The 53,601-nt window shown below is 72.0% G+C and carries 55 protein-coding genes and 1 tRNA gene (1 of these 56 only partly in view); 21 read left to right on the top strand and 35 right to left on the bottom strand.

Annotation, left to right across the window (positions count from 1 at the left end):
* Positions 1–330, bottom strand: partial view of an elongation factor P gene (gene efp / locus VGL30_RS08825; RefSeq protein ID WP_331538983.1) — the 5' portion only. The gene continues 237 nt to the left of window position 1, outside the view; the window shows 330 of its 567 coding nt (coding positions 1–330); it begins with the start codon at positions 328–330; its stop codon lies beyond the left edge, outside the window.
* A gap of 120 nt (positions 331–450) precedes the next feature.
* Here efp and epmA point away from each other — a divergent pair, with 120 nt between their 5' ends.
* The 3 genes from epmA to VGL30_RS08810 all read left to right on the top strand — a co-directional run bounded on the left by epmA (position 451) and on the right by VGL30_RS08810 (position 3,010).
* A complete protein-coding gene (epmA, locus tag VGL30_RS08820; protein WP_331538981.1) occupies positions 451–1,500 on the top strand; it encodes an EF-P lysine aminoacylase EpmA in 1,050 nt (349 codons plus the stop codon).
* A 44-nt stretch (positions 1,501–1,544) separates the two neighbouring features.
* Positions 1,545–2,579: a lysine-2,3-aminomutase-like protein gene (locus tag VGL30_RS08815; RefSeq protein WP_331539037.1), complete on the top strand. Its 1,035-nt coding sequence runs from the start codon at positions 1,545–1,547 to the stop codon at positions 2,577–2,579.
* Between the two features lie 224 nt (positions 2,580–2,803).
* Positions 2,804–3,010, top strand: a complete 207-nt coding sequence (locus tag VGL30_RS08810; RefSeq protein WP_331538979.1) for a hypothetical protein — start codon at positions 2,804–2,806, stop codon at positions 3,008–3,010.
* Between the two features lie 46 nt (positions 3,011–3,056).
* Here VGL30_RS08810 and VGL30_RS08805 read toward each other — a convergent pair whose 3' ends face one another.
* Positions 3,057–3,626: an OmpA family protein gene (locus VGL30_RS08805; protein ID WP_331538977.1), complete on the bottom strand. Its 570-nt coding sequence runs from the start codon at positions 3,624–3,626 to the stop codon at positions 3,057–3,059.
* A 198-nt stretch (positions 3,627–3,824) separates the two neighbouring features.
* Between VGL30_RS08805 and VGL30_RS08800 the strand changes: the two genes are divergently transcribed.
* Positions 3,825–4,220, top strand: coding sequence for a hypothetical protein (locus VGL30_RS08800; RefSeq protein WP_331538975.1), 396 nt, complete (start codon positions 3,825–3,827; stop codon positions 4,218–4,220).
* 7 nt (positions 4,221–4,227) lie between these two features.
* On the opposite strand, the gene VGL30_RS08795 is transcribed toward VGL30_RS08800, so the two are convergent.
* The 9 genes from VGL30_RS08795 to VGL30_RS08755 form a co-directional block, all read right to left on the bottom strand.
* Entirely contained in the window at positions 4,228–5,016 is a 789-nt protein-coding gene (locus VGL30_RS08795; protein ID WP_331538974.1) for an acyl-CoA thioesterase domain-containing protein, read from the bottom strand.
* A gap of 130 nt (positions 5,017–5,146) precedes the next feature.
* A complete protein-coding gene (locus tag VGL30_RS08790; RefSeq protein ID WP_331538972.1) occupies positions 5,147–5,674 on the bottom strand; it encodes a DUF1993 domain-containing protein in 528 nt (175 codons plus the stop codon).
* A gap of 109 nt (positions 5,675–5,783) precedes the next feature.
* Positions 5,784–6,764, bottom strand: a complete 981-nt coding sequence (locus tag VGL30_RS08785) for an NADPH:quinone oxidoreductase family protein (RefSeq protein WP_331538970.1) — start codon at positions 6,762–6,764, stop codon at positions 5,784–5,786.
* The gene (locus VGL30_RS08780) at positions 6,764–7,810 is read right to left on the bottom strand and encodes an alpha/beta hydrolase (protein ID WP_331538968.1); all 1,047 of its coding nucleotides are present in this window, start codon (positions 7,808–7,810) and stop codon (positions 6,764–6,766) included. The genes VGL30_RS08785 and VGL30_RS08780 overlap by 1 nt, the downstream gene beginning before the upstream one ends.
* Before the next feature lie 6 nt (positions 7,811–7,816).
* Entirely contained in the window at positions 7,817–8,434 is a 618-nt protein-coding gene (locus VGL30_RS08775; protein ID WP_331538966.1) for a TetR/AcrR family transcriptional regulator, read from the bottom strand.
* 74 nt (positions 8,435–8,508) lie between these two features.
* A complete protein-coding gene (locus VGL30_RS08770; RefSeq protein WP_331538964.1) occupies positions 8,509–8,841 on the bottom strand; it encodes a hypothetical protein in 333 nt (110 codons plus the stop codon).
* Between the two features lie 86 nt (positions 8,842–8,927).
* Positions 8,928–9,209, bottom strand: coding sequence for a glycine zipper 2TM domain-containing protein (locus VGL30_RS08765; RefSeq protein ID WP_331538962.1), 282 nt, complete (start codon positions 9,207–9,209; stop codon positions 8,928–8,930).
* Between the two features lie 45 nt (positions 9,210–9,254).
* Complete coding sequence (locus VGL30_RS08760) at positions 9,255–10,100, bottom strand: DUF72 domain-containing protein (protein ID WP_331538960.1); 846 nt, start codon at positions 10,098–10,100, stop codon at positions 9,255–9,257.
* A gap of 2 nt (positions 10,101–10,102) precedes the next feature.
* The gene (locus VGL30_RS08755; protein ID WP_331538958.1) at positions 10,103–11,773 is read right to left on the bottom strand and encodes a M28 family metallopeptidase; all 1,671 of its coding nucleotides are present in this window, start codon (positions 11,771–11,773) and stop codon (positions 10,103–10,105) included.
* A 157-nt stretch (positions 11,774–11,930) separates the two neighbouring features.
* On the opposite strand from VGL30_RS08755, the gene VGL30_RS08750 reads away from it, so the two are divergent.
* From VGL30_RS08750 to VGL30_RS08740, 3 genes are read left to right on the top strand one after another with little or no spacing between them, the layout of a single operon-like run.
* Positions 11,931–13,355 carry a TolC family protein gene (locus VGL30_RS08750; protein ID WP_331538955.1) on the top strand — a complete coding sequence of 475 codons (1,425 nt, stop codon included), beginning with the start codon at positions 11,931–11,933 and terminating at the stop codon, positions 13,353–13,355.
* A 13-nt stretch (positions 13,356–13,368) separates the two neighbouring features.
* The gene (locus tag VGL30_RS08745) at positions 13,369–14,487 is read left to right on the top strand and encodes an efflux RND transporter periplasmic adaptor subunit (RefSeq protein ID WP_331538952.1); all 1,119 of its coding nucleotides are present in this window, start codon (positions 13,369–13,371) and stop codon (positions 14,485–14,487) included.
* The gene (locus VGL30_RS08740; RefSeq protein WP_331538950.1) at positions 14,484–17,597 is read left to right on the top strand and encodes an efflux RND transporter permease subunit; all 3,114 of its coding nucleotides are present in this window, start codon (positions 14,484–14,486) and stop codon (positions 17,595–17,597) included. Before VGL30_RS08745 ends, VGL30_RS08740 begins: the two co-directional genes overlap by 4 nt.
* 40 nt (positions 17,598–17,637) lie before the next feature.
* Here the strand turns inward: VGL30_RS08740 and VGL30_RS08735 are convergent, their stop codons facing one another.
* Both VGL30_RS08735 and VGL30_RS08730 read right to left on the bottom strand, forming a co-directional pair.
* Positions 17,638–18,705, bottom strand: coding sequence for a mannose-1-phosphate guanylyltransferase (locus VGL30_RS08735; RefSeq protein WP_331538948.1), 1,068 nt, complete (start codon positions 18,703–18,705; stop codon positions 17,638–17,640).
* Positions 18,706–18,708: 3 nt separating this feature from the next.
* Positions 18,709–20,562, bottom strand: coding sequence for a dipeptide ABC transporter ATP-binding protein (locus VGL30_RS08730; RefSeq protein WP_331538945.1), 1,854 nt, complete (start codon positions 20,560–20,562; stop codon positions 18,709–18,711).
* 84 nt (positions 20,563–20,646) lie between these two features.
* On the opposite strand from VGL30_RS08730, the gene VGL30_RS08725 reads away from it, so the two are divergent.
* Genes VGL30_RS08725 through VGL30_RS08715 form a run of 3 tightly spaced genes read left to right on the top strand, consistent with a single transcriptional unit; the run spans position 20,647 to position 23,449 of the window.
* Positions 20,647–21,180, top strand: coding sequence for an HAD family hydrolase (locus tag VGL30_RS08725; RefSeq protein WP_331538943.1), 534 nt, complete (start codon positions 20,647–20,649; stop codon positions 21,178–21,180).
* Positions 21,177–22,094 carry an ABC transporter ATP-binding protein gene (locus VGL30_RS08720; RefSeq protein WP_331538940.1) on the top strand — a complete coding sequence of 306 codons (918 nt, stop codon included), beginning with the start codon at positions 21,177–21,179 and terminating at the stop codon, positions 22,092–22,094. The genes VGL30_RS08725 and VGL30_RS08720 overlap by 4 nt, the downstream gene beginning before the upstream one ends.
* Positions 22,091–23,449 carry a hypothetical protein gene (locus VGL30_RS08715; RefSeq protein ID WP_331538938.1) on the top strand — a complete coding sequence of 453 codons (1,359 nt, stop codon included), beginning with the start codon at positions 22,091–22,093 and terminating at the stop codon, positions 23,447–23,449. Before VGL30_RS08720 ends, VGL30_RS08715 begins: the two co-directional genes overlap by 4 nt.
* A 22-nt stretch (positions 23,450–23,471) precedes the next feature.
* On the opposite strand, the gene VGL30_RS08710 is transcribed toward VGL30_RS08715, so the two are convergent.
* Positions 23,472–25,088 (bottom strand): cisplatin damage response ATP-dependent DNA ligase, encoded by a 1,617-nt coding sequence (locus tag VGL30_RS08710; protein WP_331538936.1) that lies wholly within the window; start codon positions 25,086–25,088, stop codon positions 23,472–23,474.
* 108 nt (positions 25,089–25,196) lie between these two features.
* Positions 25,197–27,266 carry a M13 family metallopeptidase gene (locus VGL30_RS08705; RefSeq protein ID WP_331538934.1) on the bottom strand — a complete coding sequence of 690 codons (2,070 nt, stop codon included), beginning with the start codon at positions 27,264–27,266 and terminating at the stop codon, positions 25,197–25,199.
* A gap of 118 nt (positions 27,267–27,384) precedes the next feature.
* Between VGL30_RS08705 and VGL30_RS08700 the strand changes: the two genes are divergently transcribed.
* Entirely contained in the window at positions 27,385–28,023 is a 639-nt protein-coding gene (locus tag VGL30_RS08700; protein WP_331538932.1) for a COQ9 family protein, read from the top strand.
* A 20-nt stretch (positions 28,024–28,043) separates the two neighbouring features.
* On the opposite strand, the gene VGL30_RS08695 is transcribed toward VGL30_RS08700, so the two are convergent.
* Both VGL30_RS08695 and VGL30_RS08690 read right to left on the bottom strand, forming a co-directional pair.
* Entirely contained in the window at positions 28,044–28,979 is a 936-nt protein-coding gene (locus VGL30_RS08695; RefSeq protein WP_331538929.1) for a DUF808 domain-containing protein, read from the bottom strand.
* Between the two features lie 112 nt (positions 28,980–29,091).
* Positions 29,092–31,125, bottom strand: a complete 2,034-nt coding sequence (locus VGL30_RS08690; RefSeq protein WP_331538927.1) for an alpha-ketoacid dehydrogenase subunit alpha/beta — start codon at positions 31,123–31,125, stop codon at positions 29,092–29,094.
* Between the two features lie 221 nt (positions 31,126–31,346).
* Between VGL30_RS08690 and VGL30_RS08685 the strand changes: the two genes are divergently transcribed.
* Both VGL30_RS08685 and greA read left to right on the top strand, forming a co-directional pair.
* Entirely contained in the window at positions 31,347–31,529 is a 183-nt protein-coding gene (locus VGL30_RS08685; RefSeq protein WP_331538924.1) for a DUF3606 domain-containing protein, read from the top strand.
* Positions 31,530–31,560: 31 nt separating this feature from the next.
* Entirely contained in the window at positions 31,561–32,040 is a 480-nt protein-coding gene (gene greA / locus VGL30_RS08680) for a transcription elongation factor GreA (RefSeq protein WP_331538922.1), read from the top strand.
* Here greA and VGL30_RS08675 read toward each other — a convergent pair.
* From VGL30_RS08675 to VGL30_RS08655, 5 genes are all read right to left on the bottom strand, one after another.
* Positions 32,037–32,198, bottom strand: a complete 162-nt coding sequence (locus VGL30_RS08675) for a hypothetical protein (protein ID WP_331538920.1) — start codon at positions 32,196–32,198, stop codon at positions 32,037–32,039. The two genes, greA and VGL30_RS08675, sit on opposite strands and share 4 nt — an antisense overlap.
* A gap of 4 nt (positions 32,199–32,202) precedes the next feature.
* Positions 32,203–32,373 carry a hypothetical protein gene (locus tag VGL30_RS08670; RefSeq protein WP_331538918.1) on the bottom strand — a complete coding sequence of 57 codons (171 nt, stop codon included), beginning with the start codon at positions 32,371–32,373 and terminating at the stop codon, positions 32,203–32,205.
* Between the two features lie 9 nt (positions 32,374–32,382).
* Positions 32,383–33,261 carry a 3-hydroxybutyryl-CoA dehydrogenase gene (locus VGL30_RS08665; protein WP_331538916.1) on the bottom strand — a complete coding sequence of 293 codons (879 nt, stop codon included), beginning with the start codon at positions 33,259–33,261 and terminating at the stop codon, positions 32,383–32,385.
* A gap of 203 nt (positions 33,262–33,464) precedes the next feature.
* The gene (locus tag VGL30_RS08660) at positions 33,465–34,409 is read right to left on the bottom strand and encodes an electron transfer flavoprotein subunit alpha/FixB family protein (RefSeq protein WP_331538914.1); all 945 of its coding nucleotides are present in this window, start codon (positions 34,407–34,409) and stop codon (positions 33,465–33,467) included.
* On the bottom strand, positions 34,409–35,158 hold the full coding sequence (locus tag VGL30_RS08655) for an electron transfer flavoprotein subunit beta/FixA family protein (RefSeq protein ID WP_331538912.1): 750 nt from the start codon (positions 35,156–35,158) through the stop codon (positions 34,409–34,411). The genes VGL30_RS08660 and VGL30_RS08655 overlap by 1 nt, the downstream gene beginning before the upstream one ends.
* 212 nt (positions 35,159–35,370) lie before the next feature.
* Between VGL30_RS08655 and VGL30_RS08650 the strand changes: the two genes are divergently transcribed.
* Positions 35,371–35,628 (top strand): hypothetical protein, encoded by a 258-nt coding sequence (locus VGL30_RS08650; protein ID WP_331538910.1) that lies wholly within the window; start codon positions 35,371–35,373, stop codon positions 35,626–35,628.
* A 4-nt stretch (positions 35,629–35,632) separates the two neighbouring features.
* Here the strand turns inward: VGL30_RS08650 and VGL30_RS08645 are convergent, their stop codons facing one another.
* Entirely contained in the window at positions 35,633–36,208 is a 576-nt protein-coding gene (locus VGL30_RS08645; protein WP_331539035.1) for a cob(I)yrinic acid a,c-diamide adenosyltransferase, read from the bottom strand.
* Positions 36,208–36,408: a twin transmembrane helix small protein gene (locus VGL30_RS08640; RefSeq protein ID WP_331538908.1), complete on the bottom strand. Its 201-nt coding sequence runs from the start codon at positions 36,406–36,408 to the stop codon at positions 36,208–36,210. Before VGL30_RS08640 ends, VGL30_RS08645 begins: the two co-directional genes overlap by 1 nt.
* A 454-nt stretch (positions 36,409–36,862) precedes the next feature.
* Here VGL30_RS08640 and VGL30_RS08635 point away from each other — a divergent pair, with 454 nt between their 5' ends.
* Both VGL30_RS08635 and VGL30_RS08630 read left to right on the top strand, forming a co-directional pair.
* Complete coding sequence (locus VGL30_RS08635; protein WP_331538906.1) at positions 36,863–37,465, top strand: TetR/AcrR family transcriptional regulator; 603 nt, start codon at positions 36,863–36,865, stop codon at positions 37,463–37,465.
* A gap of 116 nt (positions 37,466–37,581) precedes the next feature.
* Entirely contained in the window at positions 37,582–38,199 is a 618-nt protein-coding gene (locus VGL30_RS08630; protein WP_331538904.1) for a TetR/AcrR family transcriptional regulator, read from the top strand.
* A 16-nt stretch (positions 38,200–38,215) separates the two neighbouring features.
* On the opposite strand, the gene VGL30_RS08625 is transcribed toward VGL30_RS08630, so the two are convergent.
* Entirely contained in the window at positions 38,216–39,010 is a 795-nt protein-coding gene (locus tag VGL30_RS08625; RefSeq protein WP_331538902.1) for an alpha/beta hydrolase, read from the bottom strand.
* A 47-nt stretch (positions 39,011–39,057) separates the two neighbouring features.
* The gene (locus tag VGL30_RS08620) at positions 39,058–40,032 is read right to left on the bottom strand and encodes a M15 family metallopeptidase (RefSeq protein WP_331538900.1); all 975 of its coding nucleotides are present in this window, start codon (positions 40,030–40,032) and stop codon (positions 39,058–39,060) included.
* A gap of 25 nt (positions 40,033–40,057) precedes the next feature.
* Here VGL30_RS08620 and VGL30_RS08615 point away from each other — a divergent pair, with 25 nt between their 5' ends.
* Positions 40,058–41,188, top strand: a complete 1,131-nt coding sequence (locus VGL30_RS08615) for a L,D-transpeptidase (protein WP_331538898.1) — start codon at positions 40,058–40,060, stop codon at positions 41,186–41,188.
* A gap of 407 nt (positions 41,189–41,595) precedes the next feature.
* Here VGL30_RS08615 and VGL30_RS08610 read toward each other — a convergent pair whose 3' ends face one another.
* The 3 genes from VGL30_RS08610 to VGL30_RS08600 form a co-directional block, all read right to left on the bottom strand.
* The gene (locus VGL30_RS08610; RefSeq protein WP_331538896.1) at positions 41,596–42,708 is read right to left on the bottom strand and encodes an aromatic ring-hydroxylating dioxygenase subunit alpha; all 1,113 of its coding nucleotides are present in this window, start codon (positions 42,706–42,708) and stop codon (positions 41,596–41,598) included.
* A gap of 42 nt (positions 42,709–42,750) precedes the next feature.
* On the bottom strand, positions 42,751–44,370 hold the full coding sequence (locus tag VGL30_RS08605; RefSeq protein ID WP_331538894.1) for an alpha-amylase family glycosyl hydrolase: 1,620 nt from the start codon (positions 44,368–44,370) through the stop codon (positions 42,751–42,753).
* Positions 44,371–44,496: 126 nt separating this feature from the next.
* Positions 44,497–45,105 carry an ATP-dependent Clp protease proteolytic subunit gene (locus VGL30_RS08600; protein WP_331538892.1) on the bottom strand — a complete coding sequence of 203 codons (609 nt, stop codon included), beginning with the start codon at positions 45,103–45,105 and terminating at the stop codon, positions 44,497–44,499.
* 241 nt (positions 45,106–45,346) lie between these two features.
* Here VGL30_RS08600 and VGL30_RS08595 point away from each other — a divergent pair, with 241 nt between their 5' ends.
* On the top strand, positions 45,347–46,105 hold the full coding sequence (locus VGL30_RS08595) for an SDR family oxidoreductase (protein ID WP_331538890.1): 759 nt from the start codon (positions 45,347–45,349) through the stop codon (positions 46,103–46,105).
* Between the two features lie 13 nt (positions 46,106–46,118).
* On the opposite strand, the gene VGL30_RS08590 is transcribed toward VGL30_RS08595, so the two are convergent.
* Positions 46,119–47,285, bottom strand: coding sequence for an aminotransferase (locus tag VGL30_RS08590; RefSeq protein ID WP_331538888.1), 1,167 nt, complete (start codon positions 47,283–47,285; stop codon positions 46,119–46,121).
* A gap of 50 nt (positions 47,286–47,335) precedes the next feature.
* On the opposite strand from VGL30_RS08590, the gene VGL30_RS08585 reads away from it, so the two are divergent.
* Positions 47,336–47,800, top strand: a complete 465-nt coding sequence (locus VGL30_RS08585) for a GNAT family N-acetyltransferase (RefSeq protein ID WP_331538886.1) — start codon at positions 47,336–47,338, stop codon at positions 47,798–47,800.
* Between the two features lie 24 nt (positions 47,801–47,824).
* Here the strand turns inward: VGL30_RS08585 and VGL30_RS08580 are convergent, their stop codons facing one another.
* The 4 genes from VGL30_RS08580 to VGL30_RS08565 form a co-directional block, all read right to left on the bottom strand.
* Complete coding sequence (locus VGL30_RS08580) at positions 47,825–48,181, bottom strand: response regulator (protein WP_331538884.1); 357 nt, start codon at positions 48,179–48,181, stop codon at positions 47,825–47,827.
* A gap of 2 nt (positions 48,182–48,183) precedes the next feature.
* The gene (locus VGL30_RS08575; protein ID WP_331538882.1) at positions 48,184–49,497 is read right to left on the bottom strand and encodes a sensor histidine kinase; all 1,314 of its coding nucleotides are present in this window, start codon (positions 49,495–49,497) and stop codon (positions 48,184–48,186) included.
* Between the two features lie 2 nt (positions 49,498–49,499).
* The gene (gene typA, locus VGL30_RS08570; protein ID WP_331538880.1) at positions 49,500–51,332 is read right to left on the bottom strand and encodes a translational GTPase TypA; all 1,833 of its coding nucleotides are present in this window, start codon (positions 51,330–51,332) and stop codon (positions 49,500–49,502) included.
* Between the two features lie 403 nt (positions 51,333–51,735).
* The gene (locus VGL30_RS08565; RefSeq protein WP_331538878.1) at positions 51,736–52,641 is read right to left on the bottom strand and encodes an N-formylglutamate amidohydrolase; all 906 of its coding nucleotides are present in this window, start codon (positions 52,639–52,641) and stop codon (positions 51,736–51,738) included.
* Positions 52,642–52,750: 109 nt separating this feature from the next.
* On the opposite strand from VGL30_RS08565, the gene cpdR reads away from it, so the two are divergent.
* Together cpdR and VGL30_RS08555 are read left to right on the top strand one after the other, a co-directional pair.
* Complete coding sequence (gene cpdR, locus VGL30_RS08560) at positions 52,751–53,107, top strand: cell cycle two-component system response regulator CpdR (protein WP_331538876.1); 357 nt, start codon at positions 52,751–52,753, stop codon at positions 53,105–53,107.
* A gap of 139 nt (positions 53,108–53,246) precedes the next feature.
* A tRNA-Val gene (locus tag VGL30_RS08555) sits at positions 53,247–53,321 on the top strand.
* Between the two features lie 24 nt (positions 53,322–53,345).
* On the opposite strand, the gene VGL30_RS08550 is transcribed toward VGL30_RS08555, so the two are convergent.
* Positions 53,346–53,601 (bottom strand): DUF6491 family protein (locus tag VGL30_RS08550; protein WP_331538873.1); only part of this gene is annotated, 256 nt, incomplete at its 5' end.

The raw sequence follows: 53,601 nt of genomic DNA, 5'->3' as shown, positions 1-53,601 counted from the left end.
CATCCCCTCCTGCAGGTAGGGGGCGGCGTCGCCGACCACCTCGGGCGTCGCGGTGAGCTGGTCGTAGCTCTCGGGGTTCATGAAGTGGAACCCCTCGCCGTCCTGGTAGAGGAAGGTGTGGTCGCGGTCGTCGACGAAGGCCCGCTCCACCTGCTCGGTGGTGCGGTAGCGCTCGGAAACCTTCACCCCGTCGGAGATGCGGCGCATGTTGAGCTGGGTGACCGGCGTACCCTTGCCCGGGTGGATGTTCTCGGCGTTCAGGACCACGTAGAGCTTGCCGTCCATATCGACGACGGAGCCTTTCCGGAGCGAGCTGGCGGCGACCTTCAATGCGGCATCCTCGAATTCGTGCGCGGGGCGCGCCCCGCGAGTCGTGGTTGAGTTCGCGCGCACCTATAGCGATCGGCGGCGAGATCGCCAGTTTCTTCAACACGGCTGCGGCGAGACGCCATGACCGAGCCTAGCGCCTCCCCCTGGTGGAGCCCGCACGTCCACCGCGACCGCCGGCCGTTCCTGACGGCCCGCAACGCGATCGCCCGGGCGGTGCGGGCGCGCTTCGAGGCCTGCGGCTTCACCGAGGTGGAGGCCGCCGCCCTGCAGGTCTCGCCGGGGAACGAGGCGCACCTGCACGCCTTCGCCACCGAGGCGGTCGCCCCGGACGGGACGCGCCGGCCGCTCTACCTGCACACCTCGCCGGAGTTCGCCTGCAAGAAGCTGCTGGCGGCCGGCGAGCGGCGGATCTTCGATTTCGCCCGGGTCTGGCGCAACCGCGAGCGCGGGCCGCTGCACCACCCGGAGTTCACCCTGCTGGAGTGGTACCGGGCGGAAGAGCCCTACCAGGCGCTGATGGACGACGGCTCGGCGCTGCTCGCCCTGGCGGCGGAGACGGTGGGGGCCAAGACCCTGACCTGGCGCGGCCAGACCGCCGACCCCTTCGCCGCCCCGGAGCGGATCACCGTGGCCGAGGCCTTCGAGGCCTTCGCTCGCGTGGACCTGATGGCCAGCCTCGACGCGAGCGGCGCGACCGATCGCGAGGCCCTGGCGACGGCGGCCCGGGCCGCGGGCTTCCGGGTGGCGGCGGACGACACCTGGGCCGACCTGTTCAGCCGGGTGATGGTCGAGGCGGTGGAGCCGCGGCTCGGCCAGGGCCGTCCGACCGTGCTCTACGAATACCCCGTCGCCGAAGCGGCGCTGGCGCGGCCGGCCGCGCACGATCCCAGGGTGGCCGAGCGCTTCGAGCTCTACGCCTGCGGGGTGGAACTGGCCAACGCCTTCGGCGAGCTCACCGACCCGGCCGAGCAGCGACGCCGCTTCCAGGCCGAGATGGACGAGAAGGCCCGGGTATACGGCGAACGCTATCCCCTCGACGAGGACTTCCTGGCGGCGCTGGCCGCGATGCCGCCGGCGTCCGGCGCGGCCCTGGGCTTCGACCGGCTGGTGATGCTGGCCACCGGCGCCGCCCGCATCGAGCAGGTGCTGTGGACGCCGCTCGCACCTTGACGCCCGGCCTTGACGAGCTGGCCCGGCAGGGCCAGTGCGGCTCCATGAACCGCCCCATCCTTCGCACGCCCCGGGCCCTGGCCGAGGCCGGCCTCGTGGACCGGGCGCAGCTGCCGGCCCTGGAGCAGGTGGCCGCCCGCTACGCGGTGGCGATCACCCCGGACATGGCCGACCTCGCGGCGACCACCCCCGCCGTCGCGCGGCAGTTCACGCCCGACGCGGCCGAGCTCGTCAGCGCGCCGGAGGAACTGGCCGACCCCGTCGGCGACGCCGCCCACAGCCCGGTGACGGGAATCGTCCACCGCTATCCCGACCGGGTGCTGCTCAAGCCCACCCACACCTGCGCGGTCTACTGCCGGTTCTGCTTCCGCCGCGAGATGGTCGGGCCGCAGGGGCTGGGGACCCTGTCGCCCGCCGAGCTGGACGCGGCGACGGCCTACATCGCCGCACGGCCGCAGATCTGGGAGGTGATCGTCACCGGCGGCGATCCGCTGGTGCTGTCGCCGCGCCGCCTGCGGGCGCTGATGGCCAGGCTGTCGGCGATCGGCCACGTGAAGGTGGTCCGCTTCCACACCCGCATGCCGGTGGTGGACCCCGCCGCCATCACCCCGGCGCTGGTCGCGGCGCTGAACAGCCCGACCCAGGCCGTCTGGGTGGCCCTGCACGCCAACCATCCGGCGGAACTGACGCCGCAAGCGCGCGCCGCCTGCGCCCGGATCGTCGACGCCGGCCTGCCGATGGTCAGCCAGACGGTGCTGCTGCGCGGGGTGAACGACGACGCGGCCGTCCTCGACGCCCTGATGCGGGCGTTCGTCGAGACGCGGATCAAGCCCTACTACCTGCACCACGGCGACCTCGCGCCCGGGACCGCCCACCTGCGGACCACCGTGGCGGAGGGCCAGGCCCTGATGCGCGCCCTGCGCGGCCGCGCCTCCGGCCTCTGCCAGCCCGCCTATGTCCTCGACATCCCCGGTGGGGCCGGCAAGGCCCCGGTGGGGCCGGTCTACTACGCCGACGGCGCGGTGCAGGACCCCTGGGGCGGGACGCACGCCTATCCGCCGCGCCCCTGCGGCGACTGAAAGAGGAACCTTGTCCACGAACCACACGAACGGGACCGACGATCCTTGAGACGCCAACCGTCCGGAGGGCGAAATCTGGCTCAACCCCTGCGGGAGGCGTGTTGCGGTGCGGCTTTCGCGTCACAACGGGGCCGCATCGTGTGCGCCAGCAAAGTTGTGATCAGCGCACGGCCGCGCTCTTGGGCATCATCTGCGCGAAGGTTTTCGACGATGGTGGTGTGGAGATGACGACGGTTGAGCAGCCCTGGATCCGCAGCTTTGCGGTCCTGCCGCGCCGGTTGACGGCCGGGGGCTTCGTGTGGCTGCGGCCCTATGAGTGGCGGTGGCGGCGGCTCTCGACCGGAGCGCCCAGCGCCGTGACCCCGCCGAGCCTGGAGACCCGGCGGGCGGCGGAGCCGTCGCGTCAGCCCGTCAAGCTGGCGGCGCAGTAGCCCACGGCTGGTCCGGGTCAGGCGCGCCGCCCGACCCGGGACCGCTCTACGCCAGGACGATCAGCACCACGCGGCGGTTGGCCTGCCGGCCGGCGCGGTCGCTGTTGGGCGCCACCGGCGCGTCGGGACCGTAGGAGATGGTGCCGATGCGGTTCAGCGCCACGCCGTGCTGGTTCAGGTAGCGGCGCACCGCTTCGGCCCGCGCCTCGCCCAGGCGGTAGTTGCCTTCCTTGGAGCCGGTCGTGTCGGTGTGGCCTTGCACCTCGACGTAGACGTTGCGGTTGTCGGTCTTCAGCTTCTCGACGAAGGCGTCGAGCCGGGCCTGGGCCTCGGGCGAGAGCGTCGCCTTGTCGAACGGGAACTTCATGCTGTCGTCGGACAGCACCGTCGAGAACACGAACTTGCCCTCCGCCAGCTTGCCGGCCGCTTCCGCCCGCGTGAGCGCGTCGCGCGTCGTCTGGTCCAGCGTCGCGATCTTCGCGTCGTGGTCCGTCACCCGGCTGGACACGACGCCCACCTGTTCATTGACGTATTTCTTGGTGGCGCAGCCGCCCAGGCTGAGGCCGCCCATGATGAGCGCGCCCGCGACCCAGGCCGCCGATCTTCTGTCCCGCATCAATTTTCTCCCGATGTCGCGGGCCCTGGAGACCCGACGCCGGGGTGCGTCGGGAAGACCCGTGGATGTCCCATCAATGGTTAACAAGGCCAAATCTTGACGCCCCGGCCGGCCGGGGCTTCAGGGCTAATGTTCCTTTAAGCGTATCGGTGCAGGATCGCGTCCGACCCGGGAGTGCGATCCCGGCGGGAGTCCGCGATGACGATGACCCGTACCGCCAATTTCCGGCGCATGGCGCTGGACCACTTCGAGCCGGAAGCGGACACCGATCCGCAGGCCCAGCGCCGGCTGCGCGGCCATCTCGAGCAGATCGACTACACCGCCTACGCCGCCAACGTCGCAGTGCTGGGGCCTGTGGTGGGCGACGCCGACGCCACGCGCTTCCAGCGCCTGGCCGTGACCGCCGCCCAGGCCCGCGCCCAGTGGGTCGCCGAGGCGCTGGCCATGACCGAGACCGCCGGCGTCGTGCTCAGCGCCGCCCAGACCCAGCGGCTCACGGCGCTGCGCACCGCCCACGAGGAGCTCACCGAGGCCTATGAGGCCATGCGCCGGATGGTCGAGCGCGGCTACGTGACCTACCGCCCCGCCCCCTAGGACGCGCTCAGCGCCGCGGCTGCGGCGGCTTCGTCTGGGCCAGGGCGCAGACGGTGGCCGAGCCGATACGGCCCTGCTCGTCGTAGAGATAGCATCCGCCGATCGCCACGCCGTCGGTGGCCGCGTGATGGATCGATTCGAACCCCACCCACTCCGTCGCCGGCGTCCGGTGCAGGTAGAGCGTGACGTCGGAGTTGATGTAGCCCAGGCCGTCGTCGCCGGCGTTGGCGAGCGGGCTCGCATAGTCGCAGCCCACCGCCACCCGGCCGAACGGGGTGAGGGCTTCGCCGCCCACCAACTCGCGCACCTCCTTCATCCAGGTCCGCCGCTGGCCGTAGACGCCGATCTGCCCCTCGACGGGCCGCAGCGTCCAGAGGCCGTGCATGGTGCCGGGGATCGGACCGGGGTCGGGGATGTCGCCTGGCCTGGGGACGTCCCAGTCGGGGGTGGTCCACACCCGGCCCGGCGGGTTGGCCGTGCGCCGCAGGAACTGGCAGGAGGCCCGGCCCGCGCTCTGGCCGTTGGAGATCAGCTCGGCGTCGATCACCTTGATGCGGTGGCCGTCGCGCAACACCCGGGTGACGATCTCCAGCGGCGACATGTCCGGGGCCTTGTACATGTCCACGGTCAGCCGCGCGGGCATGTAGGCGGGGTCGCCGTGCAGGCGCTCGATCTCCGCGCCCAGCAGGCCGATGATCACCCGCCCGTGCAGGCTCCCGGCGGTCCAGGGCCCGCGGGCGGGGGTGTTGGGAACGAGGCGTGCGCCATCGCGCGTGAAGAAGGGCTGGTTTGGCATGATGCGCCGACAATGTCGGATTCGCCGGCGCGATGCGACTCCCGGGAACTTTCGCGTCGTCCCCCGCGCCGTAACGGTCCCGCCACCCCGTCCGGGCCGCCGCCGGTCCGGGATGACGCGGTCCGACCCGTCAGCCCTTGATCCGCTCGATCACCTGCGTCGGGCCCAGGAAGTCGCCTTTGCCCAGCGGCACGCCCTGGTTGCGCAGCACCCCATAGGCCATGGTGGCGTGGAAGTAGAAGTTCGGCAGCGCGAACGACTGCAGATAGCCTTCGCCGGTGAAGCGCAGCGCCCCGCCGGGAAACTTGAACAGCACGTCGCGGCCCTCCGCCCCCTCCAGGTCGGCGGGCGTCACAGCCGCCAGGAACGCGACGCCTTCCGCCACCGATTTCCGGGCCTCGGCGTAGCTGGCGTAGTTAGGGATGAAGGGCACGTCCGCCTCGCCCTTCAGCTTGCGCACCGCGCCCATGGAATGGTTCACCGCCTGGGCCAGCTGGAAGGCCAGCGGATGCATGTCCGGCGCCAGGCGGGCGTTCAGCAGGGTGTCGGCTTCGACCCCTTTCTCCCGGGCGAACCCCTCGCCCTTGTCCAGCACCCCGGCCATCGCGCCGAGCGTCTGGCGGAACACGGGAAGGGCGGCGTCATAGAGGTTCGACATGGGATCACCGTCTGCTGAGGGCCTGTGGCCGCACTGTCTAACAGGCGGCGGGCGGGGGCGCCATCGGTGGGACTCCCTCTGCGGCGCGGCCGTCCCTGCGGGGCCTCCGTCAGATGTCGGGCCGGATGATGGTCTTGCCCACCACCCGTCGGTCGGCGAGGCTGTCGAAGGCGTCCCGCCATTGCGAAAGCGGCAGCTCGCGGTCCACGCGGGGTTTCACCTTGCCCTCATCGGCCAGCTTCCAGATCGCCTCCAGGTTCTCGCGGCCCTTCTCCGGGTTGCGGCGGCCGTACTCGCCGGCCCGCACCCCGATCACCGAGAAGCCCTTGATCAGCGGCATGTTCGCCGCCACCGTCGGAATCCGCCCCGAAGCGAAGCCCACCACCAGCAGCCGGCCGCCGAAGGCGATGCAGCGGACGCTCTCGTCGAACACGTCGCCGCCCACGGGGTCGTAGATCACGTCGGCGCCGCCGCCGGTGATCGCCTTGACCTTCTCGCGGAACCCGCCGCTGACGTTGACGGCGGCGTCGGGGCCATACTCCTCCTGCACGATCTTCAGCTTCGCGTCGGACGCCGAAGCCGCGATCACCTTGGCGCCGAACAGCCGGCCCAGGTCCACCGCCGCCAGGCCCACCCCGCCCGACGCGCCGTGCACCAGCAGCCACTCGCCGGCCTGCAACTCGGCGCGGCGCACCAGGGAGACGTAGGCCGTCAGATAGGCGGTCGCGTAGCCCGCCGCCTGGCCGAAGGTCAGCCCGGCGGGCTTGGCGCGCAGGCGCTCCGCGTCGGCCACCGCATACTCGCAGAAGCCGCCGATGCGGGCGCCGCCCACCACCGCGTCGCTCACCTTCCAGCGGGCGACCCCTGCGCCCAGCGCCTCCACCTCGCCCGAGAGCTCGCCGCCGGAGATGAACGGCAGGTCCGGCTTGTGCTGGTGTTCGCCGCGGGTCTGCAGCAGGTCGGGGAAGTTGACCGCCGCGGCCCGCACCTTCAGCCGCACTTCGCCCGGGCCCGGCTCCGGCGTCGGGACGGTCTTCAGCGCGCAGCCGGCGTAGTCGGCGGCCAGGCGCTCCACCACCAGGGCCCGCATCAGGCGAAGCCCGCTTGCAGCGTGGCCCGCACCAGGCCCGCGATCTCGCGGCAGGCGGCGTCGGCGGCCGGCGCGGCGCCGGTGTAGCTGGTGAAGCCGTGGGTCAGGCTGTCGTAGGACCGGTAGGCGACCGCGACGCCCGCGTCCCGCAGCGCCCGGGCGTAGGCCTCGCCCTGGTCGAGCAGCGGGTCATGGCCGGCCGTGGCGATCACCGCCGGGGCCAGGCCGCCCAGGTCGGCTGTCCGGCCCGGCGACAGGCGCGGGTCGGCGGGATTGTCCTCCGGTCCCAGGTAATGGCCGGTGAACCAGGCCATCGCGGCCCGGTCGAGGGGAAAGGCGTCGGCGAAGGCTGTCATCGAGGAGGTCTCGCTGGCGATGTCCGTGCACGGATAGATCAACAGTTGCAGCGCCGGCTGCGGCTCGCCGGCGCGCTTCAGGTCCTGGGCGATCACGGCGGCGAAATTGCCGCCCATCGAGTCGCCGCCGATCATCGCGTCGCCCGGGGCGGCCCCGAAGTCGCCGGCGTGGTCGCGCACCCAGCGGTAGGCGGCGGCCATGTCCTCGAGGCCGGCGGGGAAGCGGTCCTCCGGCGCCAGGCGGTAGGCCACGGACACCACCGCGACGCCTGCGACCGCGGCCAGGATCTGGCAGAAGATGTGGCAGGCCTCGAGATCGCCCAGCACGCCGCCGCCGGCGTGGGCGTAGACCATGGGCGGAAAGCGCGGGTCCTGCTCCGCCGGCCGGTAAACGCGGGCGGTCAGCGGGCCGGCCGGCCCTTCCAGCGCCAGCGGCTCGACGCGCACCCCCGGCTCCGGCCGGCCGAACAGCGGCGACATCCCCTGCGCCACCGCGGCCCGCGCCTCGGTCGGCGTCAGGGTGCTGATCGAGGGCCGGCCCCGCGCCGCGGCGGCCAGCACCTGCAGGCGCGGGTCCAGCGTGCGCCCGTGCCGATGCACCGCCCGCCCGCCGGACATCAGCCGCAGGATCGGCGAGGGCAGCGACAGGACCCGGCGCAGCAGGAACCGTTGGAGGGAAGGGCTGGCCATTTCCGGTCAGGCCGCCCGCAGGCCCTTCAGCCCGCTCAGGATCATCGCCACGGCGAACGCCGCCGCGCCTTGCGTGTCGACGGGGCGGCGGGCCAGCATCTTGTCGCCCACCTCCCGCGCCACCGCGATGCAGGCGGCGGCCAGGTAGTCGGGATCGGCGCCCGGCGCCCCGCCGCGGGCGATCTCCTCGACGATGGCGTCGCGCACCTCGGCGAACACCGCGGCCATCTCCGGGGTTTTGCCGCGCACATGCGGCCGGACCTCGCCTGGCGGCCGGCGCGCCGCCCAGTTGCGGTGCTCGTCGGCCAGCACCTCGAAATAGGCGGCGATGGCCGCGCGGACGAAGGCCTCGAAGTCCGCCGCCTGTTCGCGCAGCGCCCGCAAGGTCGGCCCGAACCGCCGGGCGCCGTCGTCGGCCAGGGCGGCGAACACTTCCTCCTTGCAGCGGAAGTAGTTGTAGAAGGTCCCCGCCGCGAGGCCGGTGCGCCCGATGATGTCGCGCACCGTCGCGGCCTCGTAGCCCAGGGCGCCGAACACCTCCCGGGCGGCGTCGAGGATCGCCTGGCGGTTCTGGACCTTGGTCTGCTCGCGCTTGCCGGCGGGGAGGTACGCGACCTGGGACATGGAAGCTCGGGGTGGAAGGTGACGGGCGTCACCCTACGGGCCCGGTCGGCCGGGCGCCACCGTTCTGCGCGGGCCTAGCGGACCATGCTGGCCAGGGGCGGGGAGAACGAGGGCGCCGTGCAGGCCCCGCGGCACTGGCCCCAGGACGGGGCGCAGGTCTCGGCGTCGTCGCCGGCCAGGCAGAAGTAGTAACTCCGGGCGCAGGCGATGCGACACTGGCCGGGATCGCCGGCCTGCGGCGTCAAGGGCTGGGGTGGGGTGGAGATCGGCGTCGCCGGCGCGGCGGCGCCGCGCAGGGCGCTCAGCGGCGAAGGCGGGATCACCCGCATCCGGCCGTGCTTCTCCTGCGCCGCGGCGGGGGCTGCGGCCAGGAGCGCGAGGAGCAGGAAGGCGAGCGGCCGGCGCATGCCGCACCCTCGCCGGCCGGCCTTAAGGCCGCGTTAACCACGCTGGCCTCCGCCGCGTCTTCAGTGCCTTCCCACGGGGCGGAGGCTCAGCGCCGGCGGCAGTTGGACTTGGCGATCTGGTGGCCGGCCACCGCGCCGGCGCCCGCGCCGATCAGGGTGCCGCCCGTGCCCCCGTGGGTGACGGCGTTGCCCAGCAGGCCGCCGCCGACGGCGCCGACCAGCGTCCCGGTGTTGGCCGAACCGCGGCAGCTCTTGTAGGTGCGGTGATATTGGCGCGGGTGGTGCGTGCGGGCCGACGCCAGGTCGGGGATGGCCGTCGCGCCGACCAGGGTCGCGCAGAGGCCAAGCGTAGTGAGCACCTTGGTCATCGTTCACTCCATATGTCGTGGCGGCTCAGAGCCCCGCCGCCAGCCCTAATGGTTGAGCGGCCGCTCGGTTGCCTGGGGGCGGTCGGCGTCCACCCCGCCGAACCGCGCGATCAGCGCCATGGCCGCCGCCGGCGCGCGCACCTTTCCCTCGTGGATGACGTAGGCGTAGACGTCGCGCGGAACCTTCGGCGGCGGCGTGGCGTCCACGCATCCCAGGTCGGCGGGGACGCCGCCTCGCGCATAGGCCGCCAACCGCGACGCCCAGCGGTCGAGGTCCCCGGGCGGATAGCCGGTCTCGATCTCGTCCGAGCCCTTCATCAGCCGGGCGTAGACGATGTCGGCGGTGACGTCGGCGATCAGCGGATAGGTCTCGTGCTCCGAGACGCAGATCGCCGCTCCGTGCTTGCGGCAGAGCGCCACGAAGGCCGGGTTCGCGAAGCTGGCGTGGCGCACCTCCAGCACGTGGCGCAGGGCCACGCCGTCCTGCCGGGCCGGCAGCAGCGCCAGGAAGGCGTCGAACTCGCCCGCGTCGAATTTCTTGGTGGCCATGAACTGCCACAGGATCGGCCCCAGCCGCTCGCCCAGCTCGCTCAGGCCCTGGCCCAGGAACTTGCCCACCGACTCGCCGGCCTCCCCCAGCGCCTTGCGGTTGGTGCAGAACCGCGAGGCCTTGACCGCGAACTTGAACCCCTCCGGCGTGGCCGCCGCCCACTTGGCGAAGCTGGCCGGCGACTGGGTGGAATAGTAGGTGGAGTTGATCTCGATCGTGGTCACGTGGCGGCTGGCGTAGGCCAGCTCCCCGGCCTGCTTCAGCCCCTGGGGATAGAACGCCCCGCGCCAGGGCTCGAAGACCCAGCCTCCGACGCCGGCCCTGATCGTCCCCGCCCCCATGGCTACTTCCTCGCGCTCGCCGTCCTGTCGCGCTCGGCCTTGAACTCCGAGCCGGCCTTCCACTCGGGCCATTCGTCCGACGACGCCAGCCGGCGGCCCAGGTCGTAGAGCAGGGTCAGGTCGGCGGCGATCCCGGTCAAGTCCCAGTCGGCCCGCCACTCGTCGGCCGGCTGATGGTAGCGCTCGGCGACATAGTCCGCCCGCGCCGCCTCGCCCGCCGCCTTGCCGCCCTGCAACAGGTCCTCGCCGGAATCGAACGAGATCGCCGGCACGCCCGCCTTGGCGAACGGGAAGTGGTCGGAGCGGAAGAAGTGGCCGGCCTCCGGATGCGGATCTGGGGTGAAGGCGCGCCCGTGCGCCCGCCCCACCGCGATCAGGTCGTCCTGCAGCGTCACGCCCCCTTCGCCGGAGGTCCCGAAGTCCCGGGCCGGGCCGCCGACGGCCAGCGCGTCCATGTTCAGGTCCGCCACCGTCGTCGCCAGCGGATAGAGCGGATGGGCGGCGTAGTATTGCGAGCCCAGCAGGCCGCGCTCCTCCGCCGTCACCGCCAGGAACATCACCGAGCGGTCGGTGCGCGGCGCCTTGCCGAAGGCCCGCGCCAGTTCGATCAGCGAGGCCACCCCGTCGGCGTTGTCCACCGCTCCGTTGAAGATCCTGTCGCCCCTGGCGTCCGGCAGGCCCACGCCCAGGTGGTCCCAGTGGGCGGTGTAGACGACCCGTTCGTCCGGCCGCGTCGCCCCCGGCAGCACGCCGACCACGTTCTTCGAGACGATCCGGCTTGCCGCCACCCGGTAGTCGGCCGAGAACGTCACCCCCGCCAGCGTCGCCGGGCGGAAGTCGCGCGCCTGCGCCTGCGTCTTCAGCGTCTCGAAATCCAGGCCCGCGGCCTGCATCAGCCCCGCGGCCGCGTCGCGCTGGATCCAGCCCTCCAGCGGGGCGTGCGCCTTGGCGGGGTCCTCGCGGATGATGTCGAAGACGGCGGTGGTGTTGGAGTTCTTCACCGTCGCCCAGCCGTAGGACGCCGGCGCCGTCTCGTGGATCACCAGGACGCCCAGCGCCCCCTGCCGGGCGGCCTCCTCGTACTTGTAGGTCCAGCGGCCGTAGTAGGTCATGGCCTTGCCGCCGAAGTCGCCGCCATTCCCTGTGCCGGGCCCGGTCTCGAAGTCCGGGTCGTTGACCAGCACCAGGGCGATCTTGCCCTTCAGGTCGACGCCCTTGAAGTCGTCCCAGTTGCGCTCGGGCGCCTTCACCCCATAGCCCACGAAGACCACCGGCGCGGCCTTGATCGCCACGCGGCCGCTCCCGGCGGCCGACGCCCTGAGCGCCACCTCCTCACCCTGGCGCCAGGCCTGCGTCCTGCCGCCGGCGGTGGTCGAGACGGCGACCGGCCCCTCGATCTCGAAGCGGGCCAACGGCACGTCCTGGGTCCAGGCGCGCCGCCCCCCGGCCTGCGGGTCTCCGCCCGGCTGCAGGCCCACGGCCCTGAACTGGCCGGTGAGGTAGGCGACGGTCCTGGTCTCGCCCGGCGTGGCCGGCGCGCGGCCCTGGAAGTCGTCGGACGCCAGCACCTTGATGTGGGCCGACAGCCGGACGGGGTCGAAGGCCGTGGCCGGCGCCGCGGCCGCGACGCCGGCCACGGCGACGAAGGCGGTCGCAAGGATACGCATTTTCATGTCTGCGCCCTGATGCGGTTGAGATTTGCCGCGACCCTAGTCGCGCCCGGCCCGCAGGCCTAGCGCCTGTGGACTTTCCGCAACAACCGGCCCCCGCCCCGCCCCGTCCGTGGTAAGGACCCCGCCTGTCGGGCCGAAGCGAAGCCGTTTGACCTCCATGCCGTCCCTCCGACCCGCAGCCTTGCTGGCCTGCCTGGCCCTGGCGGCCTGCGCCTCGTCGCGCCCGCCGCAGGTCAGGCTGCCGGCCGCCTACGAGGCGCCCGCCCGCGGCGGCCTGGCCGTGGAGGCGCTCGACCGCTGGTGGACGGCCTTCGACGACGCCCAGCTCGCCGCCCTGGTGGAGCAGGCGCTGGCCGCCAGCCCGGACGCGCGCACCGCCGCGGCCCGTCTGGACGAGGCCCGCGCCACCGCCCACGGCGCGCTCACCCACTTCCTGCCGCAGGGCGACGCCACCGCCTCGGCCCAGGAGACCCACAGCCAGCAGCTCTCCGGTACGGTGGTGAACATCCCCGGCTTCTCCACCAGCGGAGCCTCCGACCGCTACGCCGCCAACTTCGACGTGAGCTGGGAGCTCGACCTCGTCGGCCGGTTCTTCGCCGTCCGCCGGGCCGCCCGCGGCGACCAGGCCGCCGCACGCTTCGAGTACGAGGGAACCCGCGCCAGCCTGGCCGCCAATGTGGCCGACGCCTACTTCCAGGCCCGCGGCCTGGCCATCCAGCTCGCCGACGCCGACGAGACCGTCCGTATACAGAACGAACTCGAAACCGTGGCCCTCGAGAAGGCCGGGCGCGGCCTGGGCGCCCGGGCCGACGCCGACCGGGTGGCCGGCGACCTCGCCCAGGCCGCCAGCCAGGCCGCGACGCTGCAGGCCGAGCTGCAGGCCGCGCGGCGCACCCTGTTGGTGCTGCTGGGCCGGGGGGCCGAGCCCATCGCCAGCGTGCCGATCACCGCCGGCGTCGGCGCGATCCCGCCCGTCCCCGCCACCACCCCCAGCGAGCTGCTGGCGCGGCGTCCCGACGTGCGCGAGGCCCGCGCCCGGCTGGCCTCGGCCGCCGGCCGTTCCGACGTGGCGCTGCTGGCCTTCTTCCCGACCTTCACCCTGACGCCGGGCCTCGGCTGGTCGAAGCTGAGCCAGCCGGGCTATTCCGCCACCACCCAGACCTGGACCCTGGGGGGAAACGTCAGCCAGCCGATCCTCTCGATCCCGCAGCTGCTCTTCGACCTGAAGGCGCAAAACGCCCGCACCCGCCAGGCGGCGATCGCCTATGAGAAGACCGTGCAGACCGCCTTCGGCGAGGCCGAGAGCGCCCTGGCGCGCCTCGACGCCGACCGCCGCGGCGTCGCCCTGCTGCAGGACGGCGAGGTCCGCGCCCGGCGGGCTTACGAAGCCGCCCGCACCCGCTACAACCTGGGCCTCGACGACCTGGAGGGCGCGCTGGCGGCCGAGCGGTCCTGGCGCGCCACGCGCTCGGCGCTCACCGCCGCCCAGGTCCAGGGATTGCGGCGCGCGGTGCAGACCTACAAGGCGCTGGGCGGCGGCTGGCCGGCGCAGACCCTTTCCGCCAAGCTTCAGGCCGGTTGAGACGCACGCACCCATGACCCGACGCCGCACGATCCTGACGGTGACCCTGATCGCCGCCGCCGCTGCGCTCGGCGCCTGCCGCAAGCCGCCCGCGCGGCAGACGGAGGCCCAGCAGGCGCACGCTGTGCGCGTGGTGCGCGTCGCGCCGCGGGCGCTCTCCGGCGCGCTCACCGCCTCCGGCGACCTGGTGGCGCGCGAGGAGGCGGCGGTGCAGCCGGAAGTCACCGGCTACCGCGTGGCCCGGGTGTTGGTGGAGGAGGGCGCCTACGTCCGCGCCGGCCAGCCGCTGGCCCAGCTCGACCCCGCCCTGATCACCGCCCAGCTCGCCCAGCAGACCGCGCTGGCCGCCCAGGCCGCCGTGCAGGCCGAGCAGGCCGAGAAGGAGGCCGCCCGCGTGGCCGGCCTCGACGGCCAGGGCGTGCTGTCGCAGGAGCAGATCGAGCAGCGCCGCTTCCAGGCCAGGGCCGCCCGCGCCACCGCCGACGCCCAGGCCGCCGCCGCCCGCGACGTGCGCACCCGCGCCGGCAAGCTGGCGGTCACCGCCCCGGTGTCGGGCCTGGTCCTGCAGCGCGCCGTGCGGCCCGGCGACCTCTCCGCCATCGGCGCCCAGCCCTGGTTCCGGCTGGCCCGCGACGGCGAGATCGAGCTTTCGGCCCAGCTCTCCGAGACCGACCTGGCCAAGGTGCGCCCGGGCCAGCATGCCCGCGTCACCCTGCCCAGCGGCGCCTTCGCCGATGGCGTCGTGCGCCTGATGAGCCCGCAGGTGGACCCGCAGACCAAGCTCGGCGCGGTGCGCGTGCGTCTGCCGGTGCGGCCCGACATCCGCGCCGGCGGTTTCGGCCGGGCGGTGTTCACCGACGCCGGCGCCGTGGTCCTGGCGGTTCCGGAAGCCGCGATCCGCTATGATTCCGACGGCGCCGCGTTGATGAGCGTGGGCGCGGACAACCGGGTCAGGCGCGTGCTGGTCCAGGCCGGCCAGCGGGCCGGCGGCTACGTGCAGCTCGTCAGGGGTCCGCCGGCCGGGACGCGCATCGTCGCGGCGGCGGCGGCCTTCCTGCTGGACGGCGACCTGATCCGGCCGATGGAAGGCGGAGCCGCCGCGCCGCCCGGGCCTGCAGGCGCCGCGAAATGAGCGAGGACCGCGGCGGCCTGCGCATCTCGGCCTGGGCGATCCGCAACCCGGTGGCGGTGGCGGTGCTGTTCCTGGCCCTCGTGCTGGCCGGGATCGTCGCCTACGGCACGCTGGCGGTGAAGCAGTACCCGAACCTGGAGTTCCCCATCGTCGCGGTCACCGTGACCCAGAGCGGCGCCTCCCCCGCCGAGATGGAGACCCAGGTCACCCGGCCGGTGGAGGATGCGATGGCCGGCATCTCCAACATCAAGAACATCTACTCGACGGTCACCCAGGGGGTCTCCACCACCACGCTGGAAATCGAGCTCGGCGAGGACATCCAGAAGAAGACCGACGAGGTCCGCTCGCGCATCGACCAGGTGCGCGCCCAGCTGCCGCGTGAGATCGACGCCCCCACCATCAACCAGATCGAGATCGAGGGTCAGCCGATCCTCACCTACGCCGTCGCCTCGCCCGGCATGTCGGACGAGGCGCTCTCCTGGTTCGTGGACGACACCGTCGCCCGGGCGCTGCAGGCCCGGAAGGGCGTGGGCCAGGTCAGCCGGGTGGGCGGCGTCGACCGGGAGATCAACGTCCTCATCGACCCGGAGCGGATGGCCGCCCGCGGCCTCACCGCCCCGCAGGTCAACGACGCCCTGCGCGCCTTCGACGTCGACGCGCCCGGCGGCCGGGTGCAGGTGGGCGGCCGCGAGCAGACCGTGCGGGTGCTGGGCTCGGTCAACACCGTCGCCGCCCTGCGCGAGCTCAACATCCCCACGGGCGGCGGGCGCTTCGTCAAGCTCTCCGACATCGCCGACGTGGGCGACGGGGCGGGCGAGGTCCGCGGCTTCGCGCGGCTGGACGGCCGACCGGTGCTGGGCTTCCAGGTGGTCAAGACCAAGGAGGCCAGCGACGTCGCCGTCGAGGACGAGGTGGTCAAGGCCCTCGGCGACCTGCAGAAGGCGCACAAGGACGTCGCCTTCACCCGCATCTACTCCTCGGTCACCACCACCCGCGACGACGTCCGGGCCACCACCCACGTGCTGTTCGAGGGCATGTTCCTGGCCGCCCTGGTGGTGTTCGTATTCCTGCGGGAGTGGCGCTCCACCCTGATCGCGGCGGTGGCCATGCCGGTGTCGCTGGTCCCCACCTTCCTGGTGATGGCGCTGCTCGGCTTCTCGCTGAACATGGTCACCCTGCTGGCGCTGACCCTGGTGGTGGGCATCCTGGTGGACGACGCCATCGTCGAGATCGAGAACATCGAAAAGCGCGTCGCCGCCGGCGCCCGGCCCTACCGGGCGGCGATGGAGGGCGCCGACGCCATCGGCCTGGCGGTGGTGGCCACCACCTGCGCCATCGTGGTGGTGTTCACCCCGGTCTCCTTCATGACGGGGATCGCCGGCCAGTTCTTCCGCGAGTTCGGCCTCACCGTCTCGGTGGCGGTGGTCTTCTCCCTGCTCACCGCCCGGCTGCTCACCCCGCTGCTCGCCGCCTACCTCCTGCGGCCCTCGTCCGCCCCGCATCCGCGCAAGCCGTTCGGGGGGTTCTACCGCAAGGCCCTGGAGTGGTCGCTGGACCACCGGATCCTGGCGGCCGTCGGCGGCGGCGTGCTGTTCTTCGCCTCGCTGACGCTGACGCCCCTGCTGCCCCAGGGCTTCCAGCCCGCGGAGGACCCGGACTTCATCTACGTCAAGATCCAGGGACCGCCCGGCGCCACCGCCTCGGACATGGAGGAGATCGCCCAGCGCGTCAGCCGTATCTTCGCCGCCTTCCCGGAAGCAGCCGGCGCCTTCGTGCAGATCGGCTCCACGGCGGGCGGCGGCGGCTTCGGCTCCACCGGCGCCGCCGACCTGCGCAACGGCACGGCCACCGTGCTCCTGGACCCGCACCGCAAGCGCTCCGGCGACGAGATCCGCGCGGCCCTCCGCGAACAGCTCCGCCGGATCCCCGACGCCCGGGTGGGCTTCCTCAACGCCCAGGGCGCATCCGGCATCGAGGTGAACCTGGCCGGCGACGACCCGGCGGCGCTGAGCCGCACGTCGCTGGAGCTCGAGAAGGAGATGCGCGGCCTGCCGGAGATCGCCGATCCCAGGCCCTCCGTGCCCCCCACCGCGCCGGAGCTGGTGATCCGCCCACGGATGGCGGAGGCGGCCCGCCTGGGCGTCTCGGCGGAGGCTGTCGCCCAGGCGGCGCGGGTCGCCACCGTCGGCGACATCGACGCCAACGTCGCCAAGCTCACCGACCGCGAGCGGCGCATTCCGATCCGCATCCGCCTGCCGGCCAGCGCCCGCGCCGACATCGACCGCATCCGCGCGCTGCGTCTGCCGACCGCCACCGGCGGCGTGACCACCCTGGGCGCCGTCGCCGACGTCGACTTCCAGGCGGGGCCGGCGCGCATCGACCGGCTGAACCGCAAGCGCAAGCAGACGATCGAGGCCGAGCTGAACGGCGTTGAGATGGGCGACGCCTACAAGAAGATCAAAGCCCTGCCGGTGATGCAGCGTCTGCCGCGCGGCGTGACGACGGCCGAGACCGGCCAGCTCGAAGCCCAGCAGGAGCTGTTCGCCGCCATGGGCCTGGCGGTGTTCGCCGGCGTCTCGATGATCTACGGCGTGCTGGTCCTGCTGTTCCGCTCGTTCTTCAAGCCGGTGGTGATCCTCTCGGCCCTGCCGCTGGCGGTGGGCGGCGCCTTCCTGGGCCTGTTGGCCTTCAACCTGTCGCTCAGCGTCCCCTCGCTCATCGGCTTCCTGATGCTGCTGGGCCTGGCGGCCAAGAACTCCATCCTGTTGGTCGAATACGCCATCGAGCGCGAGCGCGAGGGCGTCCCCCAGCGCGAGGCGCTGATCGAGGCCTGCCGCGAGCGCGCCCGGCCCATCGTCATGACCTCGATGGCCATGGCCGCCGGCATGCTGCCCACCGCTCTCGCCCTGGAGAAGGGCGCCGAGTTCCGCCAGCCGATGGCCGTGGCGGTGATCGGCGGCCTGATCACCTCCACGATCCTCTCGCTGGTGCTCGTCCCCGTGGTCTATGAATTCGTCGACGACTTCGAATCCTGGCTGAGGCCCCGCCTCGCCCGCCTGGTCACCCCCCGCGAAGCCCCGCCGACGCCCGCGCCGGAGGATCGGCTGTAGCCTTTCCTCCCCCGTCCTCTGCGGGACGGGGGAGGAAAGGCTACAGCAGCTCCTCCCGTCCCGCCGCCCGCACCGCCTCGACCGCCGCCCGCACCGCCGCCGCGTCGGCGCGCGGGACCACCAGCACCACCCCGTTCTCCACCACCACCGCCAGGTCCTGCACCCCCGACAGCACCACCGTCGGCCCGTCGCTGCGCACCAGGCAGCCGGCGGTTCCGGCCGTGATCCCCGGCCCCTCGACCACGTCGCCCGAAGCGCTCTTGGGCGAGAGGGTCCACAGGGCGTCCCAGGCGCCCACGTCGCTCCAGCCGATGTCGGCGGCCACCACCCCCGCCCGCCCGGTCTTCTCCAGGATGGCGGTGTCGATGGGCTCGGCCGGCGCGCCCGTGAATGCCGCCGACAGCGCCACCAGGTCCCCCGTCCGCTGCGCCCCGGCCACGGCGGCCCTGGCGGCCGCGGCCAGCGCCGGCGCCAGGGCGTCGGCCTCCTCCAGGAAGGCGGACGGCTTGAACATGAACATGCCGGCGTTCCAGGTGTAGGCGGGGTCGGCGACGTAGCGCGCCGCCGTGGCCGCGTCGGGCTTCTCGACGAAGGCCTCCACCCGCCGCACTCGCGCCGTCCCCGCCGCCGCCTTGATGTAGCCGTAGCCGGTGTGCGGCTCGGTGGGCCTGATCCCGAAGATGACGATCGACCCGGCCCGCGCCGCTTCCGCCCCCGCCGCGACCGCCGCGTGCAGGGCGGCCACGTCGGCCACCAGGTTGTCGGCGTGGACCAGCAGCAGCAGCCCCTCCGGATCGGTCGCCGCGGCGTAGGCCGCCGCGGCGACGGAGGCGGGGCCGGTGTTGCGCGGCGCGGGCTCGGTGATGATCGCCCGGGGCGCGATCCCCACCGCGGCCAGCTGGTCCCGCACCAGCCCGGCGTGCGGCGCGGCGCACACCACCATCGGCGGGCCGAACAGGTCGCCGGCCACCCGGAGCGCCGTGGCCTGGATCAGGGTGTGATCTCCGCCCAGCCGGTGGAACTGCTTGGGCGCGGCCCTGCGCGACAGCGGCCACAGCCGCGTGCCGGCGCCGCCGGACATCAGGACGGGTGTGATCTTGCCGGTCATGGCTCAGACCGCGCCGGCCGGCGGGTCGAACTCCGACACCAGGTGCCCCGGCGCGGCCTCGCGCAGCTCAGGCACGTAGATCGGCGCGGTCGGGTCGACCGGCAGCCGCGAGGGCAGGAAGCGCAGGGCCGAGCGCGGGTCCATCGGGCTGGGCGGCTCGCCCGCCAGCTTGATCCGCACCCGGTTGCGCTCCCGCACGGGGTCGGGGATCGGCGCGGCGGAGAGCAGCGCCCGGGTGTAGGGGTGCTGCGGCGCGGCATAGAGCTGGTCGCGGTCGGCCAGCTCCATCACCCGGCCCATGTACAGCACCAGCACCCGGTGGCTGATCTCGCGCACCACCGCCAGGTCGTGGCTGATGAAGATCATCGCCAGCCCCATCTCCTGCTGCAACTCGATCAAGAGGTCGATGATCTGGGCGCGCACCGAGACGTCGAGGGCCGAGACCGCCTCGTCGCAGATCACCAGCCGGGGCTTCAGGATCATCGCCCGGGCGATGCCGACCCGCTGGTTCTGCCCACCGGACAGCTCGTGCGGATAGCGGTTGATCAGGCCGGGATCGAGCTCGACCTTGGCCATCATCGCCCGCGCCTCGGCCTCCCGCTCGGCCCGGCCGGCCTGCGGCCGGTAGACGCGCAGCGGCTCGGCGATGGAGTCGCCGACCGTCGCCCTCGGGTCGAGGCTGGCCAGGGGGTCCTGGAAGACGATCTGCAGGTCCTTCCGCGCGGCCCGCATCTCATGTTTGTCGGCGGCGGTGATGTCGCGGCCCATCAGCGTCACGGCCCCGGCGGTGGGCGGGATCAGCCGCAGCACGGCGCGGGCCAGGGTCGACTTGCCCGAGCCGCTCTCCCCCACCACGCCCAGGGTCTCGCCCTGGCGCACCGTGAAGGACACCCCGTCCACGGCCCTGAGCGTCTTCGGCGCCCCGAACGCCCCGTCGCGCATCGGGAACCAGACCTTCATGTCGCGCGCCTCGGCCACGACGGGCGCCCCCGCCGGCACGGGCGCCAGGGTCGGCCGGCCCCCGCGGTCGGACCGGTCCAGGCGCGGGATCGCCGCCAGCAGGACCTTGGTGTAGTCGGTCTTCGGGCGGGCGAAGAGGGTCTCCACGTCGCCCTCCTCCACATAGGCCCCGTCCTTCATCACGCAGACCCGGTCGGCCAGCCGGGCGATCACCCCCATGTCGTGGGTGATCAGCACCATCGCCGTCCCCGTCTCCCGCTGCAGGTCGGCCATCAGGTCGAGGATCTCCGCCTGGACGGTGACGTCGAGGGCGGTGGTGGGCTCGTCGGCGATCAGCAGCTCGGGGCCGCCGGCCATGGCCGCGGCGATCATCACCCGCTGGCGCATGCCGCCGCTGAGCTCGTGCGGATACTGCCGCATCCGCCGGGCCGCGTCGGGGATCCGCACCTTGTCCAGCCATTCCCGCGCCCGCTTCGCCGCCGCTTCGCCGGAGAGGCCCAGGTGCAGGCGCAGCGGCTCGGCGATCTGCTCGCCGATCCGCACATGCGGGGTCAGCGCCGTCAGCGGGTCCTGGAAGATCATGGTCATCTTGGAGCCGCGGATCTCGTTCAGCGCCTTGGGCTTCAGCCCCAGCAGCTCCGTGCCCAGGAACCGGGCCGAGCCCGAGGCCCGGCCGTTGCCGGCCAGCAGGCCCATCACCGCCATGAAGGTCTGGCTCTTGCCCGATCCGCTCTCGCCCACCACCCCCAGCGTCTCGCCGCGGGGGATCGACAGCGACACGCCGCGGACGGCCTGGACGGTGCGGTCGTGGGTCGCGAAATCGACCTTCAGGTCTTGCAGCGACAGGACGGGTTCGGCCACGCGGACCTCGCAGGCGATGGGACTGGCGACCAGCATAGCCGCAGTTCGCGGCGGGGGCGCGTGCTGTCTCGCCGCGGAATCCGCGCGCCGGACGGACGCGGCGCGGCTATATTGCCGCTCGTGCCCCAGGATGACGCCGAATCCCGCCAGCGCCCGGCGCTGTTCCTCGACCGCGACGGCGTGCTCAACGAGGACCACGGCTATGTCCACCGCTGGGAGGACTTCCACTGGATCCCCGGCGCCATGGCGGCGGTGCGGGCGTTCAACCAGGCGGGCTGGCTGGTCTTCGTGGTCACCAACCAGTCGGGCATCGGCCGCGGCTATTACAGCGAGGCCGAGATGCACGCCCTGCACGCGCGGATGCGCCAGGCCCTGGCCGGGGAGGGCGCGCGGATCGACGCCTTCTACTACTGCCCGCAGCATCCGGACGCGACGCTCGCCGCCTATCGCCACCCCGACCCGCCGGACCGCAAGCCCAATCCGGGCATGCTGCTGCGGGCGCTGGCTGAATGGCCGGTGGACCGGGCGCGCTCGGTGATGGTGGGCGACAAGCCGGCCGACCTGGAGGCGGCGCTGAGGGCCGGGGTCCGCGGCCTGCTGTTCCGCGGCGGCGACCTCGCCCGGTTCCTGGCGGCGGAGGCCCTGCCGGCATGAGCGGACCCGCCACCATCGAAGTCGTGGGCGTGGTCTACGACTACCCGACCCAGCGCGCCCTGCACGGCGTCTCCTTCACCGCCGAGCCCGGCATGGTGCTGGCGCTGGTGGGGCCCAACGGGGCGGGCAAGTCCACGCTGATGCGCTGCATCGCGGCGCTCGACACGCCGACCGAGGGCGTGATCCGGGTGGCGGGGCTGGATGCGCAGGCGGATCCCCGCGGGGTGCATGCGGCCATCGGCTACCAGCCGGACTTCTTCGGCCTCTACGACGAGCTCAGCATCCGCCGGTCGCTGGTCTACGCCGCCCGCTCGCGCGGGGTGGCGCCGGAGGCGGTGGAGGCGGCGGTCGCCCGGGCGGCGGCGCGGGTTCAGCTGGACGACCGGCTGGACCAGCGGGCCGGCGAGCTGTCGCGCGGCCTGCGCCAGCGGCTGGCTATCGCCCAGACCATCGTCCACCAGCCCCGCGCCCTGCTGCTCGACGAGCCGGCGGCCGGCCTCGACCCCGAGGCGCGGCGCAGCCTGTCGGATCTGATCCTCAAGCTGTCGGGCGAGGGCATGACCATCGTCGTCTCTTCGCACATCCTGGCCGAGCTGGAGGACTACTCCACCCGCATGCTGATGATCCGCGACGGCCGGGTGGCCGGCGGCGGCATGGTGGCGGCCGCGGCGCGCGACGAGGCGCGGGTGACGGCGACCTTCGCCGACCCGCCGCCGGACCTGGAGGCCCGGCTGGCCGCCCTGGGCGTCGCCGTCGAGCGGCGCACCGGCGATGCGGTGCTGATCGCGCTGGCGCCGGGCGAGGACGCCGCCGCCCTGCTGGCCCGCCTGGTGAGGGCCGACCTGCGGGTCTGCGCCTACCAGCCGGTCACCCGCACCCTGGAGGACGCCTACATGGCGCAGGCGCCGCGATGAACCCGGAGTTCGAACGCAACCTCTGGCTGGAGGCCGCCCCTGGGCGGATCGCCTGGGCGGGCGTGGCTCTGGGGGTGATCTACGGGCTGACGGCGCTCAGCAGCGCGCGTGCGCCGGAGCTGCTGGGGGCGGCGCTGGGCACGGCCGGCGTCGTGGTGTTCGGCGCCTGCGGCCTGATCTGGGGCGCCCGCGCCGCGGGCGGCTCGGTGCTCAACGAGATCGGCGACCGCACCTGGGATTTCCAGCGGCTGAGCGCCCTCGACCCTTGGTCGATGACCTGGGGCAAGCTGTTCGGCGCGGCCAGCCTCGCCTGGCTCTGCGCCCTCACCGGCCTCGCCATGGTCGGCGTCTCCCTGGCCTGGCGGGAACGGCCGGACGCGGTGACCACTCCGCTGTTCATGGTCGCGCTGGCGCTGCTGGTGCAGGCTATCTGCATGGCCGCCGCCCTGATCGGCGTGCGCAAGGCGAGAGCCGAGGGCCGCACCGCCCGCAGCGCCGGCGTGGCCGGGGGCCTCTTGATCGGCGTCGTGCTGCTGTTCGGGGTCGCCACCTCCGAAGGCTTCCAGCACGGGGCGGGGCTCAGCGACCTGTCGCGGCTGTTCTCTTCCAGGGGCGACGTGGCTTGGTGGGGGCTGGTGGTCCCGGCCTCCGGCTTCCGCCTGGCCGCCGCGGCGGCCTTTGCGGCCTGGGCGCTGGCTGGCGCCTGGCGGCTGATGCGGCTGGAGCTGCAGATGCAGAACGCGCCGCTGGTCTGGCCGGCGTTCCTGGTGTTCCTGGCGGCCTTCACCGGCGGCCTGGTCTATCCCGGCGGCGGCCTCCCCGCCGCCCAGCTGACGGGCGCCCTGGTCTGCGCGCTGTGCGCCTACGCCGCGGCCTTCGCCGAGCCCGCCGACCGGGTGCGCCTGCGGCTGTTCGCCTCCTCCGTCGCCCACCGGGCGTGGACCCGGGCGCTCCGCCTGGCGCCGGCCGCCATCTGGCCGGTGGTCCTGGCCGTCCTCCTGACCGCCAAGGCCTTCGCCACCGCCGCAATCACCGGCCATTGGGAGATCGGCCCCCAGCTCTGGCAGGCGGCGGGCCTGATGGCCTTCATGCTCCGCGACCTGGGCGTCATCGCCTTCCACCGCTTCGGGCCCAGACCGCAGCGGGGCGACTTCGGCGCCGTCCTGACCTTGGCGCTGCTCTACCTGGCCGGCGGGATCCTGGGGAACATGGGCGGCCACGGCGGCGGCGTGCTGTTCGCCCCGCTCCCCGGCCCGCCCGGCCTCAGCCTGATCTCTGGCGCCGTCCAGGCCGCCGTCGCCTGGTGGCTCGCCGCCCGCCGCATCAAGGCGCCGGAGGCGCGCGCGGCGGGGTGAGGGTGGATCTCAGCAGCCCCCCTCACACCTCCGTCTGCGCCAGCATCCGCTCCAGCGTCGCCAGTTCGTCGGCGTCCCGCGCGGGCTTGTCCCAGCGGATGCGGTTGATCCTGGGAAAGCGCATGGCCACCCCGGACTTGTGCCGCGTCGAGCGCTGCAGCCCCTCGAACGCCACCTCGAACACCAGGCCGAAGGTCTGGTCGGCCCGCACCGCCCGCACCGGCCCGAACCGCTCCATCGTGTGGTCGCGCACGAAGCGGTCGAGCTCCTTCAGCTCCTCGTCGGTGAAGCCGAAATAGGCCTTGCCCACCGGGGTCAGCGCCCGCTGGCCCACGCCGTCGTCCGTCCAGACGCCGAAGGTGTAGTCGGAATAGAAGCTCGACCGCTTGCCGTGCCCGCGCTGGGCGTACATCAGCACCGCGTCGATCAGGAACGGGTCGCGCTTCCACTTGAACCAGGGCCCGCGCGGCCGGCCCGCCTCGTAGATCGAGTCCCACCGCTTCAGCATCAGCCCCTCGGCCAGCTGCGGGTCGCCGGCCGGCGGGGCGGCGCGCAGCTCGGCCAGCTCTTTCCAGCTCTCGAACGGCTGCAGCGGCGACAGGTCCAGCCGCGGCGAATCCTGCGCGGCGACCAGCGCCTCCAGCCGGCGGCGCCGCTCGGCGAAGGGCAGGGTGCGCAGGTCCTCGCCGTTCTCGGCCAGCAGGTCGTAGGCGCGGATGGCGGCCGGGTAGCGGACCATGGTCTTGGCGTCGACGGTCTTGCGGTTCAGCCGCTGCTGCAGGTCGCCGAAGCTGGCCAGCCTGCCCCCGCGCAGCACGATCAGCTCGCCGTCTACGGCGCCCTCGAACTCCAGGGTGTGCAGCACGTCGTCGAAGCTGTGGGAGATGTCGTCGCCGTTGCGGGTGTAGAGCCGGCGCACGCCCTCCTCGTTCACCGCCTGCACCCGGATGCCGTCCCACTTCCATTCGGCGGCGTAGTCGGCGGGGTCGAGCTTGGCGAAGTCGACGGCCTCATCGATCGCCTGGGCCAGCATGGCCGGTCGGAAGCGGCCCGGGGCGTCGGCCGACGGCCGGTCGGAGCGGCCCTCCAGCCAGGCGAACAGGTCCTCATAGGGCGGATGCAGGGCGTGCCACACCTCCTCCACCTGGCTCACCTCCACCCCGCCCAGGCCGGCGGCGGCCTGCTTGGCCAGCCGCGCCGAGACCCCGACCCGCAGGCCGCCGGTCATCAGCTTCAGCAGCGCCCAGCGCCCCGTCGAGCTCAGGGCGTCGAGCCAGTCCTCGATCAGCCGGGGCGTCTCCGCCCGCGTCGCGCCGCGCAGGGCGTCGACCACTTCGGAGAGCTCAGGCTCGCGGTTGGCGCCGGGCCGGGCGGGCCAGGCCAGGGCCACGGTCTCGGCCAGGTCGCCCACGAAGTCGTAGGACCAGCGGAACAGGATCGGGTCCATCCGCGCCTCGATGGCCTTGCGGATGAAGGCGGGCTTGGCGGCGTCGAACACCAGGTCGCCGGTCAGCGCCGCCAGCGCCCAGCCCCGGTCCGGGTCCGGCGTCTGGGCCAGGTAGTCCCGCACCAGCGTCAGCTTGGCGTTGCGCGAGGCCGTCAGCGACAGGCGGTCCAGCAGTTCGGCGAAGGCGCGCATCGGCTGGAGGTAAGGATTGCGGGTGCGGTTGGCGAATCGCGCCCCTCACGATCCGCCGTTGTGTCGAGGGCGCCCCGATCTTTGTCCACGGTCTCCCTCCAGCCGCCCTCACCAGATCCGCACCCGCTGGTCCGGCGGCAGGTACATCTTGTCGCCGGGCTTGACCCCGAAGGCCTCGTAGAAGGCGTCGATGTTGCGCGCCGGCAGGTCGACCCGATAGTGCGGTGGCGAGTGCGGGTCGCTGACCAGCTGCTTGCGCAGCATCTCGTCGCGGTTCTTGCCGCGCCACACCTGCGCCCACCCCAGGAACACCCGCTGGTCGCCCGTCAGGCCGTCGATCACCGGCGCGGGCCTGCCGCCCAGCGACAGGTGGTAGGCGTCGAGCGCCAGCAGCAGGCCCCCCAGGTCGGCGATGTTCTCGCCCATGGTCAGGTCGCCGTTGATGTGGGCGCCGGGCAGCGGCTCGACCGCCGAGTACTGCTTGCCCAGCCTGGCGGCCTGGGCCTGGAACTTGGCGGCGTCCTCCGCCGTCCACCAGTCGGTGAGCCGGCCGTCGCCGTCCGACTTGCGACCCTGGTCGTCGAAGCCGTGGGTGATCTCGTGGCCGATCACCCCGCCGATGCCGCCGTAGTTGACCGCCGGGTCGCCGTCGGGGTCGAAGAACGGCGGCTGCAGGATGGCCGCCGGGAACACGATCTCGTTCTTGGTGGGCGAGTAGTAGGCGTTGATGGTCGGCGGCGTCATGCCCCACTCGCCGCGGTCCACCGGCCCGCCGAGCCGGCCGGTCCGGAAGCGCCAGTCGAAGTCGATGGCCCGCTCCACGTCGCCGTAGAGGTCGCCGTCCTTGATCACCAGGCCGCTGTAGTCGCGCCACTTGTCGGGGTAGCCGATCTTGACGTTGAACTTGCCCATCTTCTCCAGGGCCTTGGCCTTGGTGGCCGGGCTCATCCAGGTCACCTTCTGGAGGCGGCCCTTCATGGCCGTGCGGATGTCGCCCACCAGGGCCTGCATCTTGGCCTTGCTCTCGGGCGGGAAGTAGGCCTCGACATAGACCTTGCCGAGCGCCTCGCCGATCTGGGCGTCCACCAGCACCACGCCGCGCTTCCAGCGGGGCTTCTGCTGCGGCTGGCCGGAGAGGGTCTTGTCGCGGAACGCGTAGTGGGCCGCATCGAAGCTCGCGGGCAGGAAGGGGGCGGCGTTGTCGGCCAGGTTGAAGGCCGACCAGGCCTTCAGCGTCTCCACCGGGGTCCTGGCGTAGATGGCGGCGATCTTCGGGAAGGCGGTGTTCTCCTGGGCGATCACCCGCTTGACGCCGGACAGGCCCGCGCCCTCCAGGAAGGCCGTCCAGTCGAAGCCGGGCGCCAGCGTCGCCAGCCCCGCGGTCTCGACGGGATTGTAGGTCTTCTCGTCGTCGCGCCGGTCGACCCGGGTCCAGGAGGCCTGGGCGATCCCGGTCTCCATGGCGACGATGGCCTTGGCCGCCTCGTCCGCGCCCGGCCACCCGGCCAGCTGCAGCATCTGGGCGACATAGGCCTGGTAGGCCGCCTTCTGTGTGGCGAAACGCGGCTCCAGGTAGTAGTCGCGGTCGGGCAGGCCCAGGCCCGCCTGGCCGAGGTAGACCACGTAACGCATCGGGTCCTTGGCGTCGTCGTAGACCTGGGCGCTGAAGAACGAGCCGCCGAAGCCGTGGACCGAGCGGCCCATCAGCCTGGCCAGGTCGCTGCGGGTCCTGGCCGCGCGGATGGCGGCCAGGCCCGGGGCGAGCGGCTTGGCGCCCAGGGCCTCGATCCGGCGTTCGTCCAGGAAGGTGCGGTAGAGGGCGCCGATCTGCGCGGTCTCGCCGCTGGCGGCCTTGTCGGTGGCGGCCTTCTCCAGCACCGCGCGCATGCGCGCCTGCGACAGGTCGCCCAGCCGGTCGAAGGCGCCGAAGCGCGCCCGGTCGGCGGGGATCTGCAGCGTCTCGACATAGGTCCCGTTGGCATAGTCGTAGAAGTCGTCCCCCGGCTTCACCGCCAGGTTGCGGCCCGAGGCGTCGAAGCCCCAGGGTCCCATGCGGGGGGCCTTGGAGAGGTCGGCGGCCGTGCTGCCCGACGCGGCGGTCGCGGAGTCCGCGGCGTCGGCGCCCGCGGCGAGCGCCAGGGCCGCCGCGGCGGCTGCGCCGAACAGGCTGAGGTTCATGATGGGCGGGCCTTTGCGACGGAGGTTTGGGGCGGACCTTGCCCGATCCCCCGAGGCCAAGGCTCGTTACTTTTTTGTTACGCTGCCGCCCGCGGCGGCCATGCGCTAAGACAGCGCCATGAGCGAAACCACGGACTGGGCGAGCGACGCCGAACAGCGGGTGCTGACCGCGGCGCTGCCGCTGATCGCCGCCAAGGGCTGGAGCAGGGCCGTGGCGCTGGAGGCCGGCCGCGCAGCCGGGCTCTCCGCCGGCGAGACCGAGCTTTTGCTGCCGCACGGCGCGGCGGACCTCGCGGCGCTGCTCTCCCGGCGGCAGGACGCCCAGGCGCTGGCGGCGCTGGCGGGCGCCGATCCGGCCGCGCTGAAGATCCGCGAGCGCATCGCCCGGGCCGTGGAGGCCAGGCTCGACGCCGCCTGCACCGACGAGGCCGCCACCCGCCGCTGGACCGGCTTCCTGGCCCTGCCGCCCAACATGTCGCTGGGCGCGCGGCTGCTGTGGGAGAGCGCCGACGGCCTCTGGCGCTGGGCGGGCGACACGGCCGCCGACGAGAACCACTACTCCAAGCGCGCCATCCTCTCGGCGATCCTGGCCGCGGGCCTGGCGATCCGGCTCACCTCCGGCAAGGCGGCGGCCTCGAAGCACGTGGCGGCGCGGATCGACAACGTCATGGCCTTCGAGAAGTGGAAAGCCGGGGTGAAGCCCGCCGACCTGATGCGCGACGTGGCGGTGGCGCTGGGCAAGATCCGCTATCGGTAGCGGCGCCCCCGCCCGCAGGGTCAGTGGCCGCGTATCCGGTGCAGGAGCCGCATCGCCGCGACCACCGCCCCGCCGATGACGGCCCCCACCACGGCGGAGGCGGTGGCCGTGGCGGCCCAGGCCGCGACGGGGCCGAGCGCCGGGAGGGTTCCGGCGCGGTGGGCCAGGGCTTCGACCAGGCCCGGGATCGGCGTCAGGTGGAAGTGGTGCAGGCCGTGGACCAGGATGCCGCCGCCGACCCACAGCATGGCCGCGGTGCCGACGGTGGAGAGCAGGCTGAGCGCCACCGGCATGCCCTGGACGAGGCCGCGGCCGACGGCGCGGGTGAGGGCGCCGCGCCGCCGGGCCATGTGCAGCCCGATGTCGTCCATCTTCACGATCAGGCCGACGACGCCATAGACGCCGACGGTGAGCAGCAGGCCGACCACGACCAGGGCCCCGGCCTGGATCAGCAGCGGCCGGTCGGCGACGTCGGCCAGCGCGATGGCCATGATCTCGGCCGAGAGGATCAGGTCGGTGCGGATGGCGCCCTGCACCTTCTCCGCCTCCAACTCGGCGAAGGACATGGCCAGTTCCTCGGCGTCCACGACGGGGTCGTGGCTGCCCGTCGCCTCCAGGACCTTTTCGGTCGCCTCGAAGCAAAGATAGGCGCCGCCCATCATCAGCAGCGGCGTCACCGCCCAGGGGGCGAAGGCGCTGAGCAGCAGGGCGCCGGGCAGCAGGAAGACGAACTTGTTGCGCAGCGACCCCAGCGCGATCTTCAGGACGATCGGCAGCTCGCGGTCGGGGGTGAAGCCCATGGCGTAGCCGGGGGTGACGGCGGCGTCGTCCACCACCACGCCCATGGCCTTGGCGCTGGCCTTGCCGGCGGCGCCGGCCATGTCGTCGAGCGAGGCGGCTGCGAGCTTGGCGATGGCGGCGACATCGTCCAGCAGGGCGACGAGGCCGGAGGCCATCGGAACTCCTTCAGGGGGCGGAGAGGCGTTATGGCGTGCGCCGGGCGGGACGCCAATGGGCGTTCAACTCCGCCGCGCCCTTCTCCCGCAAGGGGAGAAGGGCGTTGGCTCCTCAGCCCTTCATGATCTCCCGGACCCGGGCGGTGATGGAGGCCTTGCGGGGTATCTGGGCGGTTTCGATCAGGTTGGAGTAGCCGATCGGCATGTAGTCGGCGCCCAGGCGGCCCACGGGGGCCTTCAGCTTGCCGAACAGCTCCTCGTTGAGGGTGGCGGCGATCTCCGCGCCCAGGCCGCAGAACTCCGTGGCGGCGTGGACCACCAGGCCGCGGCCGGTCTTCCTCACCGAGTCGATCACCCGGTGGTAGTCGAGCGGCATCAGCGAGCGCAGGTCGACCACCTCGACGCTGATCCCCTCCTTCTCCAGGTCCTCGGCGGCGCCCAGGCACTGGTTCACCTGCCAGCCGAAGGTGATCAGGCTGATGTCCGTCCCCTCGCGCTTGACCTTGGCCACGCCCAGCGGGATGCGGTAGTCGCCGACCGGCACCTCGCCCTTGGCGGTGAAGTTGAGCGCCATGGACTCCAGGTGCACGCAGGGGTCGTCGTCGAAGATGCAGGAGGTGAGCAGGCCCTTGGCCTCCATCGGCGAGGAGGGATAGACCACCTTCAGGCCGGGGATGTGCAGCAGCCAGGCCTCCAGCGACTGGGTGTGCTGGGCGCCGAAGCCGCCCAGGCCGCCGGCCACCAGCACGCGCATGGTCATCGGCACGTGGGTCGCGCCGCCGGACATGAAGCGCTGCTTGGCGGCGTGGTTGGCGATCTGGTCCATGGTCACGCCGATGAAGTCGCAGAACATGATCTCGGCCACCGGCCGCATGCCGACCAGGGCCGCCCCTGTGGCCGCGCCGATGATCGCCTGCTCGGCGATCGGGGTCGGCCGCACCCGGGCCTTGCCCCACTTGGTCTCCAGGCCCACGGAGGTCTTGAACACCCCGCCGGGCGGGTCGCCGATGTCCTCGCCCAGCAGGAACACGCCCGGGTCGGCGGCCATCGCCAGGTCCATGGCCTGGCTCACCGCCTGGAACATCTGCAGGGTCTTGGTCTCGCCGGTGAACGGCTTCTCGGCCTCGCGCACGGGATAGTGGCCGCGGCGGGGGATGGTGTCGGTGTCGGCGTAGACGTGGTCGAACATGTCCTCCTCGCCGGCCCGCGGGGCGGCCAGGGCGAAGTCGACGGCTTCCTTGACCTCGGCGGCGGCGTCGGCGTCGATGGCGGCGACCTCCGCCTCGCTGCACACCCCCGTCTCCAGCAACAGGGCGCGGGTCTTCGGCACCGGCCAATTGGCCTTGCCGGCCGCCAGCTCGTCGGCGGTGAGCAGCTCGTTGTCGGCGAAGCCGGAATGCGACCCCAGGCGCAGGGTCACCGCCTCGACGAACACCGGGCCCTTGCCGGCGCGGACGTCGGCGACGATGTCCTTCATGGCGTTGTGGAAGGCGATCGGATCGTTGCCGTCGAGCTTCACGCCCTTGAAGCCGTAGCCGGCGGCGCGGCCGGCGAAGTCCGGGCTGGCCGTATAGTCGGGGATCTTCGTGTACTCGCCGATCTGGTTGTTCTGGCAGAGGAAGATCACCGGCAGCTTCCAGACGCCGGCCAGGTTCATCGCCTCGTGGACGGCGCCGATGCTGGTGGCGCCGTCGCCGAAATTGACGATGGTCACCCGGTCCTCGCCGCGCATCTGGGCGGCCAGCGCCAGGCCGGTGGCGATCGGCGCGCCGCCGCCGACGATGGCGGTGGTGAGCATGGAGCCGGAGTTGGGATCGGAGATGTGCGGCGATCCGCCCTTGCCCTTGTTCACCCCGGCGGAGCGGCCCAGGGCCTCGGCGAACAGGCCCTTCAGCGGCACGCCCTTGGCCACCTGGTCGTGGATGCCGCGGTAGATGGTGACCATGTAGTCGCGCGACGTGATCAGCGGGGCGATGGCGGCGGGGATCGCCTCCTGCCCGGTCATCGGCCAGTAGCTGAACTGGAACTTGCCGCTGGACAGCCCGGCCTTCAACGCCAGGTCCACCTGGTGGATCCGCGACATCTGCCGGTAGATCTCTTTCAGGACCGCGGGCTCGATCCCGAGGTTCGTGGCTTGCTTGAGCATGTCCGTCTCCATCCCGTAGTCCAAGTTCCGCGCAGTCCAAGTTCCGGCCGGCCGGTCGCGCCACCCAACTTTGCGGATGGTCGATCTGTGCCGAAGTTTCCGATCCCGCAAGGGGGAAAACGAACCCGGCGGCCCGTGACCCGTCGTGGCCGCCGGTCAGGCCGCGGTCGCCGGGCCGCCGACGCCGGTGTAGGAGGGAGCAGATTCGAGGAGGCGGGAAGATGGCGGGCCTGAAGGACAAGCGCGGGTTCATCGACAAGGATCGGCTGGACCTCTCCGAACGCAAGGCCGTGGAATATTGGATGAAGCGGTGGGGGGTGACGCGCGAGCAGCTGACCGCGGCGCACCGCAAGGTCGGCCGGCTGACCAAGGACATCGCCGCCGAGCTGGGCAAGAAGCGATGAGCCTCCCGGGCGGCTGGCGCGTTAACGCCTCATGAGCGTCGCCTTCACCCGCGAAGAGGACAGCGAGGCCGCCGCGGCCGACCTGCCCGACCGGCCGATCTCGCCGCACCCCAATCTGGTCACGCCGGAGGGACTGGCGCAGCTCGACGCGGCGTTGGCGACGGCGCGGGCGGCCTATTCCGCGGCCCAGGCCGAAGGCGGCGTCAGCGTCGACCGCACCGCCATGGCCCGGGCCACCCGCGACCTGCGCTATTACGGCGCCCGGCGTGCTTCGGCCCAGCTGCGCGCGCCGCCGGCGCGGCCGGACCGGGTGGCGTTCGGCTGCACGGTGACTTTCGAGCGGGAGGACGGGCGGACGCAGAGCTTCCGCATCGTCGGCGAGGACGAGTCCGAGCCGGCGGCGGGCAGCGTCTCCTACATCTCGCCGCTCGCCCAGGCGCTGCTGGGCAAGGCCGTGGGGGATGAGGCGGTGGTGGCGGGGAGGACTGTCGAGATCGTGGCGATCACCTAGCGCGACATCCAGGGCTTGGACTTGGAGGACGAGCGGGCGGCGGCCGCCTGCTCGCGCTGGAATTTCCCGCCGCGCGGCGGCTTGGGCCGGCTCTCGATGGCGGCGGTCTTCAGGCGCAGCGCCCGCTGGATCGGCGTCTCGTCCGGCGGGTCGGCCATGGGATCAGCCCTTGCGGTTGAGGTCCGGACGCGAGGCCAGGAAGGCGGCCCGCTCGGCGGCGGTGAGCACCTTGGCGCGCTTCTGCCGCGAGACCTTTGGCGTCGGCGCCGCGTAGGTGGCGGCCGGCTTGGCGGGCTTGAGCTGGGCGAACCCCTTCATGGGCGGCGGCTTCATGGCCGGCCCCTAGCGGGTCGGGACGGGGTGTTCGCCGCGGTAGTCGTAGAAACCGCGCCCGGTCTTGCGGCCGAGCCAGCCGGCCTCGACGTATTTGGTGAGCAGCGGGCAGGGGCGGTACTTGGAGTCAGCCAGGCCGTCGTAGAGCACGTTCATGATCGAAAGGATGGTGTCGAGGCCGATGAAGTCGCCCAGCTCCAGCGGGCCCATCGGGTGGTTGGCGCCCAGCCGCATGGCGGTGTCGATGGCGTCGACGGTGCCCACGCCCTCATAGAGGGTGTAGACCGCCTCGTTGATCATCGGCACCAGGATGCGGTTGACCACGAAGGCTGGGAAGTCCTCGGCGTTGGCGGTGGTCTTGCCCAGCGACCGGGTGAAGTCGACCGCGATCTCGTAGGTGGCGGCGTCGGTGGCGATGCCGCGGATGATCTCCACGAGCTGCATGCGCGGCACCGGGTTCATGAAGTGCAGGCCGATGAACCGCTCGGGCCGGTCGGTGGTCGAGGCCAGCCGGGTGATCGAGATCGACGATGTGTTGGAGGCCAGGAGCGTCGTGTCCGACAGGTGCGGGGTCAACGCCTTGAAGATCGTCTTCTTGGTCTCCTCGTCCTCGGTGGCGGACTCGATGGCGATGTCCACGGCCCCGATGCTCTGCAACTCCGGCGCGGCGTGGATGCGGGCGAGGCCCGCGTCCATGGTGGCCTGGTCGATCTGTCCGCGGCTGACCTGGCGGGCCATCGCCTTTTCGATGCTGGCGATGCCGGCCTCGATCCGATCGGCGCTGACGTCGTGCAGCAGCACGTCATAGCCGCCGAGCGCTGCGACGTGGGCGATGCCAGAGCCCATCTGCCCGGCGCCGACGACGCCGACGGATTTGATAGCAACCATGCCGAAATTGCCTCAAGTGATCCGGCGCGGCCCGAAGGTCCACCGACTAAAGCCGGCTTTCTAGCATGCGACGGGGCCGGAGCAGCAAGTGTTTTGCTGCGGCGCAGCGAACCTGGCTCCTGGGGATTGCTTTCAGCCCCGGAAACGAAGAAGGGCGGCCCCTGCGGGCCGCCCCCTCACATTTCAGCGATGACCGCGCCCGTTTACTTGCCGGCGGCGGTCAGGGCCGCCATCAGCTCCGGCACGGCGTTCTTGTAGTCAGCGACCAGGCCGTAGTCGGCCACCTGGAAGATCGGCGCGTCGGCGTCCTTGTTGATGGCGACGATGACCTTGGAGTCCTTCATGCCGGCCAGGTGCTGGATGGCGCCCGAGATGCCGATGGCGATATAGAGCTGCGGGGCCACCACCTTGCCGGTCTGGCCGACCTGGTAGTCGTTGGGGGCGTAGCCGGCGTCCACCGCCGCACGGGACGCGCCCACCGCGGCGCCCAGCTTGTCGGCCAGGGGCTCGATCACCCGCTGGAACTCCTCCGCCGAGCCCATGGCGCGGCCGCCGGAGACCACGATCCTGGCGCCGGAAAGCTCCGGGCGCACCGACTTGACCAGCTGCTGGTCGACGAAGCGGGTCTTGGGCGCGCCGGGGCCGGCGTCGATGGTCTCGACCGGGGCCTGGCCGCCCTCCTCCGCCGCCTTGAAGGCGGTGGGGCGGACGGTGATCACCTTCTTGCCGTCGGAGGACTGCACGGTCTCCAGCGCATTGCCGGCGTAGATCGGCCGCACGAAGGTGGAGGCGTCGACCACCTCGACGATCTCGGAGATCTGCGCCACGTCGAGCTTGGCGGCGACGCGGGGGCTGAAGTTCTTGCCCTGCGAGGTGGCCGGGGTCAGCACGGCGTCGTAGGCGGCGACCAGCGGGACCACCAGGGCCTCCATCGCCTCGGCGACGCCCTCGCCCAGGGCGTCGCTCCCGGCCAGCAGCACCTTGCGCACGCCGGTGATCCTGGCGGCGGCGTCGGCGACGGCCTTGGCGTTCTTGCCGGCCACCAGCACGTCCACGTCGGGCGACAGCTTCAGGGCCGCGGTGACGGTCTTGTGGGTGTTGTCCTTCAAGGACGCATTGTCGTGATCGGCGATGACGAGAACGGCCATCAGAGCACCCCCGCTTCGGTCTTGAGTTTGGACACCAGGTCGGCGGCGGACTCCACCTTCACCCCGCCCGAGCGCTTCGGCGGCTCGGTGACCTTCAGCACCTTCAGGCGCGGCGCGAGGTCGGCGCCCAGCGAGCCCACCTCCTTCACGTCGAGGGGCTTCTTCTTGGCTTTCATGATGTTAGGAAGGCTCGCATAGCGCGGCTCGTTGAGGCGCAGGTCGGCGGTGACGATCGCCGGCAGGTCGACCTCCAGCGTCTGCAGGCCGCCGTCCACCTCGCGGGTGACCTTGGCCTTGCCGGCTTCCAGCTCGATCTTCGAGGCGAAGGTGGCCTGCGGCCAGCCGAGGATGGCCGAGAGCATCTGGCCGGTGGCGTTGTTGTCGCCGTCGATGGCCTGCTTGCCCATCAGCACCAGGTCCGGCTTCTCCTCGGCGATCACCGCGGCCAGCGCCTTGGCGACGGCCAGCGGCTCGAGGTCCTCGGCGCTCTGCAGCAGGATGGCGCGGTCGGCGCCCATGGCCAGGGCGGTGCGCAGGGTCTCTTGGGCCTGCACCGGGCCGATGGAGATGGCGACGATCTCGTCGGCCGCGCCCTTTTCCTTCAGGCGCACCGCCTCTTCCACCGCGATCTCGCAGAAGGGGTTCATCGACATCTTCACGTTGGCGAGGTCGACGCCCGTCTGGTCGGGCTTCACCCGGGCCTTGACGTTGTAATCGATCACCCGCTTGACCGGGACCAACACTTTCATGGGTCGCTAGCGCCTCAAATCTGGAAAGGAAATTGGGTCGGGAGCGGGGCATAACGGTTCCGGCGAGCTTTGCAAGCGCACGCCGCGAGATGGATGTGCAGAGCGGCGGCCGCGTTGCTGGCGTTTCCGGGGCTGCGGCGGCGCGGTTCGGGTCGCGGGACACGGCGAAAGCCGTTTCCACTTTCGGCCGTCACGCACTAGAAGGCCGCTCCATGAGCAACTGGATCAACCGGCTGAAGCTGATCTTCCTGGCGCTGTTCGTGCTGCTGAGCACGGTCGCCGTCGTCTACCACTTCGGCTGGGTGCGTCCCGCGCAGAAGTGCGAGGTCGAGGAGCACAAGTGGTGGGATCCCGGCGGCCGGGTCTGCGCCACGCCGGTGCTGATTTCCGACATCACCGGCCGGACCATCGAGGACAAGGCCGCCGCGGCCGAGGCCCGCAAGGCGATCGGCCGGCCGGCCGGGCCCTGAGCGCTCAGCGCGTCGCCCCGGAGCGCCAGAAGACCTCGTCGGCGCCGCGGCCGTTGGCGTGGCGGGCGGCGACGAACAACAGGTCCGACAGGCGGTTGAGGTACTTCATCGCCGGCGGGCTCACCGCCTCGCCCGCCTCCGCCAGGGCCACCAGCGACCGTTCGGCCCGGCGGCAGACGGTGCGCGCCAGGTGCAGGGCCGCCGCCGCCGGGGTCCCGCCGGGCAGGATGAAGGACTGCAGCGGCGGCAGGCCTTCGTTCAGCCGGTCGATCTCCTGCTCCACCCGCGTCACCTGGCTGTCGAGGATGCGCAGGGCCGCGCCCGCCGCCTCGTCGGCCCGGGCCGGGGTGGCCAGGTCCGCGCCCAGGTCGAACAACTCGTTCTGGATCCGGCCCAGCAGGGCGTCGAACTCGGCGTCCGCGGCTGTGTGCAGCCGGGCCAGGCCCAGGCAGGCGTTGGTCTCGTCCACGTCGCCGTAGGCCGCGACCCTGAGCGAGGCCTTGCTGACCGGCTGGCCGCTGGCGAGCCGCGTGGCTCCTTCGTCGCCGGTGCGGGTATAGATGCGGTTGAGGGTGACCATCAGGCGCGCGCGCGCCACCAGGCGGCGGCCACCAGCACGGCCACCGCCACCGCCTGCATCACCACCCGCAGCCGCATCAGCTTGTTGGAATAGGAGCGCCCGAAATCGCCGCCGCGGAACAGGGCGTAGATGCCCGCCGCCAGCGCCAGCGCCACGGCGGCGAGGGAGGCGGGAATGAGGAAGCGGAAGAGGTGGTCCATGGCTGCAGTCTAAGGGTTTGTAGGTATCGGCGTCACGGCGGCATTTGCGGGTTAACGGCGATCATGTTCAATGAGCATCGGTGGCTGAGCCGGCGTGATTCCGATCGTCAATGCTCTGAGAACCGACAAACTTGCCGGGGGGTTGCGACGCTTGGTCGCACAGTCAAGGCGGTTTTCCTCGGATAACCCCGCTTGGCGCCCCTCTCAGACTCCCTGTTCAAATGAACGTGCTCAATGAATGCTTTCGCTTGGACGCGGCCGGGCGGCAAGGTTAGAAGGATTTCGCTCCGATGGCGCACGAACAGCCGACGGGCCGCCTGGCGGTTCACAAAGGAGCCCACGAGGAAATGCAGCGACGGGCCGTGCCGCGGCCCGCAGCGGCGGTGACAGGGCCCGTGGCGCCATGAAACATGTCTCCGAACTCCTGCGGACGGCGACACAGACCCAGGTCAGGATGCCGACGCGCCGAGCCATCGCCAAACAGCAGACCCGGAACCGCGTTCTCGCCGCAGCCCGCAAGCTGTTTAGCGAACATGGATACGAGGGCGCCACCATTCGCGACATCGCCGCGGCGGCCGAAATGTCCACCGGGGCGGTGTTCGCCAACTTCGCCGACAAGGCCGATCTGTTCCGTGAAATCGTGCACGCGGACATGGAGGCGATCAGCGAGGCGATGCGCCAAGCTGCGGCCGACGTCTCGGCGGTGGACGAGGCCCTCCTGCGGATGTTCGCCGCCGGCTACGGCTTCTATGAAAACCGGCTGCCGCTGGCCCGGGCGGCGATCGCCGTCTCGTGGGCGCCCGGGGAGGGCGCCGACCTGCGGGCGCGCCTGCCGCGAAGACAGATCGCCAGTCTGTTCGAGGTCCCGCTGGAGGCTGCGGCGACCCGCGGCGAGTTGTCCCAGGATCCGGAAACCACCCTGCGCAGCGACATGCTGGTTGAGGCCTATGTGGCGAACTTCCGCCACCTGATCTTCCTGGAATGGAGCCAGAAGCAGGTCCTGGACCGCGCCCGGGACCAGATCCGCGTCATCATGGCGGGCGCCCGTCCGGGTTGATCCCCGGTCGCGGCCAGTTGTCGCATACACTCTAGGTTGCCTCCCAAGCGCGTTTATTTCACGTAACAACGGAATGTCTACGCGCCTTATGGCCGCGTGTGCAGCCGGGGGTAGGCGTGAGTTTGCGACAGGAGCAAAAGGATGCGACGCGAAAGCGGGTGCTGGACGCCGCCCGTGAACTGTTCGATTCCGACGGATACGAGGAGACGACGGTGCGCGGCATCGCCCGCCGTGCGGAGGTGTCGGTGGGAAGCGTGTTCACCACCTTCTCCTGCAAGCGGGACATCCTCAACCACGTGATGCAGGACCGGCTGGAGGGGCTCTACGCGGAACTGGACCGGGTGGCGCCGAAGCTGCGCGGCTCGACCTCCGACCGGCTGCGGTCGATCTTCGCCATCCACTATGCGTTCGAGGCGCACCGCACCAACCTGTTCCTGGCCTTCATATCCTCGGCCTTTGACGGCGCGTTGCAGGATGCGGGTCGGCCGCGCAGGATCACGCCCAGGCTCTGGCGCATCCTGCGCGGCTGCCTGAGCGACGGCCGCGACCGCGGCGAGGTGGACGCCGAGGCCGACCTCGACCTGCTGGCCGACCTCCTGATATCGGCCTATGTGTGGACCTACCGGCTGGCGGCCTGCGAGAACGCCGACGCCGAGGCCATGAGCAAGGTGATGGACCGCAACATCGGGGTGATCGCCGCCGGCTTCGCCCCCCGCGCGAGACCCGAGACCTGACGCGTCCGGCCCCGAGCTACCGCATCTCCCAATCCAGGCTGCCGTCCAGGAAGTCGAAGACGGTCGCCTTGGTGGCGGCGTGGGGAATGGCCGAGAAGTGATCGAGGCCCGGCAGGGCGACGCCGCGGCCGTCGGGGAAGGCGGCCGCCAGTCCCGCCGGGTCGCCGGCGACCTCGTCGCGGGCCCCGGCCAGCACCAGCACCGGCATGGATAGACCCGCCAGCGTCTCGCGCCGGAAGGACGGCGTCTCGGTCTGGACGAAGGCGGCGAGCGCGCGGCGGTCCCCGCCCTGCTCGTCGGCGAAGTGGCGGAAGCTCTTCATCAGCTCCGGGCGGATGGCGTCCACGTCCTCGGCGAGCATGGCCTCGCCGACGGTCATCTCGCCGGGACCGGGCGACGGGTGGCGGGGCTCGAACAGGCGCCCGCCCACCCCGCCGAGGATCAGGCTCGACACGCGGTCCGGGGCGGCCGCGGCGGTGGCGATGGCCGTGCGCGAGCCCATGGAGTAGCCGAAGAGGTCGGCGCGCTCGATCTCCAGGTGGTCGAGGAGCGCCACGACGTCGGCGGCCAGGGCGTCGGGCGCATAGGCGGCGGGGTCGTAGAACTTCTGGCTCTCCCCGTGGCCGCGCTGGTCGAGGGCCGCGCAGCGGATGCGCCGGCGCTCGAAGGCCGCGAACCAGCCGGTGCGCCGCCAGCCCTCTCTCCGGTTGGAGGCGAAGCCGTGGATCAGCACGATCGTGCTTTCGGCGCCCGCCGGGCGGATGTCGTCATAGGCCAGGGCGACGCCCTGGGGCGTGATGAAGTCGGACATGGGCCGAGGGTAGGGGGCCGGGCGGCGGCCTTGCAAGGGCCGCGGCTCTAGGGAGCCTCGCCGGTCCACTCCCAGTGCCAGGGCTCGAAGGGGTAGTTGGAAAAGCCGAAGCGGCCGGCGTTGCGGACCAGCCAGCGGTAGACGGCGGTCTTCGACTGGAAGCGGCGGTTGGCCTCGGCGCTGGAATCGGGACCGAAGCCCGGCGCGGCGCCGACGAACAGGTCCAGCGCCAGGCCCGTGCGGTGGGGCGAGCAGGTCGCGCGGCCGACGCCGTCGCAATTGCGCTCGAGCCTGCAGCGCTCGGCATCGGCCTGCGGGCTGCGGTACGCGGAGAAGATGGTCAGGTTGCGCGGATCGGCGCGGACCAGCAGGTCCTGGCGGGCGGCCGCCGCCAGGCGGCGGTAGGCGGCGAGCACGGCCGGCCGCATGACCACCGGCTTGCCCAGGTAGCTTTCCGAGATCCGGGCCGGGGCCAGGGTGGTCTCCGCGGGCGGGGCCGGGCAGGCGCCGTGGGCGGCGCGGACGAAGGGGCGCTGGTCCTGCCAGCGGGCCTTCATGCGCTGGAAGGCGGCCTCGCTCATGCGGCCGCCGCCGGGCAGGCCCTGGGCGTCCTGCCAGGCGGAGAGCGCGGCGGCGAAGCCCGGGGTGTCCGGGGCGCAGGGGCTGCCGATCTCCTGGCCGATGAGAGGGGCGTAGGTCTCCCAGCCGGTCTCGGGCCGGCGGAAGGGCGCCCAGGCCAAGGTGTTCAGGCTGAGCGCGTTGGCGGCGCTGGCGGGGTCGCCGGCGGCGGGGCCGCAGACGGCGGGCCGCAGCGGCGGGGCTGGCGCGGGCGGAGCGGACGGCGGGGAGCGGTTGGGCGCGCGGGAGGGCGCAGGCCGCGCCGGCGGCGTCTCGGGCGCGGTGATGGGGGAGGGGGCGCGGGGCGCGCAGGAGGCGGCCGGCAGCGTCGCCGCCAGCGCCAGGGCCAGCGCAGCGCCCCGGAACCTGCACGTCGGTTGGGCCTTCAGCTTCACGAGCGGCATTCTGCGCAACGGCGAGGCGAGGTCCATGGGCATTTGGCGGGCGGCGATCCTGATGGCGGTCGCCGGCGTGGCGAGCGCCTGTTCGGAGCCGCCGCCGGGCGGCGAGGCGGAACGGCCGGCGGCCAAGGCCCCGGCGGTCGCGGACCAGGCCGTGCCGGTGGAGACGGCGATCAGCGACGCTGCGGCCAACGTCGCCATGCCGCCCCCGCCGGCCTCGGTGTCGCTGGTGGCCAAGGCCATCGACGCCAGCGGCCTGCCGCCGCCTAAGGCCGATCCCGCGGTGGCCAGGCAGGCGCTGATCCGCGCCCAGGTGCTGCTGGACCGGGCGCACTTCTCGCCCGGGGTCATTGACGGGCAGGCGGGGGAGAACCTGCGCCAGGCGGTGGCGGCCTATGAAGCGGCGCACGGCCTGCCCGCCGACGGGACGCTGGACGACCAGGCGTGGGCGGCGCTCACCGCCGCGGACCCGGCGCCGGCGATGCAGGACTACACGATCACCGCCGAGGACGTGGCCGGGCCTTTCACGCCTGCGATCCCGACGGATCCGACGGCGATGGCCAAGCTGCCCCGGCTGGGCTTCTCGGGCCCGGCGGAGCTGCTGGCCGAGAAGTTCCATATGGACGAGGCGCTGCTGACGGCGCTGAACCCGGGCGCCGACTTCGCCAAGCCGGGAACGGTGGTCGTCGTCGCCGCCACCGGCCAGCGGAAGCTGGCGGCCAAGGTGGCGCGCATCGAGGTCGACAAGGCCGGGCGCCAGGTCAGGGCCTACGGCGCCGACGACGCCCTGCTGGCGGTCTATCCGGCGACGGTGGGCTCGTCCGACCGTCCCGCGCCCACCGGCGAATGGGCGGTGCGGACCATCGCGCCCAACCCGACCTGGACCTTCGACCCCTCGCGGCTGACCTTCGGCGTCGCCAAGGCGGGCAAGCTTACCATCCAGCCGGGGCCGAACAACCCGGTGGGGGTGATGTGGATCGACCTGACCAAGGACACCTACGGCATCCACGGCACGCCCGACCCGCGCCGGGTGGGCAAGGCCGAGAGCCACGGCTGCGTGCGGCTGACCAACTGGGACGTGACCGAGCTCGGCCAGGCGGTGGTGAAAGGGGCGAAGGTGGTCTTCGTCGGCGCCGAGCGGCCGGCGGCGAAGACCTGATCCCCCCTCCTCCCCCGAAGAGGATGGGGGACGAGGACCGCCGGCCGAAGAGCCGGTGGTGGAGGGCGCGCGGGTTCTGCAGTGCGTCGGCTCGCACCCGCCGTCTCGCGCTCGGAGTTCATCCCCGGGTCCTGTTGTTCTCATCTTGTTCTTGTCGCACAGCCCCGCCTGAGCTAGGATTTCCAAGCGCCCTTCCCGTGCGACGGAGCCCCTGCAGGTGTTTACCGCTCAACGCCCCAGGGTGTTTACCGGTTCAGCGCTCGAAAAACCTTGAAGATCAACCAAAGCATTGATTTCACGATCATCTCATCGAAATCACAGGTGTTGTTCGCCACCCGGGAAAAGTATTTACCGACGTAAGCCCCGGCGCCCGGACGGCCCCGTGGCGGTTTCCGCGGCGAGGCAGGTCAGCTTCGCCATCTCAAGGTCGCCGGCTCCACCGGATTGACGAAGGCGCGGCCCTCCTGGCGGCTGGCGGTCCATTCGCGCTTGAGCTGCTGGTACCACTTGGCCTGGCGGTCGGCATCGTCGATCCACAGCAGCGCCGGATCGTACCGCAGCCCCTGGTTCTGCAGGTTCACCATGTCGCCGTCCTGGCGCAGGAAGGCGCGGGCGCCGGCGGCGATCACCGACTTGAAGAGGGCGAAGGCCGGGTGGTCGGACCAGACCACCTGGGTGATGCGGGTCTTGGTCTCGGTGACCGGGGTGAGGGCGGTGAGCAGCAGCACTTGGCGGCGGCCGACGGCCACGTGCTCCCAGCGCAGCGCCGGCAGGCGGAAGCTGATCTCGGTGAGCGGTTCGCCGCCCAGGATGGCGTAGGCGCGGCTGTTCTTCGAGGGCTCGTGGCGGACCATGGCGAAGCCGGCCTCGCGCGGCTCGAAGCGCTTGGCCTTGTCGTGGGCGCTGTCGGCGGCGCGCCACCACCACTGGCGATGCACATAGGGCCCGTGGGCGGGGTCCATCAGGCCCACCACCGCGTGGTCGACGTGGGCGGCGAAGTCCATGCGGTCGATCAGCTTCGGCTTGCCGCCGACCACGCCGGGAAAAATGGGCGGCGGGGCGTCGGGCAGGCTCTCGCCGCGGGGGTCGCCGCCCATCCAGACGAACACCAGGCCCTGGCTTTCGGCGACGGGATAGCGGCGCACGCGGATGCGGGCGGTGTCGAGGGCCTGGCCGGCGACCAGGGAGGGGATGACGGCGCAGACCCCGTCGGTGCCGAAGCGCCACCCGTGATAGGGGCAGACGACGCTCTCGCGCCCGTCGGGCTCGCGGGAGAAGCGTCCGGCGGACAGTGGCGCGGCCCGGTGCGGGCAGACGTCGCGCAGGGCTACGACCTCGCCCGCCGGGGTGCGGCTGAGCAGGACCGGCTCGCCCAGCAACTCGTGGCGGGCGAGCTTGCCGGGCTTCAGGTCGCTGGAGAGGGCGGCGAACCACCAGATGTCGCGCAGGAACCCCTCGCCGAACCTGGCGGGGCTCTGGGCGGACGCGGGGTCGGCGGAATCGCGGTCGCCTTCGGTCATGGGCTGCTTCTAGCGCCGCAGGGGGGTGGGACGGAAGCGGCGCTAATCGCGGGACGCAAGGCGCAGCAGGCAGGCGGCGTGCGGGCCGAGGGTCAGGACGCCGTCCGCGAGGCTTGCATCGCCGGTGCACAGCGGCAGGATCTCGCCGCCCGCGAGGCCGGGGTCGCCGAGGGCGGCCTGCGGGGCGCCGAGGTTGAAGGCGCACAGGATCGCCTCCTCGCCGTCGCGGCGCTCGAAGACCAGCAGCGGGTCGGGGGCGTCCCAGGGGATCAGGTCGCCGGCGGTCAGGGCGGGCGAAGTCTTGCGCAGCGCGAGCAGGGCGCGCGTGAAGGCCAGGGTGGAGGCCGGATCGGCCTGCTGCGCCGCCACCGAGAGGCCGGCGTGCTCGGGCGCGGCGGGGAGCCAGGGGGTCCCTGTGGAGAAGCCCAGGTTGGGCGCGTCGGGGCGCCAGGGCATCGGCGTGCGGCAGCCGTCGCGGCCGTGGACGGCGGGCCAGTAGAGGTCGCCGACAGGATCGCGCAGCTGGCCGCGGGAAAGCGCCGCGTCGCCGAGGCCCAGCTCTTCGCCCTGGTAGATCAGCACCGTGCCGCGCAGCGCCAGCAGCAGGGCCAGCATCAGGCGGGCTATGGCCGGCGGGGCGTCCGGGCCGCCGAAGCGCCCGGCGGTGCGCGGGACGTCGTGGTTGCCGAAGCTGATCGTGGGCCAGTGGCCGGGGAAACGGGCCAGGGTGGCGGCGTGGTCGCGGAACGGGGCGGGGGCGAGGTCGCGGACCTGCAGCAGCACGAAGGTGTAGCCGGAGTGCAGGCCCTGGTCGGGGGCGAGATAGGCGCCGCAGCGCTCCTCCTCCTCGGAGAACTCGCCGAACACGAAGCGCTCGCCGTGAGCCTCGACGCGGGCGCGGATGTCGGCGAGGACCTGGGCGTTCTCCGGCAGGTTGGCGTCGTGCAGGTGGCGTTGCATCTCGCTGGCGTGGGCCCAGTGGCGGGCGGCGCGCTCCGGCGCCGGCACGGCCGGGTTGTCGGCCAGCGTCGGGTCGTGGAGGTAGGTCCCGGCCACGTCCAGGCGGAAGCCGTCGACGCCGCGGGCCAGCCAGAGGTCGAGGACCGAGAGCGCCGCCTCGCGCGCCTGCGGGTTGCGCCAGTTCAGTTTCGGCTGCTGGCGCAGGAACTTGTGATGGTAATGCCGGCGTCTGACCGGCTGGTATGACCAGGCCGGACCGCCGAACACCGAGAGCCAGTTGTTGGGCGCGGTCCCGTCCGCCCCGGGGTCGGCCCACACGTACCAGTCGGCCTTGGGGCCGTCTGGTCCGCCGTCGCGGCTCTCGGCGAACCAGGGGTGCTCGTCGGAGGTGTGGGCGAGCACCTCGTCCAGGACGAGCTTCAGGCCGCGGGCGTGGCAGGCGGCCAGCAGGGCCTCGAAGTCCTCGAGCGTTCCGTAGTCGGCCTGGACGCCCTCGTAGTCGGCGACGTCATAGCCCCAGTCGCGGTTGGGCGAGGGGTGGATCGGCGACAGCCAGATGCCGTCCACCCCCAGGCCCTGGATGTAGTCCAGCTTGGCCATGACGCCCGCAAGGTCGCCATGCCCGTCCCCGTCCGCGTCGTAGAAGCTGCGGACGTAGACCTGGTAAAGGACCGCCCCCTTCCACCAGGGCCGGGGGGGCATGTCAGCGTGCCCTTCCTCCCCTGTCCTGCAGAGGACAGGGGTGGCGGGCCGACGCACTGCAGAACCCGCGCCCCCCCCACCGTCCTCTGCGGGACAGGGAGGAAAAGGTGAGGCCGGGGCTTGTCGTCATACGTTGTCGGTGTGGGCCACGATGCGCGAAACGATGCCGTACTCGATGGCCTGGTCGGCGCTCATCCAGAAGTTCCGCTGGGTGTCCTTGAGCACCCGCTCGTAAGTCTGGCCAGTCTCAGCGGCGATCATCCGGTTGACCCGCTCGCGCATCTTCACGATCTCGTCGGCCTCGATCTGGATGTCGGAGGCCTGGCCGCGCACGCCGCCCATCGGTTGGTGCAGCAGGAAACGGGTGTTGGGCAGGCAGAGACGGTTCTCCTTCGCCGCGCCCAGGAAGATGTGGGCGCCGGCGCTGGCCACCCAGCCGGTGCCGATCACCTTCACCGTCGGCCCGCAGAAGCGGATCATGTCGTGGATGGTGTCGCCGCTTTCCACGTGGCCGCCCGGCGAGTTGATCACCATGCGGATCGGCTTGTCGCTGTCGGCGGCCATGGCCAGCAGCTGGGCGGAGACCCGTTCGGCCAGGCGCATGTCAATCTCGCCGAACACCAGCACGGTGCGGCCCTTGAACAGGGCGTTCTGCACCGGGCCCGAGGTCATCGGCATGTCGGGCTTGCGGGACTGTTCGTCGTCTTCTTCGTCGTCCAGCCGGCCAGTCCACATGAGCTCGTCTCCTTCGAAGCGAATCGGCTGGAGCCGCGAAGGGGCCCGCCATGACAGGGCCGCGACCCTAGCTTGCTTCCCGTGGGGAAGCGAAGCCCGGGCGTGACTTTCGCATGCGCATATCTTCCCGCCCGGGCTGCGGGGCGGCTTGTGACATGCGCCGTCGACCGCCGCGGCTTGACCCGCGCCGGGCCGCGGGGCACACGCGCCGCCAAGGATTTCAATGTCGGAGGACGCGCGCATGGAACTGTTCGATCTCACGGGCAAGGTGGCCATCGTCACCGGTTCGTCGCGGGGCATCGGCCGGGCGATCGCCGAGCGGCTGGCCGAGCACGGCGCGAACGTGGTCATCTCCTCGCGCAAGGCCGCCGCCTGCGAGGCGGTCGCTGCGGCGATCAACGCGCGCCGGCCCGGGGCGGCCATCGCGGTGGCGGCCAACATCTCGGCCAAGGCGGAGCTGCAGCAGCTGGTGGACGAGACGCGGGCGGCGTTCGGGCGGGTCGACGTGCTGGTCTGCAACGCCGCGTCGAACCCCTACTACGGGCCGATGGCGGGGATCTCGGACGACCAGTTCCGCAAGATCCTGGACAACAACGTCATCGCCAACCACTGGCTGATCCAGATGGTCGCGCCGGAGATGCGGGCGCGGCGCGAGGGATCGATCGTCATCGTCTCGTCGATCGGGGGCCTGCGGGGCGACGCGATGATCGGCGCCTACTGCATCTCCAAGGCCGCCGACCTGCAGCTCGCCCGCAACCTGGCGCTGGAGCTCGGGCCGGACAACGTGCGGATCAACTGCCTCCTGCCGGGGCTGGTGCGCACCGACTTCGCCAAGGCGCTTTGGGAGAGCGAGGAAGGCGACCGGCGCGCCGCCGACACCCCGCTGCGCCGTCACGGGGAGCCGGACGACATCGCCGGCGCGGCGGTGTTCCTGGCCTCGCGGGCCGGGGCCTGGATGACCGGGCAGTCGCTGGTGGTCGACGGCGGGGTGACGTGCTGAGCTGATTTCCGCCCTACCCGCGTCGCGCCAGGTCCCGCGCCCGCGCCAGGCGCAGGACCCCCTCGTCCAGCACCGCGTCGCCCTTGCAGAAGCACAGGCGCAGGATGCCGGCGACCGGATCCTGCTCGTAGAAGGCGGAGACCGGAATGCCGGCGACGCCGGCCTCGTGGACGGCGCGCAGGGCGAAAGCGCGGTCGGGGAGGTCGATCCCGGAGGCCGGCAGGTCGATGTTGAGGAAATAGGTCCCCTGCGAGGGCAGGACCGCGAAGCCTTCGCGAGCGAGGCCGGCGGCCAGCCGGTCGCGGGACCGTTCCAGGGTCCGCGGCATCTCGGCGAACCAGCCCGGGCTGTTGTCGAGGCCCCAGGCCACGGCCGTCTGCAGGTTGGGCGGGGTGGTGAAGGTCAGGAACTGGTGGGCGCGGGCCAGCGCGTGGGTGAGCTCCGGCGCCGCGCACAGGAAGCCCACCTTCCAGCCGGTGAGGCCGAACATCTTGCCGGCCGAGCCGATCTTCACCGTGCGGCCGCGCATGCCGGGCTGGGCGATCAGCGGGTGGTGGCGGGCGGGCGGGAACACCACCTGCTCCCACACCTCGTCGCAGACGGCGACGGCGCCGTGGGCGACGCAGGCGCGGGCCAGCAGGGCCAGGTCCTCCTCCGGCAGGGCGACGCCGGCCGGGTTGACGGGGTTGTTGAGCACCGCCATCCGGGTCTTCGGACCGAACGCCGCCTGCAGCATGGCCTCGTCGAAGCGCCAGTGCGGCGGCTGCAGGCTGACGAGCTTCGGCGTCCCGCCCGCCCGGCGGATCAGCGGCAGGTAGGCGTCGTAGGCGGGCTGGAAGACCACCACTTCGTCGCCGGGCTCGATCAGGGCCAGGAAGGCGGCGGCGAGCGCCTCGGTGGCGCCGGAGGTGATCGTGACTTCGGTCCTCCAGTCGAGGTCCAGGCCCTGGGCGCCGGCGTAATGGCGGGCGACCGCCTCGCGCAACTCCGGCAGGCCGGCCATGGGCGGGTACTGGTTGTAGCCGTCGACCACGGCTTCCGCCGCCTTGACGCGGAGGCCGGCCGGCCCGGGATCGTCCGGAAATCCCTGGCCCAGGTTGATTGCGCCCAATTCCCGGGCAAGGCCGGACATCTCTTCGAAGACGGTGGTGGGAAGGTTTGCGAAGATCGGGTTAGGCATGGCGTCGTTGTGGCCGAGGGGACGCCCGTCTAGCAAGCCTGAGGGAACCGATGGAGATCGTCGCCTATCGCCCGGAGCACGCCGAGGCGTTCCGGACGCTGAACGAAACCTGGATCTCGAATTATTTCACCCTCGAGCCCGCGGACCGCGAGGTGCTGGGCGACCCACAGGGCCGGATCCTCGACAAGGGCGGCCGGATCTTCATGGCCCTGGAGGACGGCGCGGCGGTGGGCTGCGTGGCCATGCTGGCCCTGGCGGACGGGGGCTTCGAGATCGCCAAGATGACGGTGGCCGAGGGCTGGCGCGGCTCCGGCCTGGGCCGCGCGCTGATGGAGCGGTGCGTCGGGGAGGCGGAGGCCGCGGGCGCGCCGCGGCTCTACCTGGAGACCAACAGCGTGCTGGCCCCGGCGCTGAGCCTCTACCGCTCGATGGGATTCCGGCCGCTGGCGCGGACACGCGACCCGGCGCGGGATTACGAGCGGGTCAACGTGTGGATGGAGCGGCGGATGGAGTGAGGGAGAACCTCTCCTCCTCCACGACTACGCCCCCGCAGTCCCCAGCGCGGCGTCCAGGGTGCGGCGGGTGACCGGCTTGCCGAGGAAGCCCAGGGGGTTGATGCCGGCCATCTCGCGGCGGAAGTCCTCGGTGATGCTGCCGCTGATGAACAGGGAGCGCACGCCCAGCCGGTCGTAGAGCATGCGGGCCAGGCGGCCGCCGTCGGTGTTGCGGGCCAGCCGGATGTCGACCACCGCCAGATCCGGCGGGTCGCCGGAGGCCAGGGTGAAGGCGGTGCAGCCGTCGGCCGCCTCGGCGCATACCTCGTGGCCGAGATCCTCGAGGAGACCTGCGATGTCCAGCGCGATCAGGGCGTCGTCTTCCACCAGGATGATCCGCATGGTCAGGTCGCGCTCCTGGGAAATTCGACGGCGAACGCCGCGCCAACGTCGCTCGGCGCCACGGAAAGGCGGCCGCCCAGTTGCCGCGCCAAAGCTTCAATCACTCGCATACCCAGACTCGCGCTCGCACCCGGCTTGAAACCGTTGGGCAATCCGTCGCCTTCGTCCGACACCGTCAACCGGAATTGATCCCCGACAGTTCGGAACCCGACGTTGATTCTTGACGGGCGCCCTTCCGGACAGCCGTACTTCAGCGCGTTAGTCACCAATTCGTTCAGAATCAGGGCAAGTGGCCCAGCTTGCCGTATGTCGAGATGCGCGGGTTCCACATCGGTGGCGAGGGTGATGTCGTCTCGGCCGAGCGAATCGACCAGCTCCCGGGCCAGGGTCTCGGAATATTCGCCGGCGTCGAACAGGCCGAAGCGGCCCTCGGGCTTGTAGAGCTGCTGGTGCACTCGGCCCACGGCCATGATCCGCGCCAGGGTCTTGTTCAGCGCCTCGCGGGCGTCTCCGGCCGGGAGGGCGCGGGCCTGCAGGCGCACGACGCTGGCGATCTGCTGCAGCGAGTTCTTCACTCGGTGGTTGACCTCGTCGATCAGCAGGGTGCGCTCCTCCAGCAGCGCCCGCAGGCGCCCGGCGCGCGCGGCTTCGGCGTCGCGGTCGGCGCCGATGTCGCGGGTCACCTTCAGGACCAGAGCCGCCAGCAGCAGGCAGAAGACCACCAGCGAGGCGCCGCCCAGGACGCGCACGGTGGCGGCGCCGCCGGCGCGGCGGGCCTCGAGCCTGGCCTCGGCGGCGTCGAGGGCGGCGAGCTGGGCGCGGATCTGGCTCATGGCGGCGATGCCGCGTCCGGTGCGGATGACGGCTACCGCGCCCGGCAGGTCGCCGCTCCGCCGCAGGGCGAGGGTCCGGTCGATGATCCGCATGCGGGTGTCGATGGCGGAACGCAGACTGCGGATGCGGTCCTGCTGCTCGGGGTTGTCGCGGGTCAGGGCCTCCACGGCGACGACGTCGCCGGCGGCCAGGCCCCGGGCGGTTTCGATCTGCCTCAGGAAGACCGCGTCGCCGGTGAGCAGATAGCCGCGCTGGGCGGTCTCGGCGTCGGTGAGCGCCTGGAGGACGTCGCCGATGCCGCGGCGGACGTCGTGGGTGTGCAGCACCCAGCGGGTGGCGTTATCGTACCAGAGAAAGACCCCGCCCAGGACGCCGAAGGTCAGCAGCAGAGCTGCGAGCGTCGCCAGAAGCAGGCGTATGCCCCGCTCGTGGGCAACCTGGCGACCGGGGCCGTTATCCGCCTCGAGATCGCCGTGCGTCATCGTCAGGCTTCTTTGATCCGTTTCTTGCGGAAGCTGGGATTTAGCACCTGCTTGCGCAGGCGGATAGATTTCGGGGTCACCTCGACCAGCTCGTCCTCCTCGATGTAGGCGATGGCTTGTTCGAGGCTCATCTTGCGCGGCGGCGTGAGCCGGATGGCCTCGTCCTTGCCGGACGCGCGGACGTTGGTCAGCTGCTTGGCCTTCATCGGATTGACGTCGAGGTCGTCGCCGCGGGAGTTCTCGCCGATGATCATGCCCTGGTAGGCCTTCTCGCCGCCGCCGATGAACATCACGCCGCGCTCCTCCAGGTTCCAGAGGGCGTAGGAGGCGGTCTCGCCGTCGGAGTTGGAGACCAGCACGCCGTTGCGGCGGCCTTCGATGACGCCCTTGTAGGGCTCATAGTGGGAGAAGACCCGGTTGAGCACGCCGGAGCCGCGGGTGTCGGTGAGGAACTCGCCCTGGTAGCCGATCAGGGAGCGGGACGGGGCCTGCAGCACCAGGCGGGTCTTGCCGGCGCCGGAGGGGCCCATCTCCTTCAGCTCGGCCTTGCGCTGCGACAGCTTCTCGATGACCACGCCAGCGTAGTCGTCGTCGACGTCGATGACCACGTCCTCGATGGGCTCCAGCCGCTCGCCGGTGGCCGCGTCGGCCTGGAACACCACCCGCGGGCGGCTGATGGAGACTTCGAAGCCCTCGCGGCGCATGGTCTCGATCAGCACGCCCAGCTGCAGCTCGCCGCGGCCGGCGACCTCATAGGCGTCCTTGTCGGGGGTTTCGCTCACCTTGATGGCCACGTTGGACTCGGCCTCGCGCAGCAGGCGGTCGCGGATCACCCGGCTCTGCACCTTGTCGCCCTCCTTGCCGGCCAGCGGACTGTCGTTGACCGAGACGGTGATGGCGATGGTCGGCGGGTCGATGGGCTGGGCGGGCAGGGCCTCGGTCAGCGAAATGTCGCAGAGGGTGTCGGCGACAGTGGCCTTGGACAGGCCGGCGATGGCGACGATATCGCCCGCTTCGGCGACCTCGATCGGCTGGCGCTTCAGGCCGCGGAAGGCGAGGATCTTGGTGATCCGCCCGCGCTCCACTTCCTGGCCGGTGCGGTCGAGCGCACGGATGGCCAGCCCCGGCTTGGCGCGGCCGGCCTCGACGCGGCCGGTGAGGATGCGGCCGAGGAACGGGTCGTTCTCGATCAGGACGGACAGCAGCTGGAACGGCTCCTCCACCCGGGCCTCGGCGGAGGGCGGCGGCACGTGGCGGACGATCAGGTCGAAGAGCGGCGCCAGGTCCTTCTTCTCGTGGGCGAAGTCGACCACCGCCCAGCCCAGCTTGCCGCTGGCGTAGAGGTGCGGGAAGTCGAGTTGCTCGTCGGTGGCGCCGATGGCGGCGAAGAGGTCGAAGGCGTCGTTCAGCACCCGATCGGGGTCGGCATGCGGGCGATCGGCCTTGTTGAGCACCAGGATGGGCTTGAGGCCGAGCTTCAGCGCCTTGCCCAGCACGAACTTGGTCTGGGGCATGACGCCCTCCTCGGCGTCCACCAGGAGGAGGCAGCCGTCGACCATGCCCAGGATCCGTTCCACCTCGCCGCCGAAGTCGGCGTGGCCTGGGGTGTCGATGATGTTGATGCGCGTGTCGCCTGCCTCCCCGTGCCAGAGGACGGAGGTGGCCTTGGCCAGGATGGTGATCCCGCGCTCGCGCTCCTGGTCGTTGGAGTCCATGGCGCGTTCGGTGGTCGCCTCGTTGGCGCGGAACACGCCCGACTGGGCGAGGAGCTGATCCACCAGGGTGGTCTTGCCGTGGTCGACGTGGGCGATGATGGCGATGTTGCGGAGCGACATGGTGTCTTCGTCTGGGGAGGGGCGCGCGCTTGTAGGCGAGCCTGGGGCGCACGGCTAGCGCCGTAACGCCGCGTGGCCCCGAAATACAACCTCAGCCAGGCCCGGGGGATGCTGCGGCGCAGCGGCACGAACCCCGCCATGGTGCGGTGCAACAAGGCTCGATCTGGCGACATAGGATGCAAGGGGTTGAAAGGCAACAAAAAAATGCGCACCCCCTAGAAATTCTTCACGAAAGCGGGATTTTTTTGTTGTGTATTTGTGCGTCGCACCGTATACACGTGACTGTGAGGCGTCGCTGACGCTTCTGCCCTTCCTGGGCGTTTCCTCCCTAATGAACTGCCGCGCCTTCGGGCGCGGCTTTTTTTTGGGCCGCACGCCAGGGCTGTCCGTCGGAGGCAAGCGCCTAGGCCGCCAGCGCCGTCCAGTCGGCGGCGGCCAGCTTCTGCGTCACCTGGGCCAGGTTGGCCTGCAGCTCGGCGAATCCCGCGGTGGGGGCGAGCCGGGTCTCGTCGAGGTAGAGCGCCCGGTTGATCTCGATCTGCAGGGCGTGGACCCGCTTGGCCGGGCGGCCGTAGTGCTCGGTGGTGTAGCCGCCGGCATAGGGGGTGTTGCGCGACACCCGGTAGCCCAGGGCTTCCAGCGCCTGCTCGACCCGGCAGGCCAGCTCGGCCGAACAGGCCGCGCCGAAGCGGTCGCCCAGCACCATGTCGCAGCCCCGTTCGCGCCCCGTGGTCCGCGCCGCCGCCGCCGGCATGGAGTGCCAGTCGATGAGGATGGCGCAGCCGTGGGCCTCCTGCGCCTCGGCCAACAGCTCGCCCAGCGCCACGTGATAGGGCTGGTGGACGCTCTCGATCCGCCGGGCGGCCTCGGCGTAGGTGAGCTTGCGCGAATAGATCTCCTGGCCGCCGGAGACCACGCGGGCGATGGCGCCCAGCCCCGCCGCCACCCGGGCGGTGCGGCCGCGGGCGAATTCCGGCAGTTCGTCGGCGAACATGCCGGGATCCAGCTCGAACGGCTCGCGGTTGACGTCGATGTAGGCGCGGGCGAGGCGCGCGGTGATCAGGGCGGCCCCCAGCCGGGGCGCGGCGGACACCAACTCGTCGACGAAGGCGTCTTCCGAGCGGCGGATCGCCACGGCGTCGAGCGCGGCGGCGGCCATCATGTCGTCGGGATAATGCCGGCCCGAGTGTGGCGAGGCGTAAACCAGCGGCGTGGGCGGCGCCTGGTCCTCGCCTGCGGCGCGCAACACGTCGAACGCCGCCGGCCCGGGGGCGAAGTCATGGACGGCGACGGGCTCCCAGGCGTTCATCGCCGGCATTGAACGCCGACCCGAAGCGCCGGTCAAAGGTTCATCGCGGGTTTACATGTGGCGATCTATCGTCCGCCTAATTGACCGCCGCCCCGACGACAAGAGCGCCATGCACCGCATCCTCCTGGCCGAAGACGACGACTCCCTGCGCGGGTTCCTGGCGCGTGCGCTGGAGCGCGCCGGCTACGAAGTGAAGGCCTGCGCCGACGGGGACGAGGCCGCCGCGGCGCTGGACGACGACTGGGACCTGCTGCTCACCGACATCGTCATGCCGGGGCTGGACGGGATCGAGGTCGCCCGCCGGGCCGCCGCGCGCCACCCGGGCCTGCGGATCATGTTCATCACCGGCTTCGCCGCCGTGGCCCTGGCCGCCGGCGACGCGGCCCCCGTGGGCGCCAAGGTGCTCTCCAAGCCCATCCACCTGCGCGAGATCGTCAACGAGGTGGAACGGATGATGGCGGCCTAGAACCGGTTCAAAAGCCCGAAGCGTGACCGGCGTCCACTTCCGGCGGTCACGCTCCGAAGCGCCGCTTGCGCCCCGGACAGGGCGCCGGTATATCCCCGCCTTCCCGCCCCGAAGGTCCCGGCCCGAGGGGAACCGATCCGGACGCGTAGCTCAGCGGGAGAGCACCTCGTTGACATCGAGGGGGTCGCTGGTTCGATCCCAGCCGCGTCCACCATCCGCCTTCCAGATTTTCCAACCCCTACGGCTTCGCGTGCTTCGGCAGGGCGGCGGCCTCTTCCGGCGTGAGCTTGGTGAGCGTCTTCACCGGGCAGCGCTGAGGCCCGAGGCCGGTGGCGTGGCTGATGATCTCGGCGTCGAGGGCGTTGCAGATGCTGCCGCCGGCGCCGCGGCTGGAGCGCAGGGCGACCCGCTGGTTCCAGTCCACGTCGGGGCAGGGAATCAGCAGGTCCATGCGGTAGATGTCGCGCGAGCCCGTCCGGATATAGACCGTGTGG

This window comes from Phenylobacterium sp., assembly GCF_036502675.1.
Classification (GTDB): domain Bacteria; phylum Pseudomonadota; class Alphaproteobacteria; order Caulobacterales; family Caulobacteraceae; genus Phenylobacterium.
Note: the sequence above shows the minus strand (reverse complement) of the source record. Positions and strands in the feature narration are given on the sequence as shown.

Excerpts from the sequence above, each read along its gene's own strand:
- VGL30_RS08815 (WP_331539037.1), top strand. The coding sequence starts at position 1,545 with ATGAACCGCCCCATCCTTCGCACGCCCCGGGCCCTGGCCGAGGCCGGC.
- VGL30_RS08670 (WP_331538918.1), bottom strand. The coding sequence starts at position 32,373 with ATGAAGCCGCCGCCCATGAAGGGGTTCGCCCAGCTCAAGCCCGCCAAG.
- VGL30_RS08750 (WP_331538955.1), top strand. The coding sequence starts at position 11,931 with ATGCCGTCCCTCCGACCCGCAGCCTTGCTGGCCTGCCTGGCCCTGGCG.
- epmA (WP_331538981.1), top strand. The coding sequence starts at position 451 with ATGACCGAGCCTAGCGCCTCCCCCTGGTGGAGCCCGCACGTCCACCGC.
- VGL30_RS08685 (WP_331538924.1), top strand. The coding sequence starts at position 31,347 with ATGGCGGGCCTGAAGGACAAGCGCGGGTTCATCGACAAGGATCGGCTG.
- VGL30_RS08665 (WP_331538916.1), bottom strand. The coding sequence starts at position 33,261 with ATGGTTGCTATCAAATCCGTCGGCGTCGTCGGCGCCGGGCAGATGGGC.
- VGL30_RS08810 (WP_331538979.1), top strand. The coding sequence starts at position 2,804 with ATGACGACGGTTGAGCAGCCCTGGATCCGCAGCTTTGCGGTCCTGCCG.
- VGL30_RS08650 (WP_331538910.1), top strand. The coding sequence starts at position 35,371 with ATGAGCAACTGGATCAACCGGCTGAAGCTGATCTTCCTGGCGCTGTTC.
- VGL30_RS08745 (WP_331538952.1), top strand. The coding sequence starts at position 13,369 with ATGACCCGACGCCGCACGATCCTGACGGTGACCCTGATCGCCGCCGCC.
- VGL30_RS08635 (WP_331538906.1), top strand. The coding sequence starts at position 36,863 with ATGCCGACGCGCCGAGCCATCGCCAAACAGCAGACCCGGAACCGCGTT.
- VGL30_RS08780 (WP_331538968.1), bottom strand. The coding sequence starts at position 7,810 with ATGGCCAGCCCTTCCCTCCAACGGTTCCTGCTGCGCCGGGTCCTGTCG.
- VGL30_RS08755 (WP_331538958.1), bottom strand. The coding sequence starts at position 11,773 with ATGAAAATGCGTATCCTTGCGACCGCCTTCGTCGCCGTGGCCGGCGTC.
- VGL30_RS08775 (WP_331538966.1), bottom strand. The coding sequence starts at position 8,434 with ATGTCCCAGGTCGCGTACCTCCCCGCCGGCAAGCGCGAGCAGACCAAG.
- VGL30_RS08585 (WP_331538886.1), top strand. The coding sequence starts at position 47,336 with ATGGAGATCGTCGCCTATCGCCCGGAGCACGCCGAGGCGTTCCGGACG.
- VGL30_RS08615 (WP_331538898.1), top strand. The coding sequence starts at position 40,058 with ATGGGCATTTGGCGGGCGGCGATCCTGATGGCGGTCGCCGGCGTGGCG.
- VGL30_RS08695 (WP_331538929.1), bottom strand. The coding sequence starts at position 28,979 with ATGGCCTCCGGCCTCGTCGCCCTGCTGGACGATGTCGCCGCCATCGCC.
- cpdR (WP_331538876.1), top strand. The coding sequence starts at position 52,751 with ATGCACCGCATCCTCCTGGCCGAAGACGACGACTCCCTGCGCGGGTTC.
- VGL30_RS08600 (WP_331538892.1), bottom strand. The coding sequence starts at position 45,105 with ATGTGGACTGGCCGGCTGGACGACGAAGAAGACGACGAACAGTCCCGC.
- VGL30_RS08730 (WP_331538945.1), bottom strand. The coding sequence starts at position 20,562 with ATGCTGGTCGCCAGTCCCATCGCCTGCGAGGTCCGCGTGGCCGAACCC.
- VGL30_RS08575 (WP_331538882.1), bottom strand. The coding sequence starts at position 49,497 with ATGACGCACGGCGATCTCGAGGCGGATAACGGCCCCGGTCGCCAGGTT.
- VGL30_RS08800 (WP_331538975.1), top strand. The coding sequence starts at position 3,825 with ATGACGATGACCCGTACCGCCAATTTCCGGCGCATGGCGCTGGACCAC.
- VGL30_RS08760 (WP_331538960.1), bottom strand. The coding sequence starts at position 10,100 with ATGGGGGCGGGGACGATCAGGGCCGGCGTCGGAGGCTGGGTCTTCGAG.
- VGL30_RS08595 (WP_331538890.1), top strand. The coding sequence starts at position 45,347 with ATGGAACTGTTCGATCTCACGGGCAAGGTGGCCATCGTCACCGGTTCG.
- VGL30_RS08690 (WP_331538927.1), bottom strand. The coding sequence starts at position 31,125 with ATGCTCAAGCAAGCCACGAACCTCGGGATCGAGCCCGCGGTCCTGAAA.
- VGL30_RS08795 (WP_331538974.1), bottom strand. The coding sequence starts at position 5,016 with ATGCCAAACCAGCCCTTCTTCACGCGCGATGGCGCACGCCTCGTTCCC.
- VGL30_RS08740 (WP_331538950.1), top strand. The coding sequence starts at position 14,484 with ATGAGCGAGGACCGCGGCGGCCTGCGCATCTCGGCCTGGGCGATCCGC.
- greA (WP_331538922.1), top strand. The coding sequence starts at position 31,561 with ATGAGCGTCGCCTTCACCCGCGAAGAGGACAGCGAGGCCGCCGCGGCC.
- VGL30_RS08605 (WP_331538894.1), bottom strand. The coding sequence starts at position 44,370 with ATGCCCCCCCGGCCCTGGTGGAAGGGGGCGGTCCTTTACCAGGTCTAC.
- VGL30_RS08735 (WP_331538948.1), bottom strand. The coding sequence starts at position 18,705 with ATGACCGGCAAGATCACACCCGTCCTGATGTCCGGCGGCGCCGGCACG.
- VGL30_RS08705 (WP_331538934.1), bottom strand. The coding sequence starts at position 27,266 with ATGAACCTCAGCCTGTTCGGCGCAGCCGCCGCGGCGGCCCTGGCGCTC.
- VGL30_RS08710 (WP_331538936.1), bottom strand. The coding sequence starts at position 25,088 with ATGCGCGCCTTCGCCGAACTGCTGGACCGCCTGTCGCTGACGGCCTCG.
- VGL30_RS08565 (WP_331538878.1), bottom strand. The coding sequence starts at position 52,641 with ATGAACGCCTGGGAGCCCGTCGCCGTCCATGACTTCGCCCCCGGGCCG.
- VGL30_RS08675 (WP_331538920.1), bottom strand. The coding sequence starts at position 32,198 with ATGGCCGACCCGCCGGACGAGACGCCGATCCAGCGGGCGCTGCGCCTG.
- VGL30_RS08625 (WP_331538902.1), bottom strand. The coding sequence starts at position 39,010 with ATGTCCGACTTCATCACGCCCCAGGGCGTCGCCCTGGCCTATGACGAC.
- VGL30_RS08660 (WP_331538914.1), bottom strand. The coding sequence starts at position 34,409 with ATGGCCGTTCTCGTCATCGCCGATCACGACAATGCGTCCTTGAAGGAC.
- VGL30_RS08765 (WP_331538962.1), bottom strand. The coding sequence starts at position 9,209 with ATGACCAAGGTGCTCACTACGCTTGGCCTCTGCGCGACCCTGGTCGGC.
- VGL30_RS08620 (WP_331538900.1), bottom strand. The coding sequence starts at position 40,032 with ATGCCGCTCGTGAAGCTGAAGGCCCAACCGACGTGCAGGTTCCGGGGC.
- VGL30_RS08790 (WP_331538972.1), bottom strand. The coding sequence starts at position 5,674 with ATGTCGAACCTCTATGACGCCGCCCTTCCCGTGTTCCGCCAGACGCTC.
- VGL30_RS08580 (WP_331538884.1), bottom strand. The coding sequence starts at position 48,181 with ATGCGGATCATCCTGGTGGAAGACGACGCCCTGATCGCGCTGGACATC.
- VGL30_RS08610 (WP_331538896.1), bottom strand. The coding sequence starts at position 42,708 with ATGACCGAAGGCGACCGCGATTCCGCCGACCCCGCGTCCGCCCAGAGC.
- VGL30_RS08715 (WP_331538938.1), top strand. The coding sequence starts at position 22,091 with ATGAACCCGGAGTTCGAACGCAACCTCTGGCTGGAGGCCGCCCCTGGG.
- VGL30_RS08785 (WP_331538970.1), bottom strand. The coding sequence starts at position 6,764 with ATGCGGGCCCTGGTGGTGGAGCGCCTGGCCGCCGACTACGCCGGCTGC.
- VGL30_RS08720 (WP_331538940.1), top strand. The coding sequence starts at position 21,177 with ATGAGCGGACCCGCCACCATCGAAGTCGTGGGCGTGGTCTACGACTAC.
- VGL30_RS08640 (WP_331538908.1), bottom strand. The coding sequence starts at position 36,408 with ATGGACCACCTCTTCCGCTTCCTCATTCCCGCCTCCCTCGCCGCCGTG.
- VGL30_RS08805 (WP_331538977.1), bottom strand. The coding sequence starts at position 3,626 with ATGCGGGACAGAAGATCGGCGGCCTGGGTCGCGGGCGCGCTCATCATG.
- VGL30_RS08770 (WP_331538964.1), bottom strand. The coding sequence starts at position 8,841 with ATGCGCCGGCCGCTCGCCTTCCTGCTCCTCGCGCTCCTGGCCGCAGCC.
- typA (WP_331538880.1), bottom strand. The coding sequence starts at position 51,332 with ATGTCGCTCCGCAACATCGCCATCATCGCCCACGTCGACCACGGCAAG.
- VGL30_RS08700 (WP_331538932.1), top strand. The coding sequence starts at position 27,385 with ATGAGCGAAACCACGGACTGGGCGAGCGACGCCGAACAGCGGGTGCTG.
- VGL30_RS08645 (WP_331539035.1), bottom strand. The coding sequence starts at position 36,208 with ATGGTCACCCTCAACCGCATCTATACCCGCACCGGCGACGAAGGAGCC.
- VGL30_RS08655 (WP_331538912.1), bottom strand. The coding sequence starts at position 35,158 with ATGAAAGTGTTGGTCCCGGTCAAGCGGGTGATCGATTACAACGTCAAG.
- VGL30_RS08590 (WP_331538888.1), bottom strand. The coding sequence starts at position 47,285 with ATGCCTAACCCGATCTTCGCAAACCTTCCCACCACCGTCTTCGAAGAG.